Annotated in this window: 62 protein-coding genes and 1 other annotated feature (1 of these 63 running past the window's edge); of the genes, 53 read left to right on the top strand and 9 right to left on the bottom strand. The window is 41.1% G+C overall.

Annotated elements, in window-relative coordinates:
• Both PBF_RS16845 and PBF_RS16840 read left to right on the top strand, forming a co-directional pair.
• Nucleotides 1-1,106, top strand: the 3' portion of a protein-coding gene (locus PBF_RS16845; RefSeq protein ID WP_035331227.1) for a peptidoglycan D,D-transpeptidase FtsI family protein. It extends 688 nt beyond the left edge of the window; the window shows 1,106 of its 1,794 coding nt (coding positions 689-1,794); its start codon lies beyond the left edge, outside the window; it ends in the stop codon at nt 1,104-1,106.
• A 223-nt stretch (nt 1,107-1,329) separates the two neighbouring features.
• On the top strand, nt 1,330-1,992 hold the full coding sequence (locus PBF_RS16840; RefSeq protein ID WP_035331226.1) for a YrrS family protein: 663 nt from the start codon (nt 1,330-1,332) through the stop codon (nt 1,990-1,992).
• Between the two features lie 22 nt (nt 1,993-2,014).
• On the opposite strand, the gene PBF_RS16835 is transcribed toward PBF_RS16840, so the two are convergent.
• Nucleotides 2,015-2,221 (bottom strand): YrzA family protein, encoded by a 207-nt coding sequence (locus PBF_RS16835; RefSeq protein ID WP_035331225.1) that lies wholly within the window; start codon nt 2,219-2,221, stop codon nt 2,015-2,017.
• Nucleotides 2,222-2,435: 214 nt separating this feature from the next.
• Between PBF_RS16835 and mtnN the strand changes: the two genes are divergently transcribed.
• The 4 genes from mtnN (at nt 2,436) to sigK (ending at nt 5,599) form a co-directional block, all read left to right on the top strand.
• Nucleotides 2,436-3,140 (top strand): 5'-methylthioadenosine/S-adenosylhomocysteine nucleosidase, encoded by a 705-nt coding sequence (gene mtnN / locus PBF_RS16830; RefSeq protein WP_035331224.1) that lies wholly within the window; start codon nt 2,436-2,438, stop codon nt 3,138-3,140.
• Between the two features lie 126 nt (nt 3,141-3,266).
• A complete protein-coding gene (locus tag PBF_RS16825; protein WP_035331223.1) occupies nt 3,267-3,527 on the top strand; it encodes a YrhC family protein in 261 nt (86 codons plus the stop codon).
• Nucleotides 3,528-3,846: 319 nt separating this feature from the next.
• The gene (locus tag PBF_RS16820; RefSeq protein ID WP_035331222.1) at nt 3,847-4,041 is read left to right on the top strand and encodes a YrzI family small protein; all 195 of its coding nucleotides are present in this window, start codon (nt 3,847-3,849) and stop codon (nt 4,039-4,041) included.
• 838 nt (nt 4,042-4,879) lie between these two features.
• Entirely contained in the window at nt 4,880-5,599 is a 720-nt protein-coding gene (gene sigK / locus PBF_RS16815) for an RNA polymerase sporulation sigma factor SigK (protein WP_035331221.1), read from the top strand.
• A 25-nt stretch (nt 5,600-5,624) separates the two neighbouring features.
• On the opposite strand, the gene PBF_RS16810 is transcribed toward sigK, so the two are convergent.
• Both PBF_RS16810 and PBF_RS26180 read right to left on the bottom strand, forming a co-directional pair.
• Nucleotides 5,625-6,590, bottom strand: a complete 966-nt coding sequence (locus tag PBF_RS16810) for a F510_1955 family glycosylhydrolase (protein ID WP_035331219.1) — start codon at nt 6,588-6,590, stop codon at nt 5,625-5,627.
• A 117-nt stretch (nt 6,591-6,707) separates the two neighbouring features.
• Nucleotides 6,708-6,872 (bottom strand): hypothetical protein, encoded by a 165-nt coding sequence (locus PBF_RS26180; protein ID WP_160169265.1) that lies wholly within the window; start codon nt 6,870-6,872, stop codon nt 6,708-6,710.
• 163 nt (nt 6,873-7,035) lie between these two features.
• Here PBF_RS26180 and PBF_RS26555 point away from each other — a divergent pair, with 163 nt between their 5' ends.
• Both PBF_RS26555 and PBF_RS16805 read left to right on the top strand, forming a co-directional pair.
• Nucleotides 7,036-7,188, top strand: coding sequence for a hypothetical protein (locus tag PBF_RS26555; RefSeq protein WP_174749532.1), 153 nt, complete (start codon nt 7,036-7,038; stop codon nt 7,186-7,188).
• 124 nt (nt 7,189-7,312) lie between these two features.
• On the top strand, nt 7,313-9,112 hold the full coding sequence (locus tag PBF_RS16805) for a M3 family oligoendopeptidase (protein WP_035331217.1): 1,800 nt from the start codon (nt 7,313-7,315) through the stop codon (nt 9,110-9,112).
• A gap of 37 nt (nt 9,113-9,149) precedes the next feature.
• Here PBF_RS16805 and pssA read toward each other — a convergent pair whose 3' ends face one another.
• A complete protein-coding gene (pssA, locus tag PBF_RS16800) occupies nt 9,150-9,689 on the bottom strand; it encodes a CDP-diacylglycerol--serine O-phosphatidyltransferase (protein ID WP_035331215.1) in 540 nt (179 codons plus the stop codon).
• Nucleotides 9,690-9,954: 265 nt separating this feature from the next.
• On the opposite strand from pssA, the gene PBF_RS16795 reads away from it, so the two are divergent.
• The gene (locus tag PBF_RS16795) at nt 9,955-10,731 is read left to right on the top strand and encodes a phosphatidylserine decarboxylase (RefSeq protein ID WP_035331213.1); all 777 of its coding nucleotides are present in this window, start codon (nt 9,955-9,957) and stop codon (nt 10,729-10,731) included.
• A 71-nt stretch (nt 10,732-10,802) separates the two neighbouring features.
• Here PBF_RS16795 and PBF_RS16790 read toward each other — a convergent pair whose 3' ends face one another.
• On the bottom strand, nt 10,803-10,943 hold the full coding sequence (locus tag PBF_RS16790) for a sporulation histidine kinase inhibitor Sda (RefSeq protein ID WP_035331211.1): 141 nt from the start codon (nt 10,941-10,943) through the stop codon (nt 10,803-10,805).
• Between the two features lie 493 nt (nt 10,944-11,436).
• On the opposite strand from PBF_RS16790, the gene PBF_RS16785 reads away from it, so the two are divergent.
• The 8 genes from PBF_RS16785 to PBF_RS16750 are packed head-to-tail and all read left to right on the top strand — an operon-like array spanning nt 11,437 to nt 16,504.
• Nucleotides 11,437-11,952: a YqeG family HAD IIIA-type phosphatase gene (locus PBF_RS16785; protein ID WP_035331209.1), complete on the top strand. Its 516-nt coding sequence runs from the start codon at nt 11,437-11,439 to the stop codon at nt 11,950-11,952.
• A gap of 3 nt (nt 11,953-11,955) precedes the next feature.
• Complete coding sequence (gene yqeH / locus PBF_RS16780; RefSeq protein ID WP_035331207.1) at nt 11,956-13,062, top strand: ribosome biogenesis GTPase YqeH; 1,107 nt, start codon at nt 11,956-11,958, stop codon at nt 13,060-13,062.
• Between the two features lie 47 nt (nt 13,063-13,109).
• A complete protein-coding gene (locus PBF_RS16775; RefSeq protein WP_035331204.1) occupies nt 13,110-13,949 on the top strand; it encodes a shikimate dehydrogenase in 840 nt (279 codons plus the stop codon).
• The gene (gene yhbY, locus PBF_RS16770; RefSeq protein WP_035331202.1) at nt 13,943-14,233 is read left to right on the top strand and encodes a ribosome assembly RNA-binding protein YhbY; all 291 of its coding nucleotides are present in this window, start codon (nt 13,943-13,945) and stop codon (nt 14,231-14,233) included. The genes PBF_RS16775 and yhbY overlap by 7 nt, the downstream gene beginning before the upstream one ends.
• A gap of 38 nt (nt 14,234-14,271) precedes the next feature.
• Entirely contained in the window at nt 14,272-14,841 is a 570-nt protein-coding gene (locus PBF_RS16765) for a nicotinate-nucleotide adenylyltransferase (RefSeq protein WP_035331200.1), read from the top strand.
• Nucleotides 14,831-15,397: a bis(5'-nucleosyl)-tetraphosphatase (symmetrical) YqeK gene (gene yqeK / locus PBF_RS16760; protein WP_035331198.1), complete on the top strand. Its 567-nt coding sequence runs from the start codon at nt 14,831-14,833 to the stop codon at nt 15,395-15,397. The genes PBF_RS16765 and yqeK overlap by 11 nt, the downstream gene beginning before the upstream one ends.
• Before the next feature lie 4 nt (nt 15,398-15,401).
• A complete protein-coding gene (gene rsfS / locus PBF_RS16755) occupies nt 15,402-15,758 on the top strand; it encodes a ribosome silencing factor (RefSeq protein WP_035331196.1) in 357 nt (118 codons plus the stop codon).
• Nucleotides 15,755-16,504, top strand: coding sequence for a class I SAM-dependent DNA methyltransferase (locus PBF_RS16750; protein WP_035331194.1), 750 nt, complete (start codon nt 15,755-15,757; stop codon nt 16,502-16,504). Before rsfS ends, PBF_RS16750 begins: the two co-directional genes overlap by 4 nt.
• Nucleotides 16,505-16,576: 72 nt before the next feature.
• Here the strand turns inward: PBF_RS16750 and comER are convergent, their stop codons facing one another.
• Nucleotides 16,577-17,401, bottom strand: coding sequence for a late competence protein ComER (comER, locus tag PBF_RS16745; RefSeq protein ID WP_035331192.1), 825 nt, complete (start codon nt 17,399-17,401; stop codon nt 16,577-16,579).
• Between the two features lie 89 nt (nt 17,402-17,490).
• Here comER and PBF_RS16740 point away from each other — a divergent pair, with 89 nt between their 5' ends.
• From PBF_RS16740 to PBF_RS16730, 3 genes are all read left to right on the top strand, one after another.
• Complete coding sequence (locus tag PBF_RS16740) at nt 17,491-18,123, top strand: helix-hairpin-helix domain-containing protein (RefSeq protein WP_035331190.1); 633 nt, start codon at nt 17,491-17,493, stop codon at nt 18,121-18,123.
• 103 nt (nt 18,124-18,226) lie between these two features.
• Nucleotides 18,227-18,790: a ComE operon protein 2 gene (locus tag PBF_RS16735; RefSeq protein ID WP_035331188.1), complete on the top strand. Its 564-nt coding sequence runs from the start codon at nt 18,227-18,229 to the stop codon at nt 18,788-18,790.
• A gap of 70 nt (nt 18,791-18,860) precedes the next feature.
• The gene (locus tag PBF_RS16730; RefSeq protein WP_035331186.1) at nt 18,861-21,188 is read left to right on the top strand and encodes a DNA internalization-related competence protein ComEC/Rec2; all 2,328 of its coding nucleotides are present in this window, start codon (nt 18,861-18,863) and stop codon (nt 21,186-21,188) included.
• A gap of 284 nt (nt 21,189-21,472) precedes the next feature.
• Here the strand turns inward: PBF_RS16730 and PBF_RS25215 are convergent, their stop codons facing one another.
• Nucleotides 21,473-21,607 (bottom strand): YqzM family protein, encoded by a 135-nt coding sequence (locus PBF_RS25215; protein WP_035331183.1) that lies wholly within the window; start codon nt 21,605-21,607, stop codon nt 21,473-21,475.
• Between the two features lie 299 nt (nt 21,608-21,906).
• Here PBF_RS25215 and holA point away from each other — a divergent pair, with 299 nt between their 5' ends.
• Nucleotides 21,907-22,938, top strand: coding sequence for a DNA polymerase III subunit delta (gene holA, locus PBF_RS16720; RefSeq protein WP_035331181.1), 1,032 nt, complete (start codon nt 21,907-21,909; stop codon nt 22,936-22,938).
• Nucleotides 22,939-23,297: 359 nt separating this feature from the next.
• Here holA and rpsT read toward each other — a convergent pair whose 3' ends face one another.
• A complete protein-coding gene (gene rpsT / locus PBF_RS16715; protein WP_035331179.1) occupies nt 23,298-23,564 on the bottom strand; it encodes a 30S ribosomal protein S20 in 267 nt (88 codons plus the stop codon).
• Between the two features lie 260 nt (nt 23,565-23,824).
• Between rpsT and gpr the strand changes: the two genes are divergently transcribed.
• The 13 genes from gpr (at nt 23,825) to deoC (ending at nt 39,003) form a co-directional block, all read left to right on the top strand.
• On the top strand, nt 23,825-24,952 hold the full coding sequence (gene gpr / locus PBF_RS16710) for a GPR endopeptidase (RefSeq protein WP_035331177.1): 1,128 nt from the start codon (nt 23,825-23,827) through the stop codon (nt 24,950-24,952).
• Between the two features lie 69 nt (nt 24,953-25,021).
• Nucleotides 25,022-26,227: a stage II sporulation protein P gene (spoIIP, locus tag PBF_RS16705; protein ID WP_035331175.1), complete on the top strand. Its 1,206-nt coding sequence runs from the start codon at nt 25,022-25,024 to the stop codon at nt 26,225-26,227.
• Between the two features lie 17 nt (nt 26,228-26,244).
• Nucleotides 26,245-26,589: a YqxA family protein gene (locus tag PBF_RS16700; protein WP_035331173.1), complete on the top strand. Its 345-nt coding sequence runs from the start codon at nt 26,245-26,247 to the stop codon at nt 26,587-26,589.
• A 354-nt stretch (nt 26,590-26,943) separates the two neighbouring features.
• Nucleotides 26,944-28,779 (top strand): translation elongation factor 4, encoded by a 1,836-nt coding sequence (gene lepA / locus PBF_RS16695; RefSeq protein WP_035331321.1) that lies wholly within the window; start codon nt 26,944-26,946, stop codon nt 28,777-28,779.
• 120 nt (nt 28,780-28,899) lie between these two features.
• The gene (gene hemW / locus PBF_RS16690; protein WP_035331171.1) at nt 28,900-30,033 is read left to right on the top strand and encodes a radical SAM family heme chaperone HemW; all 1,134 of its coding nucleotides are present in this window, start codon (nt 28,900-28,902) and stop codon (nt 30,031-30,033) included.
• Nucleotides 30,034-30,154: 121 nt separating this feature from the next.
• The gene (gene hrcA, locus PBF_RS16685) at nt 30,155-31,186 is read left to right on the top strand and encodes a heat-inducible transcriptional repressor HrcA (RefSeq protein ID WP_035331169.1); all 1,032 of its coding nucleotides are present in this window, start codon (nt 30,155-30,157) and stop codon (nt 31,184-31,186) included.
• 96 nt (nt 31,187-31,282) lie between these two features.
• Nucleotides 31,283-31,894, top strand: coding sequence for a nucleotide exchange factor GrpE (grpE, locus tag PBF_RS16680; RefSeq protein ID WP_035331168.1), 612 nt, complete (start codon nt 31,283-31,285; stop codon nt 31,892-31,894).
• A 25-nt stretch (nt 31,895-31,919) separates the two neighbouring features.
• Complete coding sequence (gene dnaK, locus PBF_RS16675) at nt 31,920-33,749, top strand: molecular chaperone DnaK (protein WP_035331167.1); 1,830 nt, start codon at nt 31,920-31,922, stop codon at nt 33,747-33,749.
• Between the two features lie 98 nt (nt 33,750-33,847).
• On the top strand, nt 33,848-34,966 hold the full coding sequence (gene dnaJ / locus PBF_RS16670; protein WP_035331166.1) for a molecular chaperone DnaJ: 1,119 nt from the start codon (nt 33,848-33,850) through the stop codon (nt 34,964-34,966).
• A gap of 20 nt (nt 34,967-34,986) precedes the next feature.
• Nucleotides 34,987-35,925, top strand: a complete 939-nt coding sequence (prmA, locus tag PBF_RS16665) for a 50S ribosomal protein L11 methyltransferase (protein ID WP_035331164.1) — start codon at nt 34,987-34,989, stop codon at nt 35,923-35,925.
• A 130-nt stretch (nt 35,926-36,055) separates the two neighbouring features.
• Entirely contained in the window at nt 36,056-36,805 is a 750-nt protein-coding gene (locus tag PBF_RS16660) for a 16S rRNA (uracil(1498)-N(3))-methyltransferase (RefSeq protein WP_035331162.1), read from the top strand.
• Nucleotides 36,806-36,811: 6 nt separating this feature from the next.
• On the top strand, nt 36,812-38,164 hold the full coding sequence (mtaB, locus tag PBF_RS16655; RefSeq protein ID WP_035331160.1) for a tRNA (N(6)-L-threonylcarbamoyladenosine(37)-C(2))-methylthiotransferase MtaB: 1,353 nt from the start codon (nt 36,812-36,814) through the stop codon (nt 38,162-38,164).
• 167 nt (nt 38,165-38,331) lie between these two features.
• A complete protein-coding gene (deoC, locus tag PBF_RS16650) occupies nt 38,332-39,003 on the top strand; it encodes a deoxyribose-phosphate aldolase (RefSeq protein ID WP_035331158.1) in 672 nt (223 codons plus the stop codon).
• Nucleotides 39,004-39,137: 134 nt separating this feature from the next.
• Here deoC and PBF_RS16645 read toward each other — a convergent pair whose 3' ends face one another.
• Nucleotides 39,138-40,058, bottom strand: a complete 921-nt coding sequence (locus PBF_RS16645) for a Na/Pi symporter (protein ID WP_035331154.1) — start codon at nt 40,056-40,058, stop codon at nt 39,138-39,140.
• A gap of 239 nt (nt 40,059-40,297) precedes the next feature.
• Here PBF_RS16645 and rpsU point away from each other — a divergent pair, with 239 nt between their 5' ends.
• The 19 genes from rpsU to PBF_RS16555 all read left to right on the top strand — a co-directional run bounded on the left by rpsU (nt 40,298) and on the right by PBF_RS16555 (nt 57,586).
• Nucleotides 40,298-40,471 carry a 30S ribosomal protein S21 gene (rpsU, locus tag PBF_RS16640; RefSeq protein WP_009333009.1) on the top strand — a complete coding sequence of 58 codons (174 nt, stop codon included), beginning with the start codon at nt 40,298-40,300 and terminating at the stop codon, nt 40,469-40,471.
• Between the two features lie 15 nt (nt 40,472-40,486).
• On the top strand, nt 40,487-40,930 hold the full coding sequence (locus PBF_RS16635; protein ID WP_035331153.1) for a GatB/YqeY domain-containing protein: 444 nt from the start codon (nt 40,487-40,489) through the stop codon (nt 40,928-40,930).
• A 204-nt stretch (nt 40,931-41,134) separates the two neighbouring features.
• Nucleotides 41,135-42,466, top strand: coding sequence for an NfeD family protein (locus tag PBF_RS16630; RefSeq protein WP_035331151.1), 1,332 nt, complete (start codon nt 41,135-41,137; stop codon nt 42,464-42,466).
• A 20-nt stretch (nt 42,467-42,486) separates the two neighbouring features.
• Nucleotides 42,487-43,485: a flotillin-like protein FloA gene (floA, locus tag PBF_RS16625; RefSeq protein WP_035331150.1), complete on the top strand. Its 999-nt coding sequence runs from the start codon at nt 42,487-42,489 to the stop codon at nt 43,483-43,485.
• A 34-nt stretch (nt 43,486-43,519) separates the two neighbouring features.
• The gene (locus PBF_RS16620; protein WP_035331148.1) at nt 43,520-43,999 is read left to right on the top strand and encodes a hypothetical protein; all 480 of its coding nucleotides are present in this window, start codon (nt 43,520-43,522) and stop codon (nt 43,997-43,999) included.
• A 62-nt stretch (nt 44,000-44,061) separates the two neighbouring features.
• Nucleotides 44,062-44,352, top strand: coding sequence for a sporulation protein YqfC (gene yqfC / locus PBF_RS16615; protein ID WP_035331147.1), 291 nt, complete (start codon nt 44,062-44,064; stop codon nt 44,350-44,352).
• Between the two features lie 18 nt (nt 44,353-44,370).
• Nucleotides 44,371-45,564, top strand: coding sequence for a sporulation protein YqfD (gene yqfD, locus PBF_RS16610; protein WP_035331146.1), 1,194 nt, complete (start codon nt 44,371-44,373; stop codon nt 45,562-45,564).
• Nucleotides 45,561-46,526, top strand: a complete 966-nt coding sequence (locus PBF_RS16605; RefSeq protein ID WP_035331144.1) for a PhoH family protein — start codon at nt 45,561-45,563, stop codon at nt 46,524-46,526. Before yqfD ends, PBF_RS16605 begins: the two co-directional genes overlap by 4 nt.
• A gap of 209 nt (nt 46,527-46,735) precedes the next feature.
• Nucleotides 46,736-48,928, top strand: coding sequence for an HD family phosphohydrolase (locus tag PBF_RS16600; protein WP_152539697.1), 2,193 nt, complete (start codon nt 46,736-46,738; stop codon nt 48,926-48,928).
• Nucleotides 48,925-49,395 carry an rRNA maturation RNase YbeY gene (gene ybeY / locus PBF_RS16595; RefSeq protein ID WP_035331142.1) on the top strand — a complete coding sequence of 157 codons (471 nt, stop codon included), beginning with the start codon at nt 48,925-48,927 and terminating at the stop codon, nt 49,393-49,395. The genes PBF_RS16600 and ybeY overlap by 4 nt, the downstream gene beginning before the upstream one ends.
• Nucleotides 49,373-49,765, top strand: coding sequence for a diacylglycerol kinase family protein (locus tag PBF_RS16590; RefSeq protein ID WP_035331141.1), 393 nt, complete (start codon nt 49,373-49,375; stop codon nt 49,763-49,765). The genes ybeY and PBF_RS16590 overlap by 23 nt, the downstream gene beginning before the upstream one ends.
• 364 nt (nt 49,766-50,129) lie before the next feature.
• Entirely contained in the window at nt 50,130-50,528 is a 399-nt protein-coding gene (locus tag PBF_RS16585; protein ID WP_035331319.1) for a cytidine deaminase, read from the top strand.
• Complete coding sequence (era, locus tag PBF_RS16580) at nt 50,521-51,435, top strand: GTPase Era (RefSeq protein ID WP_035331139.1); 915 nt, start codon at nt 50,521-50,523, stop codon at nt 51,433-51,435. Before PBF_RS16585 ends, era begins: the two co-directional genes overlap by 8 nt.
• Nucleotides 51,436-51,592: 157 nt before the next feature.
• Entirely contained in the window at nt 51,593-51,736 is a 144-nt protein-coding gene (locus PBF_RS25210; RefSeq protein WP_009332996.1) for a YqzL family protein, read from the top strand.
• Between the two features lie 30 nt (nt 51,737-51,766).
• Entirely contained in the window at nt 51,767-52,519 is a 753-nt protein-coding gene (recO, locus tag PBF_RS16575; protein WP_035331138.1) for a DNA repair protein RecO, read from the top strand.
• 70 nt (nt 52,520-52,589) lie between these two features.
• Nucleotides 52,590-52,775 (top strand) — a binding site (T-box leader).
• 117 nt (nt 52,776-52,892) lie between these two features.
• Nucleotides 52,893-53,783, top strand: coding sequence for a glycine--tRNA ligase subunit alpha (gene glyQ, locus PBF_RS16570; protein ID WP_035331136.1), 891 nt, complete (start codon nt 52,893-52,895; stop codon nt 53,781-53,783).
• Nucleotides 53,776-55,848 (top strand): glycine--tRNA ligase subunit beta, encoded by a 2,073-nt coding sequence (gene glyS / locus PBF_RS16565; RefSeq protein ID WP_035331134.1) that lies wholly within the window; start codon nt 53,776-53,778, stop codon nt 55,846-55,848. Before glyQ ends, glyS begins: the two co-directional genes overlap by 8 nt.
• A gap of 255 nt (nt 55,849-56,103) precedes the next feature.
• Nucleotides 56,104-56,739 carry a helix-turn-helix transcriptional regulator gene (locus PBF_RS16560; RefSeq protein WP_035331133.1) on the top strand — a complete coding sequence of 212 codons (636 nt, stop codon included), beginning with the start codon at nt 56,104-56,106 and terminating at the stop codon, nt 56,737-56,739.
• Nucleotides 56,740-56,767: 28 nt separating this feature from the next.
• Nucleotides 56,768-57,586, top strand: coding sequence for a pyruvate, water dikinase regulatory protein (locus PBF_RS16555; protein WP_035331132.1), 819 nt, complete (start codon nt 56,768-56,770; stop codon nt 57,584-57,586).
• The last annotated feature ends 85 nt before the right edge of the window (nt 57,587-57,671 follow it).

Below are 57,671 nucleotides of genomic sequence, written 5' to 3'. Positions count from 1 at the left end.
ACCCCTTTTATCCGGTCAATATTAGGACAACTTTGGACTATGATTTGCAAATGATGGCTGAAAAATTGGCGGATCAGCATGGGATTAAAAAAGGCGGCATTGTCCTTCTTGATATAGAGACTAATTCAATTTTGGCAATGGTGTCGCGTCCATCACTTAATAAATCTAATCCTTTTGATGAAGAAAGCAGAGGGACGATTAATCATATGATTAAACAGCAGATCATGGGATCGATTTTTAAAACGGTGGTGGCAGCAGCCGCAATTGATCATGGTCTCGACGATCCTAAAAGGCAATTTGACTGCAGCAGGAAAATAAATGGAGATCCAGATCTTAAATATCAGCATGGCATGCTGAATTTCGATGAGAGCTTTGCCAGGAGCTGTAATAATACATTTGCTTCCATTGCTAAGGAGTTAAAAGATATTAACCCGGATCTCCTTGAGGAGTATGCAGAAAAACTGTCATTAATAGGTCCTGTAAGCTGGGAGGGAGATATTTATCACTTCAGCGATTTTAAACAGCTTCAGGACGAAGAAAAAGGACGGGTGTTTCTGTCTGAAGATGCTAAAAAAGACAGTAATTTTGCAGGCCTTACAGGGATTGGACAGCATGAAGTGAGAGCTACTCCACTTGCTGTTGCCAACATGATGGCAACTATAGCCAGAGGAGGAGAGAAAGAAATGGTCCGGGTTGCGTCAGAAATTGAATATAAAAACAGTACATCACTTATAGAATTCGATAAACAGAAGCTGCAGGGAGATATCATTGCCCCGTTTACCGCTATGAAGCTTCAAAGGCTGCTAAGGGGAGTAGTAATCAATGAAGAAGGGACCGGGCGCTGGTTTAATGAACTTCCATACGAAGTTGCAGGCAAATCCGGCACTGCAGAAACAGGTATAATGGCAGATGGAAAGCAGCTTCACAATAAATGGTTCGCTGGTTATTTCCCATATAAAAATCCAAAATATGCCCTTGTAACTGTAAACTTGGAAGTTACTGAAGACACAGGAGGAGTGAATCCGCTCTTTGCTGAAATTGTGAAAGAAATCTATAACTATAATCATAAACAAGAAATTCCTCCATCTGGCTCTGCAGACTCTTAAACAAATATGGTATAGTGTAACTTTCCCTATGCTGCTGCGGTACATTAATTGCTGGCGTTACCTGTGTCCATAGGTTAATTCTTTTAAGATAACCTGATTCCATGTTAGAATGTTGACAGCCGCTGTTTCGGATATAGCCCGTGGGCAGATGGCTGGGGTAATAATTTCTACTCATTTTTTATTATACCTATAAGTCTGATAACAGATTGGGGAGGAGAAAGTCTTGAAAGGGAATAACAGAGAGTCCCGTTTTGGAAAACGGGAAAAAAGAAAAAAAACCAATATCATTTTAAATAGCCTTATTGCACTTGTCATCATCCTTATTATTGTTGTATCAGCCAAAATATTCTTTGGCGGTAATAACGACCAGGCACTTCCTGCTGATGAACAGACAGCATCTGAATCGAAGCAAAATGAGAAAAACAAGGAAGATAAGGGCAATGATATAGAGCAAAACAAGGATAATGACGAAGAGAAAGCAGATAAAGAGTCTGAAGAAGAAAAAGAAACAGAAGAGAATGCTGATGAGGAGACTGAAGAAGATAAAGAACAAGTCGTAACAGAAGGCGGAAGCGGGCCTGACGTGGAAAAAACGATTGAAAATCCAGCATGGAAACCAGTCGGAACCTCTCAAACCGGGGAGCATACTGCAGTCTACGATCAAAATCATGCAGATTGGCAGGAAATGCTCAGTGCCATTTCTTATGCTACAGGTGTTGACCAGGGCAATATGACTGTTTGGTTCCTCGGAAATAATGGGCCAAACAGCTCTGTTGGGACAATTTCCACAAAAGATCAAAGTGAGAAGTACCGTGTCTATATAGACTGGGTTGACGGAGAAGGATGGAAGCCTTCCAGAGTAGAAGTCTTAAATGAAATAAATTAATTATAAGGACGCCAAGGCGTCCTTATTTTTTTGCTTTATAGTGGACCACCGCCGAGAAATAAGTCCTTCCATTCTCATCAAGATGCATTTGATGCGATACGTGGTGGACAGATAAAAGGATGGCTTTATTATGCTCAATCTGTAAATTTATCTTCTTTTCAAGCTCCTTTAAAGTAGTAGCCTCATAAAACTCAACCTTATCTTCTATCAAATCAAACTGGAAATTCATCATGATTCCCCCTTCCCTTCGATACTATCTTTTATTTTATGGGGTGAGTTTTAGTCTGGCAACTTTCAAAACCTGAGAGGTTAATGCATGAATTATTTACGAATATGGCAATCATCCCGTCTATGATGGTAGAATAGAGTTTGCATAAATCATATGGGCATGCTATTACCAGGAATGTAATCAAAGCATAGAAAAATCAGAAAGAGGTTTTAAAATGAAAATAGCTATTATTGGAGCAATGGAAGAGGAAGTTACTTTACTTAGAGATAAAATAGAAGATAAGCACCAGGAAACTATTGCCGGATGCGAATTTACAGCAGGGAAAATGAATAGCGCGGATGTTGTGCTTCTCCGTTCTGGAATAGGCAAAGTAAACGCAGCCATGTCGACTGCCATCCTTTTGGAGCGGTACAAGCCGGATTATGTCATTAACACCGGTTCAGCCGGAGGATTTAACCCTGAACTGAATGTGGGAGATACAGTAATTTCAACAGAGGTAAGACATCACGATGTAGACGTTACTGCTTTTGGCTACGAATATGGACAGGTACCTCAATTGCCGGCAGCATTCGAAGCAGATCACAGCCTCGTGCAGATTGCTGAAGCATGCGCCAAGGAAATCGGGGATATCCAGGTTGTCAGAGGGTTAATTGCAACAGGCGACTCTTTCATGAATGATCCGGCAAGAGTAGATTATATCCGTGATAAATTTACAGACCTTCAGGCGGTAGAAATGGAAGCTGCAGCAGTTGCGCAGGTTGCACATCAATTTGAGACTCCTTTTGTTGTCATCCGTGCCCTTTCAGACATTGCAGGAAAAGAATCAGATGTTTCATTTGAGCAATTTTTGGAGAAGGCAGCACTTCATTCTGCTACACTTGTAATGAAGATAGTAGATGCCCTTAAGTATAACAAGTAAAAAGGACAGGCGGTTATACATAAATCGGCTTTTCCCTTTTTTCCTATCTTACATTATTTACATCACCTTCACGCTTGCTAAGTATGTTAAAGTAGATTTATAGTCTATCTTAGAAGGTGATAATAAATGATGAACGAAGCAAAGCATCTATATGAAAAGATGGTGGATTTCAAGCGGTTTGCAATTTCAATGCTCGCTGTCGGATCGTTTTTTTACATTGGTTTAATTATCCCTGACACTGCAAATACAGTTTCTGATTTATATATAATGGCTGGATCTTCTTCAGCTTTCCTTATAGGCTCAATCCTTTTCTTTATCCTTTCCAAACGATGCAGAACGAAATTGAATGAAACGGATGAAGGCCAGGAATACCTCATGAGAAAATAAGTAAACCCAACGCCCGGATTTCCGGGCGTTTTTTTCATAAATTAAAATTTTTAATAAAAGTGAATAAAAAAGGTTTACAAACTGCATAATCGTGGATATAATTACCAGTGTAAGTGAAAATTCTAAAAAGGAGGTCGAATGAAATGATGTTAACTGCAATTGTATTAGAAGCACAGCTAAATAAATATTGTACAAATTCGACCTACATGGAATGGATCGCTTAGATTTGCTTTATTGACATTACATATCCATGCCGCAGGGAGAATTGTGCCCTGCGGTTTTTTATGCCTAAATGGCAGGCCGCTGGGAGTAAATCTCTTTGCGGCTTTTTTGTGCCTTTTGGCAGGATATGAAAGAGGAGGTGGAATATCTAATGACATTAAATATCTTATTTTTGACAGTCACGATAAAAAAACGTCACGTATCAGCAGAAGATGTAGTTCGTGAACAAATGGCTAAAGAAATTATTGAACAAAACCGTGATCGTCAATTCTCAATTTACCGTCCATTTTAATTCAGTGACAAAAAAACAAGAAAGGTGGTTTGTTAAATGATTTACATTTTACAAGGACGTCAGGCAATTTTCTGGGTGGAGAAAGATTCCACCTAACAAAGCTGTAACCGGTTAGGAGGTAAGGAGCATGTCTTTGCATATATTAATTTTAACCTTGAAATTCCGAAAAAAAAAGAACTGATCCACTTGATGCGGATTAACAGAATGTTCACATTCCTCCCCTTTTCTTAAGCAAAAACCATGATACATTAAAGAAAATAAGGAATTTTATAAGGGGTGTGGAAGATGTTCTGGATCGTAATGGGATTGGTTGTGTGCGGTACTGTCGGCTGCATCATTTCTGCTGAGGTAAGTGTAACAGAATAATGTGCAATATAAGAAAAAGGACTGACTTCCTGATTGAGAAGTCAGTCCTTTTTGTTCGGGAAAATCCAGAGAAATAGGACGATTCCAGAAACTGCGAGCAATATCAGCAAGGTCTTTAAAGAAAAACCTTCAAAAATAAACTTTGCAAGGCTGTCAAGAAAAACAATAAAAAATACAAGGGCTAAAATTATTCTCTGACCATTCAAATTATCAAGACCTCTTTCTTCCTGATTATTTATATAACTTTAAAGGGAGCTATGTATACCGCATACCGGCGATAAAAATTATAACATGAATGATTATATCCTATCATCATAGCGAAAAGCTTTAATGAAGGTCTAATGGCTGAAAAAATGAGGAACGGAATTTTTTCTGAGGAAATTATCTAAATTGGACAGACAAAAACAACTCCATCCATACATAGGAATTAGTTATAGGCATTTTTGAACGCATTATAAGCGGGGGTGGAACGATGTCCGGTATTTTAACTGCACTCGGGTTTTTGGTTAAGGAGATAGTGTTTCTTGTATCTTATGTAAAAAATAATGCATTTCCTCAACCGCTGTCTCCTGCAGATGAAAAGAAATACCTGCGTTTGATGGCTGCAGGCGATTCGCATGCCCGTAATATGCTTATTGAACATAATCTAAGGCTCGTTGCCCATATTGTAAAGAAATTCGAAAATACAGGAGAGGATTCTGAGGATCTGATTTCAATAGGGACAATCGGACTGATAAAGGCCATTGAGAGCTATTCGGAAGGGAAAGGCACAAAGCTTGCCACATATGCAGCCCGCTGTATTGAGAATGAGATACTGATGCACTTACGGGCACTGAAGAAGACTAAAAAAGATGTATCCCTTCATGATCCTATCGGGCAGGACAAAGAAGGCAATGAAATATCTCTTATTGATGTTCTTAAGTCGGAATCTGAAGATGTTATTAATACGATTCAGCTAAATATGGAGCTCGAAAAAGTGAAGGAGTATATTGATGTTTTAGATGACAGAGAAAAAGAAGTCATTGTCGGCAGGTTCGGACTTGACCTGCAAAAAGAAAAAACACAAAGAGAAATTGCCAAAGAGCTTGGCATATCAAGAAGTTATGTCTCCAGAATTGAAAAAAGGGCACTAATGAAAATGTTTCATGAGTTTTATCGGGCGGAAAAAGAAAAAAGGAAAAATAACAGCTAAAGGGACAGTTTGACTGTCCCTTCAGTTATTCAATTCTGCCGTTTTTCAGTAAGAGCTTCCAGTTCTCACCGCTATCTGCAGATTCATATACATCTTTGAGATAAGTTGAAACTGCAAGCTTTCCATCAGATTTTTGATCGGCAGCAATGTATGTAATAGGGTTATCATAGCTGAGAAAAGGGATATTAATCTGTGAGTTTTCCATCGTTTTAAGATCGATTTTGCTCATTTGGACCTTTTCCTGATCTGCATAGGCATAATACAAGCTGTTTTCCGTAAATGCGAGGGCTGTAGCCATAATTGGCTCAGATATTAACTTTACAGTTTCCCCTTTATCCTGTGAGTAAAAGATGCCGCTTCTTGTTGACATGGCCATGATTTCACGATTAGTTGGATGTGCCGCGATCATACCAAGTGTGTCGGCTTCAAGTCCCTTTAAGCTGACTGGATCCCATGTTTTGCCTGCGTCCTGAGAACGGTATACACCTGCCTTGAGCTCATCGTTATTTTCCTGATTGATCATATAGATTATATTTGTATCATAGCCGGCAGCTAAAAAAGGAAAGGAACTTGTTCCGCTAAAAGCCAGTTTCTTGAAAGAAGCTCCGTTATCTGTACTTTTCACAATACCAAGAGGGTTTTTTATAACGGAGTTCTTATCAGGATGGCCGCTGACAATAAATCCATCTTTGACTGCCTGAAACCCCATATAGTCATGTTTAAGAGAAGTGGTCTCGTGCCAAATGCCATCTTTGAAAAACTTTAAGCCTTCGCTGGATGAAAGGTAGAGTCCGGTATCATTTCCCGGATATCCTATTCCTTGAATATGCTCGATTTGCTGAACTGAGGCTTCAATAATAGTATAGTCAGCGGCCTCTGAAGTTTTATTAGAAGGTTCATCAGCAGTTTTCTTATTTTGCTCATCTTCAAGCGAACAGCCAGATGCGAGCAACAAAAGGAGAACCGCTAAAATCGTTCTGCCTTGTTTCATTCGTTTCACTCCAATTCATAACATTTCAATGGTTATTATTATCGATGTCATTATATAGTATTTCAGCATAAAATAAAAAACCCTTGCCTGTGGAAGGGTTCAGAAAAATGCACCCTGCTAAGAGTGAAGAAAAAACTTATTTTGTTCCTCATACTTGATTTCAGAAAGGTGTTTTGTCATTTTCCCTGTTCCCTTACAGGCTGGGCAGGGCTTCTTTATGAATTTACATGCTGTAATGCTGCCTGTGCCTTTGCATTTCTTGCAGATTGAGATAATCTTCATTTAACACTCCTCCCATAAAATTCCTTCTAGAATATTCTATGAACAATTCTAATAGTGGTGCTGAGAAAACATCGGTTTTTAACCGTGATTTAGTACAAAAGCCTAAGCGATTGTCCATTTATTACATATCTTAGTAATAGAAGGCGAAGGGAGGTAATTGGTTATGCCTTATGGTTATGGCGGTTATCCTGTTCCCCCTCCTTATCCATGCGGTTATTATGGAGGAGGCGGTTTCTGGCTGGCCCTCGCAGTTGTCCTGCTGATCCTGCTGCTTGTTTTTGGGGGATTTGCTTACTATGGCGGCTATTTCAGGTAGCGATAACCAGCAGTTGGCTCATATCTTAGGATATGGGCTTCTTTTATAGGTGCTATTTTATAGAAATTTCGGAAAAATCAAGGTATAATATTTCTGCAGCCGAAACTTTTTATGGGGGGATTATATGACTGCAGCAGCATATTCGTCAGTATGGGATTTAGATGTTTTTTTTAAGGATGGAAGCGACTCAGCTGAATTTAAACAGCATTTACAGGAAACAAGAAAACATATTGATTCATTTTCTAATCTAATCCATAATTGGGAGCCTTCTAACTCAGATGCGGATGCCGCTGAAATAAGTAAAATTATTGAGCTGTTTCAGCAGACGGCAAGAAAAGTGCGCCAGGCAGGAGCTTTTGTCAGTTGTCTTCAGGCTCAAAATACCGAAGATAAAAAAGCGAAAGACCTTAGAGGGGCAACTACGGAATTGAGTGCGGGTTTTCAAAACGCTTTAACTGTATTTGATCAGAAGCTGGCAAGTTTAGATCACGGTGCATGGGAGCAGATAATAAATAATCAGGATTTAAATGAACTCTCATTTGTATTAAGCGAACGCCGCGAAAAAGCCTCAGAAAAACTTTCGCAGGAGGAAGAGACTGTCATTAATGCTCTTGCAGTTGATGGTTACCATGGATGGGGCCAGATGTATGACGTAATAGTAGGAAACATAAAGATTCCATGCACTGAAAATGGGGAGATGAAACAGCTTTCAGTTGGACAGGCTGCCAATAAGTTTTCAAGTCCTGACAGAAAGCTGCGCAAGGAAGTTTTTGATAATTGGGAAAAATCATGGAACAGCCAGTCTGACTACTTATCCAAGACCCTTAATCACTTAGCCGGCTTTAGATTAAATGTATATAAATTAAGAGGATGGAATGACTTTCTAAAGGAACCGCTGGACTTAAACAGAATGAAAAAAGAAACCCTGGAAACAATGTGGGAGGTAATTTCCCGAAATAAAGCGCCTCTTGTTAAATATCTGGAGAGAAAGGCAAAGCTTTTAGGTTTAGAAAAATTAAGCTGGTATGACCTGGATGCGCCGCTCTCCGCGTCAGAAACGAAGTTAACCTATCAGGAGGGTGCAGAATTTATCCTTGAACAGTTTGCTCACTTCGGAGAAGAAATGACCTCCTTTTCTAAAAAAGCCTTTGAAGAAAAGTGGATTGAAGCAGAGGACCGTCCCGGAAAGGCGCCAGGCGGTTTTCATACTTATTTCCCTGAAGACAGCCAATCCAGAATCTTTATGACATACTCAGGGACACCATCCAATGTTTCCACCCTGGCACATGAACTCGGGCATGGATTTCATATATATGCAATGAGAGATCTTCATTTGCTTAATCGAAATTATGCCATGAATGTGGCTGAGACGGCTTCTACTTTTGCAGAAATGATCGTCTCTGATGCAGCAGTGAAAAATGCAGGGTCAGAAGAAGAGAAACTGGCACTTTTAGAAGATAAAGTACAAAGGTCTGTTGCACTGCTAATGAATATCCATGCGCGATTCCTGTTTGAAACAAGATTCTATGAAGAAAGAAAACAGGGAAATGTGAGTGCCGACCGTCTGAATGACATCATGGCAGAAGCCCAAAGAGAGGCTTATGGCGACGCACTTGGTGAATATCATCCATCCTTTTGGGCTTCAAAACTCCATTTCTTTATTACTGGCGTGCCATTCTATAATTTCCCATATACTTTTGGGTACTTATTCTCGCTTGGAATCTATGCACAGGCACTAAAAGAAGGGAAAGGGTATGAAGAAAAATATATAGCTTTATTAAAGGATACAGCATCGATGACAGTCGAAGATTTAGCGATGAAGCATTTAAATGCAGATTTAACAAAACCTGAGTTCTGGGAAAGCGCCGTTCAATTATGCATGGACGATGTGGAAGAGTTCCTGGCATTAACAGAAGATAAATAAAAATGGAAGCCGCGCTCTTATATTGAGCACGGCTTTTTTACATTTTTTTCAGCCTGAAAGGGCTTATCATTAAAATTGAAAGTATCAGCATTATGAAAAGGAATATAGGTGATGGCCAATACGGAACTGCCAGAAAGCATAAAGTGGCGAGGCAGCCGGAAGCTGTTATTGGCAGCCCGGTAAAATAGCCGTTATTCTCACTAATGTTAAAACGGGCAAGCCGCAAAGCTCCACATCCTATATATAAAGCAGTCAGGAAGGCGCCGGGTGCCCCGAATTCATAAAGTACTCCCGTGTATAGGAGCAGTGCAGGTGCAACTCCAAACGAAATTATATCACTCATTGAATCCAGCTGCTTTCCTAAATCCGATTCAATATTCATTTTTCTTGCCGCCACCCCATCGAATCGGTCAGCTAGTGCTGCGATAAAGATCAGCAGCACACTCAATTTTAAATTGTCGTTAATAGAAAATAAAATAGCAAAGCACCCTAAGAACAGGTTAGACAGAGTTAGGATATTGGCTGTCTGTGTCTTTAGCTTCTTAATGGTTAAATCAAGAACAACCTGAAAAAACATAATAAACACTCCTTGCACGGGGGAATCACAGCTTGCAGACGTTAGTAAGTTTTTATAACAGTGTTGATGTTTTCTGGCTATTGGGAACTACCGGGAAGGATAGAAATAGAAGTAATCCGTAAATTCATTGAAGCCAATAATAAAAAAAGCGCCAAATCAGAGGAAGTCTATGGCAAACTTAGTTTTATATGTTATATAATAATATTTTATTCTATGCTTTTTATGCCTGTTCGTAGAGAACATATTTAGTTAGGGGGCATTTCCTTTGTTAAAACCTGTATATCGCCTGCTGATTGAACTGACAAATGGAAGATGGACATCCGGTATACTTCAGAAATTTGCACAATCAAATTTAAGCAGGAGGGTCATTCCGTCATTTTCAAGAATTTATAATATTAATGAAAGTGAAATGGAAAAAAAACTGCATGAATATCCAACACTTCATGAGTTTTTCATTAGAAGGCTTAAGGAAGGTGCAAGAGTTACGGATGCTAGCCCTGATTCGGCGGTAAGTCCTGTAGATGCTGTAATCGAAGATATTGGGGATATCCGGGAGGATCGTATTATTACAGTAAAAGGGAAGAACTATTCCATCTCTGAGATGCTGGGTGCTAATAAAGCAGGGAAATATGCAGGCGGGACTTACATGATCTTTTATTTAAGTCCGAGTCACTATCACAGGATACACAGTCCGGTCACTGGGAAAGTAGCAGATCAATGGATTCTGGGGTTAAAATCTTTTCCGGTTAACAAATGGGGTTTAAAATATGGAAGAGAAACTCTTTCTAAAAATTTCCGGAGCATAACTGAAGTAAGGCATGGTGATGCTGCAATTGCTATTGTGAAGGTTGGTGCTATGTTTGTAAATTCCATTGAACTTACCCATGAAGGGGACCAGCTTGAAAAAGGAAAGGAAATGGCCTATTTTACTTTTGGCTCTACTGTTATTCTCCTGTTTGAGAAAGGTAAATTCCAGCTGGAAAAATCAATTAAGACTCCTGCCCACATTAAAGTAGGGGAGCGGATTGGAACCCTGATGTGAATGTGCAGAGCATTTGTTTCGGGTAATAAATATGGAGAATAAAAAAAGCCCTATTCAGGGCTTGTCCATTTTTAGGATGTAACTTTTATTCTGTTTGATAGTGAACGACGGTGGATTTCTGTTTCAATTAAACGGATGAAGTCTTTGCTAAGCTGCAGTTCCTTTGCTTTATAATAGGATTCGATTAATAATTCATCTGACAGTTTGCGCATTCCTGTCCCACCTCCAGGTCCTTGATATTTCAGTTCTAAAAGAATTATTTTATACATATAATGTAAGATTTTATGTTGTACCCTTACTCTAGCAAATTAAAACGATTAGAACAACTGTTCTCTTATCCACAGGGAACCGTGGATAACCTGTGATTATTTTGTTTATAAAAAGGGAAAAAGTATTAAAATCATATTGGATTATGTGCATAAAGTTATCCACAGGTGTGAGGAGCAGTTGGTTTTTGTCGAAAAATTTTTATTTTAAGGGAAAATAACAACTATTCCGTGGAAATTTACTGAGTTTTGAGTGTCTTTCCCCATTTTGTGGAATCGTATAAAATAGAACGGCCAGATTGTATCCGCCATTCTTTATTTTGAAAGAACGGATGAAATTGGGTATGATGAAATCGGTGTTTTATCTGGTGAAATTACTTGAGGGCATTAGAAGCAATATTGCCGGACAATATGAATAAATGATTGAGGTGTAAATATAGTGTTAAAGCATTTTTTGCCTAATCAGCATGTTAAAAGTATATTTGAAATAACTCCACACAGTTTACAGGAAAAGGGAGTTAAAGGGATAATCACGGACCTGGATAATACTCTAGTCGAATGGGACAGGCCGAATGCAACACCGAAGCTGATTAGCTGGTTTGAAGAAATGAAGCAAAGCAACATCAAGGTTACCATTGTGTCTAATAATAATGAAAATCGTGTTAAGGCTTTTTCCGACCCCCTTGATATTCCATTCATTTATCAGGCTAGAAAGCCAATGGGCAGGGCCTTCCGAAGAGCTCTAACTGAAATGGGGCTGAGAAAAGAAGAAACAGTGGTGATTGGAGACCAATTGCTGACTGACGTGCTGGGAGGAAACAGAAACGGTTTCCACACTATTTTGGTCGTACCTGTAGCCCAAACGGACGGATTTGTTACAAAATTTAACCGTCTGGTGGAAAGGCGGATTTTAAATTGGTTCAGAAAAAAAGGAATGATTCAGTGGGAGGATTAAAAAGTGAGTGAAGAACAATTTGTTTGCGTAGGCTGTGGAGTGAAAGTGCAGGCAGACAATCCTGATGAGTTGGGTTATGCTCCTCAATCAGCTCTGCAGAAGGAAACGATTATTTGCCAGCGCTGTTTCAGGCTGAAGCATTATAATGAAGTTCAGGATGTAAGCTTGACAGATGATGATTTTCTGAAGATCCTGAATGAAATTGGACAAAGTGATGCACTTATTGTGAAGATTGTGGACATTTTTGATTTTAACGGCAGCTGGCTTCCAGGGCTTCATCGTTTTGTGGGCAGCAATAAAATCCTGCTGGTCGGAAACAAAGTTGACCTGCTTCCAAAGTCCGTGAAGACTAATAAGCTGATTAACTGGATGAAGCAGGAATCAAAACAGCTGGGGCTGAAACCGGAAGAAGTTTATCTGGCAAGTGCTGCAAAAGGGTACTCCATTAATGAAATTGCAGCAGCCATTGATCATTATCGGGATGGAAAAGACGTTTATGTAGTAGGATGCACTAATGTGGGTAAATCCACTTTTATCAATCGCATATTAAAGGAAGTAACAGGTGAGGGCGATGTCATCACTACTTCCCACTTCCCTGGGACGACTCTTGATATTATCGAGATACCTCTATCTGACGGAAAGGCTTTGGTGGATACTCCAGGTATAATAAACCATCATCAGATGGCCCATTATGTAGATAAAAGGGATTTAAAGGTGATAACACCTAAAAAGGAGATTAAGCCAAAGGTTTACCAGTTGAATGAAGAGCAGACTCTGTTTTTTGGCGGATTGGCAAGGTTTGATTACATTGCAGGCGGCCGGCGTTCGTTTGTATGCCATTTCTCTAATGAATTAACTATTCACCGCACCAAAACAGAAAAGGCGGATGAGCTATATGAAAATCATGCGGGAGAGATGCTTACACCGCCAAGAAAAGAACAGATGGAAACCTTCCCGGAGCTTGTGAAACATGAATTCACAATTAAAGAACCGAAAACAGATATAGTATTTTCAGGACTTGGCTGGATTACGGTAAATGATGGTGGAGCAAAAGTAGCTGCATATGTTCCTAAAGGTGTCCATGCTATGATAAGGAAGTCATTAATTTAGGCTGTGTACTTGGATTTGCTTACGCTTTTCAAAAGGGGTGAGGATTTTTGAAAAAGCTGTTTGGAGTGATTGGGGATCCCATTTCCCATTCAATGTCCCCCGCTATGCACAATGATTTAATTAAGATTTTCAGTATTGATGCACATTATCAGCCATTCCATATATCCAGGGAGAATCTGCCGGACGCTATTAAAGGGTTCAGGGCAATCGGCATTGCGGGATATAATGTTACTGTACCCCATAAGGAGGCAATCATCCCTCTTTTAGATGAACTGGATCCTCTGGCAGAGGCAATTGGGGCAGTTAATACAGTGATCAATCAGGATGGTAAGCTAATAGGCTATAACACGGATGGAAGCGGTTTTGTAAAAGGCCTGCTGAATCAAAAACAATCAATTAATGGCAAAAGGGTGCTGATAGTGGGGGCAGGCGGAGCTGCGAGAGCCATTTATTTTACAATTGCTAAAGAAGGTCCGGAGCTTCTGGATATTTGCAATCGGACTCCACAAAGGGCAGAACAGATTATGAATGATTGCCCATTTGAGGTTCCTGCGCGGGTGCTGAACCGACAGGAGGCAGAGGAGAGCTTGGAAACATACGATTTAATTGTTCAGACTACATCCATCGGGATGCATCCGGAAATTGACCAGAGCCCGCTTTCAGTACATAAGATTAAGCCTGGAGCCTTTGTCAGTGATATTATATATAATCCGCTGCAAACAAGGCTTTTGAAGGATGCTGCCGTAAAGGGTGCGGGTATTCAGAATGGTATTGATATGTTTGTATATCAGGGTGCCCTTGCTTTTGAAATGTGGACTGGCATCCGACCCGACATTGAAAGAATGAGACAAAAAGTTTTAAATCAGCTGGGAGGATTATCATGCTAACAGGAAAGCAAAAACGTTTCTTACGATCAAATGCCCATCATTTAAACCCGATTTTCCAAGTAGGAAAGGGCGGGGTAAATGAAAATATGATTAAACAAGTAGGAGAAGCACTGGAAGCCCGTGAATTATTAAAGGTTTCAGTCCTTCAAAACTGTGAAGAAGACAGGGATACGGTGGCACAGCAGCTGTCAGAAGGCGCCAAGGCAGATGTTGTACAAATCATAGGAAATATAATTGTTTTATACAAAGAATCGAAAGAAAACAAACAAATCAACTTGCCGTAAGCTTCCAGGGCTAAAACTGAATGTATGGAGGAGAGTAAATGGAAAAGGTAGGCATACTTGGAGGGACCTTTAATCCGCCTCATTTAGGCCATCTCATTATTGCAAATGAGGTAATGTTTTCTCATGGTTTGGATGAAGTCTGGTTTATGCCGAACCATGAGCCTCCCCATAAAAAGAGGTCAGATAATGTCAGCAGCAGTGATCGAATAGAAATGCTTAAATTGGCATTGCAGAATCATGCAGGCTTTAAATTGGAGCTGATCGAGCTGGAGCGGGAAGGTCCTTCATTTACCTACGATACGATCAGGATTTTGAAGGAACACTATCCTCAAAAGCAATTTTATTTTATTATTGGAGCTGACATGGTTGAATATTTGCCCAAGTGGCATAACATTGACAAACTTCTTGAATTGATTACCTTTATAGGAGTAAGGCGGCCATCTTACAATTTGCAGACTCCCTATCCGATTCTTTATGCTGACGTTCCTGAAATGGGAATCTCCTCAAGTATGATCAGAAGCCGTGTAAAGGAAAGCCGTACTATTCGCTATCTGGTACCGGATGCTATAAGGAGTTATATAAAGGAGAATCATTTATATGAATCGTGAAACAGCTCTTGCTATTGTAAAGGAGCAGCTGACTGAACATCGCTACCTTCATACAGTCGGAGTGATGGAAACAGCCATTAAACTTGCAGAGAAATATGGTGCTGATAGTAAGAAAGCTGAATTGGCAGCCATTTTTCATGATTATGCTAAGTTTCGCCCTAAGGATGAAATGAGGGGAATTATCATTAAGGAAGGTATGCCAGCCGAGCTTTTGAATTACAATAGTGAACTTTGGCATGCTCCTGTCGGTGCTTTTTTGGCTGAGAGAGAAGCGGGAATCGATGATAAAGAGGTTTTGGATGCAATAAGATATCATACGTCAGGGAGGCCGCGGATGGCACTTCTTGAAAAGATCATTTATTTGGCAGATTATATTGAACCTGGTAGGCATTTTCCGGGAGTTGACGAAGTGCGTGATTTAGCACGGACGAACTTGAACCAGGCTTTAATAAAAGCTGTCCAAAATACCATCATGTTTTTAATGAAAAAAGGGCAGCCTGTATTTCCGGCTTCCTTCCAAACTTATAATGACCTTGTAATGAATAAGGAGGATTGATTAAATGAGTGAAAATAAAATGCTGATGACGGCAGTAAAAGCAGCGGATGATAAACGTGCAGAAGATATTACGGTTCTTAATATGAAAGGCATTTCCCTGATTTCGGACTACTTTGTTATTTGCCACGGAAACTCTGATAAACAAGTGCAGGCCATTGCTCGGGAAATGAAAGAAAAATCTGAAGAACACGGGTTCACGGTTAAGCGAATGGAAGGCTTTGATGAAGCAAGGTGGATTCTGGTTGATATGGGTGATATTGTTGCACATATTTTCCATAAGGATGAAAGAAACTACTATAATCTTGAAAGACTTTGGGGCGATGCTCCGGTCGAGAACGTTCAGGGCATTCTTAACCAATGAGCTACGGAAAGTTCGCTTATCTCTATGACAGGCTGATGGAAGATGTTCCTTATGACAGCTGGATTAAATTGGTCAATGAAAAGCATGCGGAATTTAATGTTTCCGGCAAACGATTGCTGGATCTGGCATGCGGCACCGGGCAGCTATCAATAAGGTTAAGTGAACAGGGCTATGATGTAACCGGTGTCGATTTATCAGAGGATATGCTGGCTGTAGCCCAGTCAAAGGCGGAGCAGAAAGGTCTGCAAATCCCCTTTTACCTGCAGAACATGGCAGAGCTTGAAGGGTTTAGTGAATTCGATATTATTGGCATCTTTTGTGATTCTCTGAATTATCTGGAGACAGAATCTGATGTAAAGAACACCTTCCGGCGGGTCCATAGTCACTTAAAAAATGATGGTATATTTATTTTTGATGTTCATTCCATTTATAAAATTATGCAGATATTTATGAACCAGACATTTGCTGAAAATGATGAGGAAATTTCATATATCTGGCACAGCTATCAGGGCGAATACCCCAACTCTGTAGAGCATGATCTTTCATTTTTTGTTCTTGACGAAGAAACAGGAAAGTATGACCGCTATGACGAACTTCACTTGCAGCGCACTTATCCTATTGATCAATATAAAAGCTGGCTTGAGGAATGCGGTTTTGACCTTGTTGACGTTTCAGCGGATTTTGAAGAAGGACCGCCAGGCAGCCAGGCTGAACGAATCATTTTCATTGCAAAGAAAAGTCATTAATAAAAAAACAGCCGTTTATTTCCGGCTGTTTTTTTAAAATATTGAAGGATTATTTCCATTAACATCGAATAGCTAATGGAGAGAATACTGTTTTTTTACTTCGACAAGATCTTCGTCAAACTTGGAATGTGTAGCCTGGAATAAGTGTTCAAATACACTGCCGAGCTCGCTTTCGAGAATTTTAATTCCCTCTCCTGTAATTCCTCCTTTGACACACACCTTCTCCTGCAATGTAGGCAATGTGTAAAAACCTTTTTTCAGTAAATCCCCAAGCCCGATCAGCATTTCTCCTGCAAGCTTTGTAGCTGTTTCATTATCAATCTCCGTTTCCGCAACTGCCGCATTGATGAAGCGCTGTGTCAAGTAGCTGAAAAAGGCAGGTCCGCAGCTGACAATATCTGAAGAAACCCTTGTAATGGCTTCCTCTATAAAGATAGGCGTGGAGATGCTTTCAAAAAGCTTGTTAAGTTCCCCTTTCCATTGTTCTCTGCACTGTTCACCGAATGATAATAATGAAACCCCTGATAAGGCCCGATTTGTTATGCTTGGAATCGCCCTCGCTGCTGAACAAGGCACAATTGATTCAAGCTGTTTTACGCTAATAGGGCTGGTTATGGACACTACACATTTATCTTCTGACAGGAACGGCAAAATATCCTGAACGACATTATACACATCATGAGGCTTTACACAAATAAAGATCAGCGAAGAACGATGAGCGGCCTCTCTTGCATTATTTACAACGGTAATTTCCTGATGGGTTTCTTTTATTTCCTTCGCTTTTGCCACTGTCCGATTGGTTATCGTCATGGAGGCCGGGGAAACGGCTCCTCCATCCAGGAAGGCCTCGGTCAAAATTCTCCCCATATTACCTGTGCCAATGATCCCGATTTTCAATGATGCATCCCTCCTTTAAAAGCAGGCTCTCTCATATAACGATATGTATCAAAAAAACATTTATTCCAAAAAGAAAGGATGGGTCCATAGTGACTGAATGGATAAAAACATATAAATTTTACTTTGCAGGAGGTGCGATTGCATTGGCTGCACTCCTCTATTATTTTCTGATGCCCGTTCAGGAAACTGAAGTTTTTCCTGAGATTGAACAGTCAATTCCAATGAACGAAGCAGATGGTAAAGAAACAGCAGGTGAAATGCAGACTGAACAGGTGCCACAGGCAATGAAAGCAGATATTAAAGGGGCAGTAAAAAAACCGGGAGTGTACGAAGCAAAAGAGGGTGAAAGGGTAATAGACATGCTGGAAAAAGCAGGCGGACTGACGGAAAAGGCGGATAGCACTAAAATTAATTTTGCCCTCAAAATTACAGATGAAATGGTGATATATGTTCCGGAAGAGGGTGAAATTCGTGAAGAGACCCTGATGGGAGCCGGAAATTTCGAGGATAAAGGACAGCAGGATAACGGAAAGGTGAATTTAAACGGGGCAGATGAAACAGAATTGCAGACACTGCCGGGGATTGGCCCATCTAAGGCTGCAGCGATAATTGAACACCGCGATACCAATGGATCCTTTAAGGATATTGAGGATTTGAAATTAATATCAGGGATAGGGGATAAAACCTTTGAAAAACTCAAAGAGCATATTAGTGTAAACTAATTGCATTCCATTGACCTTCACAAGCTTGAGGCTTACACTTATTGAGAGAAAAAAGCTATGTTTGAATTCAGGGCATATATGCCTGTGTAAAGGGGAGAGACAGATGGACCGGATTTCCTGGAACCAATATTTTATGGCACAAAGCCATTTGCTTGCTTTGAGGAGCACATGTACAAGGCTTGCGGTCGGGGCAACTATTGTAAGGGATAAGAGAATCATTGCCGGCGGCTATAATGGATCTATTGCCGGTGGTGAACATTGTGTTGATGAAGGCTGCTATGTTATTGATAACCATTGTGTCAGGACCATTCATGCGGAAATGAATGCGATTTTACAGTGTGCAAAATTTGGGGTTCCGACAAGTGATGCAGAAATATATGTAACTCATTTTCCGTGCCTTCAATGCTGCAAAGCGATTATTCAGGCGGGAATTAAAACAGTTTACTACGCACAGGACTATAAAAACCACCCTTATGGAATTGAACTCTTTGTGAAGGCTGGAGTGAAAACTGTCCAGGTGGCAGCTGAAAAAGTATCCTTTGATGACAGCATACAGGAAAAACGTGATTTTATAGAAGATTTAATCAATGAGCTTGAAAAAAGCGGTAAAAATCAGGACATTATAAAAAGCTATAAAGAAAAAAAGGATAAGCTTTTTCAAAATTAATCCATTGAAGGAGCAGCACCTTCAATGATAAGGTGCTGCTCCCTTCAAAATAACTAAAGGAGCCAATGATATGAAAGGCAGGTGGATCTACGCAGCTGCTGCCTCACTCCTGGGAAATTTGACATCATTACTTCATCCGGCAATTGCTGTCATTTTTTCTCTTCTTGCCCTTTTCCTCTTAAAAAGAAATATCATGACTAAAAAGAACATGACTATCCTGATTTTGATTTACCTTGCCATAATCATTAGGAGTGAATTAGCGGCAGAATATAACAGGACAAGTCTTACAGGAAATGAGGGTGATTTTGAAATTACCCTGTCAGAATCAGTAAAGATAGATGGGGACCTTCTCACAGTCCTAATTGAATTGACCGAAAAAAAGGAAAAGCTGGCTGCCAGGTATAAGATCAAATCCGAAGCAGAGCAAAAAATCCTATCAGACCATCTGAGGATAGGAATGACATGCCGGGTTAATGGCACCTTACAGACTCCTCCAACATCTACAAATCCTAATTCCTTCAGCTACAAGGATTATTTAAACCACAATAGTATCTTTTGGATCCTCGAATTGGAAAAGTTAAACCTTTCTGATTGTACTTACAATAAAAGCCGCATCACATTACCTATTATAAAAATGAGGGAGAAGGGCACAAATCATATTTTAGACCATTTCCCTGAACAGACAGCTCCACTGGCAATCGCACTTGTTTTTGGCGATCGGAATTTTATTGAGGAGGATATTATCGCTTCCTATCAGAAAATCGGAATTATCCATTTGCTTGCAATATCCGGACTGCATGTAGGAATGCTTGCTGGAATGTTCTTTCTTGCCGGAATACGGGCCGGGATCACCAGAGAAAAAATGACCAGCATTCTAATATTGGTTTTGCCGGTATATGCAATTCTGACAGGGGCTGCACCGTCTGTACTGAGGGCTGTGTTTATGATGCTTCTTGTTTTATTGACAAAGAAGCTGAAGGCCCCTATTCAATTAGCTGATGTTATCTCCATTGTTTTTGCCGGCTACCTTTTTATCTCACCTTTTATTATCTATAATGCGGGCTTTCAGCTGTCTTTTGCTGTGGCCTTATCGCTTATTCTCTCTGCTCCTGCCATTCTCAAAAAATTTACTCATCCTCTCGCTGCTATCCTGTCTGTTTCTTTCATTTGCCAGATAGCAGCCATTCCGATCCTCCTTTGGCATTTTTATGAGGTATCGATTATTTCCATAATTGCCAATTTGATCTTTGTGCCTTTGTATTCTTCCATAGTCCTCCCTGTAGTATTAATTCTATTCATTTTTGATTTATTAACAGGGGGAAGGGCAGATTTCTTACTTAATGTATTTGAAAAAATGATCGTTTTACTTAATTGGATTGCTGAAATGCTTTCCGCCATTCCTAATTCGACCCTTATTCTAGGCAGGCCATCCCCTTTAATGCTGATTATATATCTTCTGCTCATTCCCGCATTCTTTGCCGGCTGGGAAAGGTCAAAAAACAAAAAAGCTATTATTAAGAACGGTGTGCTTCCTGTTCTTGCGATAGTAATTCATTATTTTGTAAATGTGTTTACACCAGCTGGTGAAATTACATTTATTGATGTTGGACAGGGTGACAGCATCCTGATAAAGCTTCCATATGGGAGAGGAAATTATTTGATAGATGCAGGAGGTGCGCTTATGTTTGAGGCTGAGGAATGGAAGATGCGAAGCGACCCATATGAAACAGGAAAGGACACAGTAGTGCCTTTTCTGAAAAGCAAAGGGATCAGTAAAATAGATAAATTTTTTCTCACTCACGGGGATATGGACCACATTGGCGGAGCCTCAGCTGTTCTGAAGGAAATGAAGGTAAAGTCTGTTGTGTTTCCACAGGGAGCTGAGTTCTCGGAGGCTGAAAAAGATTTGGTTGTACAGGCTAAAAATAACAAAAGTGAAATTGTCTTCACTAAAGCCGGAGATAGCTGGCTCATAGGAGATTCCGTATTTCAAGTATTGTCCCCGTTTGGCGGGCAGATGGGGGACAACGTGGGGGGAAATGATGGATCTATTGTCCTTTTTGCCAAAGTGGGAGGGTTAAACTGGCTGTTTACCGGAGATTTGGAGGAACAGGGGGAAGGTCAGCTTATAAAGTCTTACCCCGAGTTGAAAACTGATGTTTTGAAAATTGCACATCATGGAAGCAAAACATCCTCAACAGATATATTTCTTGCTGGAGTGAAGCCGCGGATTGGCGTTATTTCTGCAGGGAGGAACAACAGGTATGGGCATCCTCATAATGATGTAATGAGCAGGCTGAATGACTATAATGTCAAAGTTTTAAGAACCGATAAGCAAGGGGCGGTTTCCTATTTTTTTAAAGGTGATTCAGGAACCTTTTCTGTGCAGCTTCCATAGTATATGTTAGAAAGCACCAGCTTCCAGACTTAATAATGCTTAATCGCAATTCCGCAAAAAAAAAGAGGCTGCTGAGGCAGCCTCATGTGTCAGCGGGATTGTGACACATTATTTACTTACTTACTTTATCGCAGTCTAACGGGCAGTAAGTCCCCCACTTCAAGACTCGGAGAAATCGAAAGAGGATAAGTGGGAGACCAACTGCCCGTAAAGGCCCGATTGGTTCAACTAACAATCAGTGGGAAAAATACTCCCACTGATTGAAGTTTCACTTTATGTAGCCATTAAGCTCCTAAAAATTTAATGACTGTTGCAATAATAAATAACGTTGCGAAGAAACCGAATGATACGATGAATCCTACACCAGAGTCGATAGCATCATTACGCTTGCTTTGGACGTTCTTTTCAAATTCGTTCACAGTCTACCCCTCCTATTTCCTATATAGTATAAGTCATTCAAATGAAAAAATCTAGAGCTCGCCTGCCCTTTTCCTGCATTAGCAGGAGTTGTCACAAATATGACGATACATCAAGGGTAAAATAATAAAACAAAGGTGCACCGCCGCTTCCTGAATTTCCCGGGCCTCAGGAACGCAGCGTTCTATATAGATTGGAAATTGGCGTTCATCCGGACGCCAATTTCTTATGTCTTGTCAAATTGCGATCGCTTCTTTAGGATATATAGTGAATATATTGTATGGTGAACGGAGAGAAGAAATTGGTTTTTGATATTTGGAACAGAATTAAAGCGAAAAGTTTTGCTCCTATTTATTTATTATACGGAACAGAACCTTATCTTATAAACGAAACAAAGCAGCTTCTGATCAACAATGTGCTACACGAAGATGAAGCTGATTTTAATTTATCCTCTTATGACCTTGAGGAAACTCCTATTGATACAGCGCTTGAAGATGCGGAGACATTTCCGTTTATGGGTGAAAGAAGACTGATTTTTTTACATAACCCGGTTTTTTTAACATCAGAGAAATCGAAAGCTAAACAGGAACATAACCTGGCTAAGCTTGAAGCCTATATTAAAGAGCCTGCCCCATATTCAGTGGTGGTATTTTCCTCATCTGCAGAAAAACTGGATGATCGGAAAAAAATAACCAAACAATTGAAAAAAACGGCTGCAGTCCTTGAAGCCAAGAAATTAAATGAGGGTGAATTGAAAGCCTGGATCAGGGAACGGGCAGCATTGAACGGTGTGCAGATTGATGAATCTGCTGTTGAGCTGATTTTGACATTGGCAGGCGCCAACCTTTTTATCCTGACTAATGAGATCGATAAATTAGCCCTTTATGCGAATGACACAAAGCGGATAGATGAACAAATGGCAGAAAAAATGGTATCACGTTCTTTAGAGCAAAACATTTTTTCCCTTGTAGATAAGGTGGTTCACCGCAAAATAGAAGAAGCCCTGAGAATTTATTATGATTTATTAAAGCAAAATGAAGAGCCCATTAAGATTTTATCTGTTATTACTGGGCAGTTCAGATTGATTTATCAGGTGAAGGAGCTTGCAAGAAGAGGCTATGGCCAGCAGCAGATTGCCGGCTATTTAAAGATTCATCCTTTCCGGGTAAAGCTGGCGGCCGGACAGGCTCAGCTGTTTGCAGATGAAGAACTGGCAGCGATTATAAGCTTGCTTGCTGATGCGGATTATCAAATGAAAACGGGAGGCATGAATAAAACCATGCTGATTGAAATGTTCCTGTTTCGTCTGCAAAGTCAGGCGCTGAGAAAATAGAAAAGCAGAAGCGCATTGCCCACGAAGGAACGCAGACTAAGAACGCCACGTCCTCCCAAAAGCTGCCGCTTTCGGTCGTGCGATGTATCGCTTGCCGTAGCTTTCCTTGTCCTGCGTGCCTCAAGAACAAGACAAGCCTTCCGGAAAGGCGTTCTTTGCCTTTTTAGGAGGATTGCCCGAAATGTGGAGGCGGCACAAGGCAGGCTTGTGACCTCGAGGGGGCAGTGCTGGAGCTAGACAGTTCTCGAAGTACAAAGGTTATAAATTCTGATTACATAAAAAAAGCGGTCCGCAATTTGGACCGCTTTTTTTATGTAAAATAAAAGGCTATCCCTTAAGATAGCCGATATCTTTAAACATTACGCATTTAAAGAGTTCATTTTTTTCATTAAACGAGACTTTTTACGGGCAGCAGCATTTTTGTGGATAAGACCTTTTGCAGCAGCTTTGTCCAGTTTACGAGCAGCATCAGCGAAAGATTCAGTTGCAGCAGCAGAATCGTTGTTCACGATTGCAGCATCAACCTTCTTAACAGCTGTACGCATTGCTGATTTAACAGTAGCGTTTTGAGCGTTGCGAGCTTCGCTAGTTTTAACACGCTTGATAGCAGATTTAATGTTTGGCATTCCATTCACCTCCTGAAAAAGCATCGAGATTCTATAACTCGACATTCACGTTCATTAACAAATTCAGAACAAGTGATATTTTATCAAACACGGGGGCATAATGCAATACTCTGTACTTAAAATTACTGAAGGATAAATCGGGAAGTTCATTCTTTTTCTGCATGTTTTTGCATTTTAAAGGCAAAGATAGTATATATCTGAATTTTAGTAATTTGTCTGTTATTTTCCAACCTAATAAGCTGAGATTGTGAGGGATACATGTGAAGGAATCCATAGACTTAAGCCAGTACTCAGTTCGAACGGATCTTGCCATTGAAGCCAGGGAAATGGTGATTTCCGGCAGGCAGAAAGACAATGTTCACGAGCAGGAGAATCTTTCCCAAATTGAAGGCGTCATAATTAAAGAAAAAGAAGAAAACGATATTAAAATTTCCTTTGTTGAAGTAACAAAGGAAGGAGCAGAAGCATTAGGTAAAAAAGAGGGTAAATATCTGACCCTTGAAGTGACGGGCATACGCCAGCAGGATACGGAGCTGCAGCACAAAGTGGAGACTGTATTTGCAAGTGAATTTTCCCAATTCATAAAGCAGCTGGGAATTAATGAAGATGCATCCTGTTTAATTGTCGGACTGGGCAATTGGAATGTCACTCCGGACGCATTGGGGCCGCAAGTTTGCGAAAATCTGCTTATTACAAGACATCTCTATCAGCTGCAGCCTGAAAGCGTAGAAGAAGGCTACCGGCCGGTAAGTGCTATTTCTCCAGGAGTGATGGGCCTGACCGGGATCGAAACAAGTGACATTATTTATGGCATTGTTGAAAAAACAAAGCCCGATTTTGTCATTGCAATTGATGCTCTTGCTTCCCGATCAATTGAAAGAGTCAATTCTACCATTCAAATTTCGGATACAGGGATTCACCCTGGGTCTGGTGTCGGGAATAAACGAAAAGAAATCAGCAAAGAGACTTTAGGAATACCTGTCATAGCGATTGGCATCCCAACAGTTGTCGATGCCGTATCCATCACAAGTGATACCATTGATTACATCCTGAAGCATTTCGGCAAGGAAATGAAAGAAGGCGGCCGTCCATCACGTGCTCTTGCTCCTGCAGGAATGACTTTTGGGGAGAAGAGAAAGCTGTCAGATGATGACCTGCCGGAGGAACAACATAGAAAAACCTTTCTTGGCATGATTGGAACCTTGGCTGAAGAGGAGAAGCGGAAGCTTATTTATGAAGTGCTCTCGCCTTTGGGCCACAACCTTATGGTGACTCCAAAGGAAGTGGATGTATTTATAGAAGATATGTCAAATTTAATTGCCAACGGTTTGAACGCAGCCCTCCATCAGAAAGTGAATCAGGATAATGCCGGTTTTTATACAAGATAGAAAATATCCTGTTCTATCTTCTCTAGCAAAGTCATAACATTTACTAGACTAGCAAGGAGAGGTGGAACAATGAAACCTTTTAAATCGAACGGACTTGTAGTAACCATTCAAGGGACAAGCTTGCTGAAAGCCATAGGCGGATTTTTGCTTTTTCTATTTATGATATTTTCAATAAGCGGAGCAATAACTTCCTTAAAGCCTGAATACCGAATCAGTTCATCTTCAGTAAATTCTGCTGCGAACAGCCTGACAGGAGAAATGCTTTATCATTTCCTCGGATGGGAAAATCACTCATTTCTTCAGGGAGTTTCTGAAAGCAGTTCTCCCCCGGGCTTTGCCAATTTAATTTTTAAGCTATCCACAAATGTCAATTTGGATGATCCCAGAAGTCTTCTGGGAAGGGAGCTTCCTTTTTTCTCGATTTATGACAGTAAAATCCTTGTTGCAGGTGAAGGAACGGATTATACTAACATGCCTGTAGAATCTTCTCCGCCTTTAGAAGTACTGATGGCAGAACAGGAGGCAGCCCTGCAAAACACCGAAGGGCTTGAGCCGTCTGGAGATAAAAAACAATCAAATGCTCCGCCGGTGTCTACAGGAGATAAAAAACCTGTCTATGTATATTTTTCGCATAATACTGAATCCTATCTTCCATATCTCAAGGGTGTCACCAACCCTGATGCGGCCTACCATTCAAAAATTAATATTACTAAAATCGGTGACAAGCTTAAGGAAGAGATGGAGAGCAAAGGAATCGGCACCTTTGTAGATAAAACGGATATTCAAGGGAATTTAAACAAAAAGGGCTTATCATATGGACGCTCCTATCAGGAATCCAGAGAGGTAGTCCAGGCAGCAATCACTTCCAATAGGGATCTGACTTATTTAATCGATATTCACCGTGATTCAAAAAGAAAAAAAGATACTACAAAAGAAATTAACGGAGAGTCTTATGCCAAGCTGGCTTTTATTATTGGAGGAAATAATCCGAATTACGAAAAGAACTTAAAATTTGCAAAAGAGCTGCATGATAGATTGAGCGTCAAGTACAAAGGATTAAGCAGGGGAATAATGAAAAAAGAAGGCGCAGGGACGAATGGCAACTTCAATCAGGATTTATCAGGCAATGCCATCCTCATTGAGTTTGGGGGAGTCGATAATACGTTTGAGGAGTTAAACCGTTCGGCCGAAGCACTCGCGGAAGTGTTCAGTGAATATTATTGGCAGGCTGAGGAAGTGAATTTACCGGCTGGCGGTGAATCCGAAAAGAAATAGTAATAGGATGATGTGGAATGAAAATGTTTATGCTTAAAGCTCTTTTTCTGGCAGCGCTTATGTTTGTCTCTGTGTTATTCGGAATGCAGCAGGCAAATGAAGGAATTCACCGAATGAAGGGATTCCATGACGGAGATTTTAAAAGTGCACTGACCATAAATGAAACCAATGAAGGCGAAGTTCAGGCTTCTGTCCTTGGGAATGATGTGTCAAGCCATGATCTTCAGCAGAAAAGAGAAAAACTTGAAGAAATGAAAGCGTATAATTTCTTTTCATCTTTAGGAAAAAGCGTATCCGAAGGTATATCAGAGCTGACAGAAAAATCGGTCGCTATCATAACAGATTTAATAACGGGGAAATAGGCTGCTCAGGAGGGCAGCCTTATTTTTTTGAAAATTAGCGGCTTAAGCTTAGCATTGAATCTTCACAAACCTACTGATATAATCAAAAATAGTGTATAAACTAAAAGGACTATATTAAAATTGACCACACTTAGCCACAGGCGCCTGCTATTAGGCGCTTGCGCTTTTCTAAAAATAAGAAGGTCTGAAATTTTAATGTCGATAGCTGTCTAGCGCAAGCAGCCTACCCCCTCGAGGTCACAAGCCGCCCCTCCCAAAAAGGCAAAGAACGCCTTTCTGGGAGGCTCGTCTTGTGCTTGTCGGGGGTGGGCAAGGCGCTTGCGCTTTTCTATAGTAGGAGTTGAAATATTAACAATGAACAGAGAAGAGAGACTAAAAAGGCAAGAGAAAATAAGGAATTTTTCGATCATTGCCCATATTGACCATGGAAAGTCGACTTTGGCCGACAGAATTCTTGAAAAAACCAATGCGCTGACATCACGCGAAATGAAGGATCAGCTCCTTGATTCCATGGATCTTGAAAGGGAGCGCGGCATTACGATCAAGCTGAATTCCGTTCAGTTAAAATACAAAGCTAAAGATGGAGAAATCTACACTTTCCACTTAATAGATACACCGGGACACGTCGATTTTACATATGAAGTATCCCGAAGCCTTGCAGCATGTGAAGGCGCGATTCTGGTTGTGGATGCAGCACAGGGTATTGAAGCGCAAACCCTTGCAAATGTTTATCTGGCCTTGGATAACGATCTTGAGATTCTGCCAATTATTAATAAGATCGACCTGCCAAGTGCGGATCCGGAAAGGGTTCGAAATGAGATCGAAGAAGTTATCGGGCTGGATGCATCTGAAGCAGTACTTGCATCAGCAAAGGCGGGAATCGGAATAGAAGAAATTCTTGAACAGGTCGTTGAAAAAGTGCCTGCTCCAGTAGGGGATCCCGATGCCCCATTAAAGGCTCTTATATTTGATTCCCTTTATGATGCCTACCGCGGTGTAGTAGCCTATATCCGTGTGGTTGAGGGTACGGTAAAAGTAGGGGATAAAATTAAAATGATGGCAACCGGCAAAGAGTTTGAAGTCACAGAGGTTGGTGTGTTTACGCCAAAATCCACGCCTTTGCCTGAATTGTCCGTTGGGGACGTAGGGTTTTTGACTGCTGCAATCAAAAATGTTGGAGATACACGTGTAGGTGATACCATTACAAGTGCGAAAAACAGTGCGGCCGAAGCTCTTCCTGGGTACAGAAAAATGAATCCGATGGTTTATTGCGGACTTTATCCAATTGATAGCGCCAAGTTCAATGACCTGCGTGAAGCGCTTGAAAAGCTGGAGCTTAATGATTCTGCCCTTCAGTTTGAACCGGAAACTTCACAGGCGCTCGGATTTGGATTCCGCTGCGGTTTCCTTGGATTGCTTCACATGGAAATCATACAGGAGCGGATTGAGCGCGAATTCAAAATAGATTTGATTACAACAGCGCCTAGTGTTATCTATGATGTTATTCTGACAGATGGCACAGAAGTTAAAGTGGATAACCCATCCAATATGCCTGATCCTCAAAAGATTGACCGTGTTGAAGAACCTTATGTAAAAGCTACGATGATGGCGCCGAATGATTATGTGGGAGCCATTATGGAACTTTGCCAGCAAAAACGCGGCATCTTTATTGATATGCAATACATGGATGAAACCAGAGTAAACATTATCTATGAAATTCCTTTATCGGAAATTGTTTATGATTTCTTTGATCAGCTGAAATCCAATACAAAAGGATATGCTTCTTTTGACTATGAATTAATTGGATACAAGCCATCAAAGCTTGTTAAGATGGATATTCTGTTAAATGCAGAAAAGGTAGACGCATTGAGCTTCATCGTTCATAAGGATTTTGCTTATGAAAGAGGAAAAGTAATCGTTGAGAAGTTAAAAGAACTAATTCCCCGTCAGCAGTTTGAGGTTCCTATTCAAGCAGCGATCGGCCAGAAAATTGTAGCCCGCTCAACCATTAAAGCCATTCGTAAAAATGTATTGGCTAAATGTTACGGCGGAGACATTTCCCGTAAGCGTAAATTATTGGAGAAGCAGAAAGAAGGTAAAAAGCGGATGAAGCAGGTTGGTTCTGTTGAAGTTCCGCAGGAAGCTTTCATGGCAGTTTTGAAGATGGACGATAACACCCCTAAAAAGTAAAATATTTGCTTTGTTTTAAGAGGTTAGATATGCTGTCATAATAATAACAGCACTAGCCTCTTTTTGTTTAGGAAACTGCTGTTTGTGAATGTTGATTGAATGATGAAAGTAGTGAAATAAATGATTAAAGCAGCTTATATACACATCCCATTTTGTGAACATATCTGTCATTACTGTGATTTTAATAAAGTGTATTTAAAGAACCAGCCGGTTGGAGAGTACCTTGACTCTCTTGATAAAGAGATGAATCTTGCTTTGAAAGATACACCTGCATCGCGGCTGGACTCCATCTTTGTCGGAGGCGGCACACCCACTGCGCTGAATGAGAAACAGCTTGAACAGCTTTGCAGCACTATTAAACGACGGCTTCCCTATGACAATTTCACAGAATATACCTTTGAAGCTAACCCGGGAGATCTCTCTAAGGAAAAGCTTCAAATATTGCATGATGCAGGAGTCAACAGGCTCAGCTTTGGAGTCCAGACCTTCAGCGATGAACTCTTAAAAAGAATTGGAAGATCACACCGGGCAAAAGATGTTTTTCAATCAATTGAAGCTGCAAAACAAATAGGTTTTGATAACATCAGCATCGATCTGATATACAGTCTTCCCGGCCAGACACTTCAGGACTTTAAAGATACACTCGAAACATCATTCGCATTGGATATTGTTCATTATTCAGGCTACTCGCTGATCATTGAGCCCAAGACGGTATTCTATAATCTGATGAGGAGAGGGAAACTGCCAACTCCTGGAGAAGATGTGGAAGCTGAAATGTATGACTTATTGATGGAACAAATGGACAAGCATGGATTTGCCCAATATGAGATAAGCAATTTTGCAAAGCAGGGCTATGAGAGCAGGCATAACATCACCTATTGGGATAATGAATGGTACTTCGGCTTTGGGGCAGGTGCGCATGGCTATGTAAATGGACTTCGCCGCTCAAACCACGGACCCCTGAAAAAATATATGGAGCCTATTGAAAAGGGTCAGCTTCCGATCCTAGAAGAACATAAGGTGCCCCTGGAAGAGCAGATGGAAGAGGAAATGTTTCTTGGACTGAGAAAAACTGAAGGTGTCTCAATTAGTCGTTTTAAAGAGAAGTTTGGCAAAAACCCGCTGGATCACTTTGAAGTTCAAATTAAACAGCACACAGAAAAAAAATTAATTATTGCCGGGGAAGAGCATATTAAATTGACAAGGCAAGGGCGATTTCTTGGAAATGAAGTATTTCAGTCCTTTATAGGGTAATAGACCAGAGGATTGCTTCAGGAAAAAAGGAAGCCAAATTATTGACACTGCACGTATGATTTGATAATTTATTAGTAGAATTAGCACTCGGGGACAAAGAGTGCTAACAGAGGTGATAACTGTGTTAACAGATCGTCAATTATTAATTTTTCAAGTAATTGTTGATGATTTTATTCAAACTGCACAGCCTGTCGGGTCGAGAACTCTGTCGAAAAAAGAAAAAATTTCTTTTAGTTCCGCAACGATCAGAAACGAGATGGCTGATTTAGAGGAACTTGGGTTTATTGAGAAAACACACACCTCATCGGGGAGGATTCCATCTGAAAAAGGGTACCGCTACTACGTGGATCACCTTTTATCCCCGCAAAAATTAAATCAGCATGATATCCACAAAGTACAATCGATCTTTGCGGAAAGAATTTATGAGCTGGAGAAAATTGTTCAAAAATCGGCAAAAATTCTATCTGAGCTGACTAATTATACATCCATAGTCCTCGGGCCTGCAGTAAGGGATAACAAGCTGAAGAGAATTCAGATTGTTCCTTTGAATAAAGAAACAGCGATAGCAATTATTATCACAGATACTGGCCATGTGGAAAACAGAATGTTCCACTTGCCGGAAAACATTGATGCAGGTGATTTGGAAAAAGTCGTCAATATCCTTAATGACCGTCTTGCCGGTGCACCATTGGAAAGTCTGAACAATAAGTTATATAAAGAGGTTGCCGTACTTTTAAGGCATCATATCAATAATTATGATCTAATGCTCAATTCAATTGCCGATACAATAAAGATACCGGCCTATGATAAGCTTTTCTTTGGCGGTAAAACAAATATGCTCAGCCAGCCGGAGTTTCATGATATTGAAAAGGTTAAAAACCTCATGAATATGATCGAGCAGGAAAAAGGCATATATGATTTACTCAGTAAAAACAAGTCAGGGATCAATATTAAAATCGGCCGGGAAAATAATAATTCAGCAATGGAAAACTGCAGTCTGATAACAGCAAGCTATTCAATCGGCACCGAACAGCTCGGCACAATAGCCATTCTGGGGCCTACCAGAATGGAGTATTCAAGAGTCATTAGCTTATTGAACTATATCAGTGCAGACTTATCAGCTGTTTTATCTAAGCTGTATCAAAACAGATGATGGTGGAGATATTGATTAAGGGTGGAAAAACCTTTCCACTCCTTTCCTTATGTTTTTTTATTCTATAATACAGCGATTCTTTTAAGGGAGGTGAACATGTTGGCAGAAGAGAAAGAGACACTGAGTCATGAATTAAATGAACAAACCAGCGAACCTGAAGGAACTGAAAATGAGGCTCCTATTGAAGAGGTATTTGCAGAGGCTGATGAAGCAGAAGCAGGTCCTGATGAGGGAACTGATGCAGAGCTTACAGCGGCAAATGCAAGAATAGCTGAATTGGAAGGCAAGCTGGAAGAGGCTGAAAATCGCATCTACCGCCTTCAGGCTGATTTTGAAAATTCCCGGCGCCGTGCAAGGCTGGACCTTGAAGCGTCTGAAAAATATAGAGCACAAAGCTTAATCTCTGATTTGCTGCCTGCGCTTGACAATTTTGAAAGAGCCCTTCAGATGGAAGCTGAAAATGATCACGCTAAATCTATTCTTCAAGGAATGGAAATGGTTTATCGAAGCTTGGTGGAGGCTATTAAAAAAGAAGGCGCAGAACAGATTGAGGCAGTTGGGAAAGAATTCGACCCTCATATGCACCAGGCTGTGATGCAGGTAGAAGATGAGAATTTTGATTCCAATATCGTGGTCGAAGAGTTCCAAAAAGGCTACATGCTAAAGGATCGAGTCATTCGTCCATCAATGGTTAAAGTAAATCAATAACTACATATTTGGGGAGGTAAATAACATGAGCAAAATTATCGGAATCGATTTAGGTACAACAAACTCATGTGTCGCTGTACTTGAAGGCGGCGAACCGAAAGTAATTCCAAATCCGGAAGGCAACCGTACAACGCCATCAGTTGTAGCGTTTAAAAATGGTGAGCGTCAGGTTGGTGAGGTGGCAAAGCGCCAGTCTATTACAAACCCGAACACCATCATGTCCGTTAAACGCCATATGGGTACAGATCATAAAACAGAGGTTGAAGGAAAGGAATACTCTCCGCAAGAGGTTTCTGCTATTATTCTTCAATATTTGAAATCTTATGCAGAAGACTATCTTGGCGAGAACGTTACTAAAGCGGTAATCACAGTTCCAGCATATTTCAACGATGCTGAGCGTCAGGCTACAAAGGATGCAGGCCGAATTGCCGGCTTGGAAGTTGAACGCATCATCAACGAACCGACTGCTGCAGCGTTGGCATATGGTCTTGATAAAATGGATGAAGACCAGACTATCCTTGTTTATGACCTTGGCGGCGGTACATTTGACGTATCTATCCTTGAGCTGGGCGATGGCGTATTTGAAGTAAAATCCACTGCCGGGGATAACCGTCTTGGAGGAGATGATTTTGACCAGGTAATTATCGATTACCTCGTTGATCAATTCAAAAAAGAGAACGGTATTGATCTTTCTAAGGATAAAATGGCTCTTCAGCGTTTAAAAGATGCTGCTGAAAAAGCGAAAAAGGATCTTTCCGGTGTAACTTCAACACAAATATCACTTCCGTTTATCACTGCCGGGGAAGCTGGACCTTTACACCTGGAAGTAACACTTTCAAGAGCTAAATTTGAAGAGCTGTCTGCAGATCTTGTTGAACGCACAATGGGACCTACACGCCAGGCATTAAAGGATGCTGGTTTGACTCCTTCAGAAATCGATAAAGTTATCCTTGTCGGCGGTTCAACACGTATTCCGGCTGTACAGGAAGCAATCAAAAAAGAAACAGGAAAAGAACCGCACAGAGGAGTTAACCCTGATGAGGTTGTAGCAATGGGTGCAGCTATTCAGGGCGGTGTCATCACTGGTGATGTTAAGGACGTTGTCCTTCTTGACGTAACACCTTTGTCTCTTGGAATTGAAACAATGGGCGGAGTATTCACTAAGCTGATTGAACGCAATACAACTATTCCAACATCAAAATCACAGGTGTTCTCAACTGCTGCTGATAATCAGTCTGCTGTTGATATCCATGTTCTTCAAGGGGAGCGCCCAATGGCAGCGGATAATAAAACACTTGGCCGTTTCCAGCTAGGGGATATTCCTCCAGCTCCGCGCGGTGTACCGCAGATCGAAGTGTCTTTCGATATCGATAAGAATGGTATCGTAAACGTACGCGCTAAAGACCTGGGCACAAACAAAGAGCAAGCCATTACGATCAAGTCATCAACAGGATTATCTGATGAAGAAATTGAAAAAATGGTAAGAGAAGCTGAAGAAAATGCTGAAGCTGATAAGAAGCGCAAAGAAGAAGTTGAACTCCGAAATGAAGCGGACCAGCTGGTATTCACTACTGAAAAGACTTTAAAAGATCTTGAAGGCAAAGTGGATGAAGAAGATGTGAACAAAGCAAATGAAGCTAAAGATGCACTAAAAGCTGCAATTGAAAAGAACGATCTGGATGAAATCCGTGCTAAGAAAGATGCTTTACAGGAAGTTGTCCAGGCGTTAACAATGAAGCTTTATGAGCAGGCGCAGGCTGCTCAGGGAGCTCAGGGCGCAGAAGGTGCTGAAAGCAAAAATGACGACGATAATGTTGTAGATGCTGAGTTCGAAGAAGTTAAAGACGATAAATAATCTCTGAATCTTTTAAGTCAAAGTCAGGTCTTTCTTGGCTTTGACTTTTATTTTTGATACAATAATCTTTATGTGAAATGAATCGGGGAGTGGTAATCATGAGTAAAAGGGATTACTATGAGGTTCTCGGAATCAGCAAAGGGGCATCCAAGGATGAAATTAAGAAGGCTTATCGAAAGCTTTCAAAAAAGTATCATCCTGATATTAATAAAGAGCCTGATGCAGACGAGAAGTTCAAGGAAGTTAAAGAAGCATATGAAGTCCTAAGCGACGACCAGAAAAAGGCCCACTATGATCAATTTGGCCATACAGACCCTAATCAGGGGTTTGGCGGAGCCGGTTTTGAAGGTTTCGGAGGATTCGAAGACATTTTCAGCACCTTCTTCGGAGGGGGCTCCCGCCGGCGTGATCCTAACGCCCCAAGGCAGGGTGCAGATTTGCAGTATACTATGTCCTTAACCTTTGAAGAAGCAGTATTTGGCAAAGAGACCGATATTGAAATTCCGCGTGAAGAGACGTGCGATACCTGCAGCGGTTCAGGCGCTAAGCCTGGAACTAAGCCGGAAACCTGCCGTCATTGTCATGGATCAGGTCAGCTGAATGTTGAACAAAATACGCCATTTGGCAAGATCGTAAATAGAAGAGTTTGCCACTACTGTAATGGTACCGGCAAAGAAATCAAAGAAAAGTGCACAACATGCCGTGGAGCCGGTAAAGTCCAGAAACGCAGAAAGATACACGTGAAAATTCCTGCAGGCATTGATGATGGCCAGCAGCTCCGCGTGGCAGGCCAGGGGGAACCAGGTGTAAATGGAGGCCCTGCAGGCGACCTTTATGTTGTATTCCATGTGCGTTCACATGAGTTCTTTGAGCGTGATGGCGATGATGTTTATTGTGAAATGCCTATAACGTTTGTGCAGGCTGCCCTCGGTGATGAAATCGAAGTGCCGACACTGCATGGAAAAGTAAAACTTAAAGTCCCTTCAGGCACACAAACAGGAACCAAATTCCGTCTGAAAGGAAAAGGTGTGCCTAATGTTAGAGGATACGGAACAGGAGATCAGCATATTATTGTCCGCGTTATTACTCCGACAAAGCTGACCGAAAAACAGAAGCAGCTTTTAAGCGAGTTTGCTGAAGTCAGCGGAACAGTTCCGCAGGGAGAACAGGAAGAAAGCTTTTTTTCTAAAGTAAAACGAGCCTTTAAAGGTGAATAAAGGAATGGGAGTTGGTAGTAGTGAAATGGTCAGAAATCAGTATTCATACTGCAAATGAAGCTGTTGAACCGATTTCGAATATTTTGCATGAAGCCGGAGCAAGCGGAGTTGTAATAGAGGATCCTTTAGAACTTGTTAAAGAAAGAAAGGATCAATTCGGTGAAATCTACCAGCTCAATCCGCAGGACTATCCTGAAGAAGGCGTAATTGTAAAAGCATATTTGCCAGTAAACAGTTTCCTGGGAGAAACAGTTGATGAAATAAAAGAAGCAATCAATAACCTCATTATATTTAACATCGATATTGGCGCAAATAAAGTCAGCATTAGTGAGGTAAACGAAGAAGAATGGGCTACTGCCTGGAAAAAATATTATAACCCTGTCAAAATTTCAGAACGCTTTACCATTGTTCCAACCTGGGAGGATTACACACCTGTCAGCAGTGATGAGCTTATCATCGAACTTGACCCTGGCATGGCCTTTGGCACAGGAACACACCCTACGACGGTAATGTGTATCCAAGCACTTGAAAGAACAGTAAAACAGGGTGATAAAGTTGTAGACGTAGGAACAGGATCGGGTGTCTTAAGCATTGCTGCAGCTATGCTGGGTGCCGGGAAAGTAAAAGCTCTTGATCTTGATGAAGTGGCAGTAAATTCAGCTAAATTAAATATTAAGCTGAATAAAGTGCAGGATATAGTGGATGTATCACAAGGAAATCTGCTCGATGGTGTAAGCCAGGGAGCAGATGTGGTCGTTGCCAACATCCTTGCAGAAGTAATTCTCCGCTTTACTGATGATGTTGCTTCAGTCGTAGGTGAAGGCGGATACTTCATCGCTTCAGGCATTATCCAGCAGAAGAAACAAGAGGTAAGAGATGCTATTTCGGCTGCGGGTTTTGAAATAGAAGAGACCATACAAATGGAAGATTGGGTTGCCATTGTAGCAAGGAGAAAGTAAACAGAAAGGCTCTGTCACCTTGAAGGCAGTAGGTACCGGAACTGGGCATATCGTAAAAAGGGGGTAATGAACTTACCCTCCTTTTTACAGTTGAAAGAATCTTGGACAGGTTAGAAAGAGGGTGCAGACTGTGCAGAGGTATTTCACAGAAAATGCAGTTAAAGATAAGTACTTTCATATTACAGGGGAAGACCGTCATCATATTGTGAAGGTAATGCGCATGAAAGAAGGCGAAAAAATTATCTGTGTCGATCAATCCCAAAATAGTGCACTTTGCTCAATTGCAGAAATTACCGATGAACATGTGGCTGCGGAAGTTGTACAATGGATTGAAGGGTCTTCTGAGCTGCCTGCCGATGTTACTATTGTGAGCGGACTGCCTAAAGGGGATAAGCTGGAGTGGATCATTCAAAAGGGCACTGAGCTGGGAGCACACCGTTTTATCCCTTTTACTTCAGCTCGTTCAGTAGTAAAATGGGATGCGAAGAAATCTGTGAAAAAAGCAGAGAGATGGCAGAAGATTGCTAAAGAAGCTGCTGAACAGTCACATAGGAGTAAAGTGCCTGAAGTTTTTGCTCCTCTTGATTTAAAGTCGTTGCTGAAAATATCAGCTGACTATTCATATAAATTGATTGCCTTTGAGGAAGAAGCGAAGCAGGGAGAGGACTCTGTGCTCTATAAAACACTTTCTGCCATGAACAAAGGAGAATCCCTTTTAGTTGTATTCGGACCAGAAGGCGGTCTTGCAGATAATGAAGTTTCATTGCTGCTGGAAGCAGGCTTTCTTGCCTGCGGGTTGGGACCGCGTATTTTAAGGACAGAAACAGCACCTCTCTATTTGCTGTCAGCTGTTTCCTATCATTTTGAATTAATGGGGTGAATTTAGATGCCTGCAGTTGCATTTCATACACTTGGCTGCAAAGTCAATCATTACGAAACAGAAGCCATTTGGCAGCTGTTCAAAGAAGCTGGCTATGAACGGACAGACTTCGAATCCGTTTCAGATGTTTATGTGATTAATACATGTACCGTTACAAATACTGGTGATAAGAAAAGCCGCCAGGTAATCAGAAGGGCAATCAGGAAAAACCCTGATGCGGTTATCTGTGTAACGGGCTGTTATGCACAAACCTCACCGGCTGAAATTATGGCTATTCCTGGAGTGGATATCGTTGTTGGCACCCAGGATCGAGTAAAAATGCTTGAGTATATCGAGCAGTATAAACAAGAACGGCAGCCGATCAATGGTGTTGGTAACATCATGAAGAATCGTGTTTACGAAGAGCTTGATGTTCCGGCATTTACAGATCGGACAAGAGCTTCCCTAAAAATTCAGGAAGGCTGCAATAACTTCTGTACATTTTGCATTATCCCCTGGGCGCGCGGTTTAATGAGATCAAGGGATCCGAAAGAAGTAATCCGCCAGGCCCAGCAGCTGGTTGATGCCGGATATAAAGAAATCGTTCTGACTGGAATCCATACAGGCGGATATGGCGAGGACATGAAAGATTATAATCTGGCTATGCTTCTAAGGGATCTGGAAGCTCAGGTAAAAGGTCTTAAGCGTTTAAGAATTTCTTCAATTGAAGCCAGCCAGATTACCGATGAAGTTATTAAAGTTATGGATCAGTCCAAGGTTGTTGTAAGGCACTTGCACATTCCTCTACAGTCAGGCTCAAACACTGTCCTTAAGAGAATGCGCCGCAAGTATACTATGGAATTTTTTGCTGAGCGTCTTGAACGCTTGAAGGAAGCTCTTCCAGGTTTGGCTGTTACATCAGATGTTATCGTTGGCTTCCCGGGAGAAACAGAAGAAGAATTTATGGAAACCTACAACTTTATTAAAGAACATAAATTTTCCGAGCTTCATGTATTCCCTTATTCAAAGCGTACAGGAACACCTGCAGCAAGAATGGACGACCAGATTGATGAAGAGGTTAAAAACGAGCGTGTCCATCGCCTGATTGCATTATCAGATCAGCTTGCAAAAGAATACGCATCTCAGTATGAAGGCGAAGTTCTTGAAGTGATCCCGGAGGAAAGCTTTAAGGAAAGCAGTGACAGCAGTTTATTTGTCGGCTACACTGATAATTACTTGAAAGTCGTCTTCCCGGCGGCAGAAGAAATGGTCGGCCAGATTGTAAAAGTTAAGATTACAAAAGCCGGCTACCCATATAGTGAAGGTCAATTTGTTAGAGTTCTTGACGAATTGAACGAAACAGAAGAGGCAGCAGTTTAAAGGAATTACCTTAGGGTAGTTCTTTTTTTTTATAAATTTATTAATAACTATTGGGAAAACTACTTTCGAAAACGATTACAAAAAAAATAAATAGTGCTCGATATTTTATTATCTAAATGATATTATGTAAGAGGTACGTACAACTGTTTTTAAAAGGAGTAGTTAAAATGACAAATAACGTAGCAAAAATGATCGATCATACATTACTAAAAGCCGATGCAACAAAAGACCAAATAGAAAAAATCTGTGCCGAAGCAAAAGAATACAATTTCGCATCTGTTTGTGTTAATCCGGCATGGGTTAAACTTTCAAGCAACTTGCTTAACGGGACAGAAGTGAAGGTCTGCACAGTAATCGGCTTCCCGCTGGGAGCTTCCACACCTGAAACAAAAGCATTTGAAACAAAGAATGCCATTGAAAACGGTGCAACAGAAGTAGATATGGTAATTAACATTGGCGCTTTAAAAAGCGGAGACAATGAGCTGGTTGAACGGGACATACGTGCGGTTGTTGATGCTGCAAAAGGAAAAGCATTAACCAAGGTTATTATCGAAACTTGCCTTCTGACTGAAGAAGAAAAAGTTAGAGCATGTGAGCTATCTGTAAAAGCTGGTGCTGACTTTGTTAAAACATCTACAGGATTCTCAACAGGCGGCGCAACTGCTGAAGATATTTCCCTCATGAGAAAAACGGTCGGGCCTGATATTGGCGTAAAAGCTTCGGGCGGAGTAAGAAGTGCAGAAGATGCACAGAAAATGATAGATGCAGGTGCAACCAGAATTGGAGCAAGCTCTGGCGCTGCTATTGTCAACGGTTTAACAAGCGATTCTGATTACTAAGAAAAGCGGAAGGCGCCCGTTTATCGGCTTATGACCTCGAGCCGATGGCGCCTGGAGCTAGACAGTTATCGAAATTCAAAATATATAATACTTGTTGTAAGAAAATGCCGGGATTTCCCGGCATTTTTTATTTTTTATCGGCCGTGCAGTCTAATGACAAATCTTCCAAACTGATTTGCAAATGGAAGAACAAGCAGAGAAGATATTACATTAAATAAAACACTGATATGCGCAAGCTGTACATCTGGAGAACTGGCTGCACTCTCTCCGAAAACAGCCAGGGCATGAATAAAAGGATAAAAGGCCGCGACACCCAAAAAGTTCAGCCATATATGGGCAAAGGCAGTCAGTTTTGCTTCTTTTCCTGAACCGATGGATGCTAAATATGCGTCTGCGCATGTACCTATATTAGACCCAAGCATTATGGCAATGCCAGTATCCAAATCCATTGTGCCAGCAGTTAAAAACCCCATGATAATTCCAGTTGTTGCTGTGCTTGATTGGATGATCGCCGTAAGTACAATGCCGGCAGCCGCCGCAAACATATAATTCCCGTCCAAAGTAAGCAGCCAGTGATTGACCATATCATTATCTTTAACAGAACCAGCAAGATATTCAAACCCCCGCATAGCAGCAAAAACTGCTGATAAACCAAGCAAGGCCAGACCGGAGCTTCGCAAGCTCTTATTCTTCAGTACAGCCAGGATGCTTCCGGCAGCAGCAAGCGGAATAATATACGATTCTATATTAAAAGTGATTAATTCTGTCGTAAATGTTGTTCCTATGTTGGTTCCTAATATGATGCCAATCGTCTGGGGAAAAGTCAGCATCCGTGCAGAAACCATTCCAATTGTTATGATCATTACCGCTGAACTGCTCTGCAGGACAGCTGTGACGATTGTGCCAATAACTGTGCCTTTCCAAGGTGAATTTGTCATCACTGCCAGCCAATTCTTTAATGAACCGGCAGATAAATTAAACAGGCCCGATCTTAAGAGTGTCATACCATAAATAAATAACCCGATTAGCAGAAAAAATAATAAAAGCTGGACCAAGCAGCATTCACCCCCTACAATTAATACTATGGAACACCCTCCCGGGACATGCTTATGTGCGAAAAATTGTTTAGCTTGTCAGGATTGGGGTACTAAATAATCACAAACTAATAAAAATCAATCCCACAGCAGGCTAAATACTGTTGACCTTGATAAGCTGTTATATTATAATTGCAAGGTACATGGAATAAACCATGTTGTTGATGTAAGTGTGTTGTGCTCGGAGGGAGGGAAAGAGAATGTCTAAAACCGTCGTTCGTAAAAACGAATCGCTTGAAGATGCTCTTCGTCGCTTCAAACGTTCAGTATCAAAAACTGGTACTTTGCAGGAAGCAAGAAAGCGCGAATTCTACGAAAAACCTAGTATTAAACGTAAGAAAAAGTCTGAGGCTGCTAGAAAGCGTAAGTGGTAAGAGAGGGTGTATGTAATGAGTCTTCTCGAGCGTTTAAATGAAGATATGAAACAAGCGATGAGGAATAAAGAAAAAGAAAAGCTTACTGTTATTCGTATGATTAAAGCTTCGCTTCAGAACGAAGCAATCAAGCTTGGCGAAGATCTAAACGAAGAACAGGAGCTAACTGTCCTTTCTCGCGAAGTTAAACAACGCAAGGATTCCCTCCATGAATTTGAAAAAGCAGGTCGCGAAGATCTTGTTGAAAAAATTCGTACTGAACTTCAGTATGTCGAATTATATATGCCAAAACAGCTCTCTGAAGATGAAGTTTCAAAAATTGTTGCAGAAACAATCGCAGAAACAGGTGCTTCTTCAAAAGCTGATATGGGAAAAGTGATGGCTGCTATCATGCCTAAGGTAAAAGGCAAAGCAGATGGTTCACTTATAAATAAACTTGTACAACAACACCTTTCATAAAACTATGCATTAAAAGACCGAAAGCCAATGGCTGACGGTCTTTTTTACTTTTCTGCCCAGCAATGGGGAGGCGGAGTGAATTACATTTGTTTCTAGGTTATACTAAAATTGGAGCAGATCTTGAAATAAATAAAAGTGAAACTTTTTAATGATTTATTCGTAAATACATACAGAAGTCATTTTACGGTTAAAGGGGGGAAAGTTTTGACTGCCAGAAGAGCAATAACCGCCTTTTCATTGTTTTTTGCTCTGCTGCTGCTGGGAAGCCCTATTCAAGGAAAAGCCGATAAAGAAAAAGTACTGATCGTTCCTATCGAGGAAACGGTGGAAAAAGGGCTATATGCATTTTTAAGCAGAGCGGTGCAAACAGCAGAAGAAGAAAATGCATCAGCTATAATATTTGAAATAAATACACCCGGAGGGGCAGTAGATGCTGCCGGGCAAATTGGAAGGCTGTTAACCTCAACAAAGGTAAAAACAATTTCTTTTGTCAATAAGCAGGCCTTATCTGCAGGTGCCTATATAGCTTTGAATACCGATGAAATATACATGGTGCCGGGTTCAACAATAGGTTCAGCCGCAATTATTGATCAGCAGGGAAATACAGCTGGCAAGAAAGCAGAATCATACTGGTTTGCGGCAATGCAGAGTGCGGCCTCACAAACGGACAGAGATCCTGTTTATGCCCTTGCTATGGCAGATGAATCGGTTGACCTGCCGGAATTGGGGGCACCGAAAGGAAAGCTGCTTACCCTCACAGCTGAACAGGCTGAGCAGGTGGGCTATTCGGAAGGCACAGTGGATTCAAGAGCGGAATTACTGAAAGTGCTCAGATTTGATGAAGCTAATATACAGACAATTGATGAAAGCTTTGCAGAAAAGGCAGCCCGTTTTATTACCCACCCTGTCGTCATACCAATTCTATTATCTATTGGAAGCCTCGGGCTGGTTCTCGAGCTGTATTCACCGGGATTCGGCATCCCTGGATTAATGGGTTTATCGTCCCTGCTTCTGTTCTTTTATGGCCATATGGTGGCCGGACTGGCGGGATATGAGACTTTAATTCTGTTTATAATAGGCATTGGCTTAATCATAGCCGAGTTTTTCCTTCCTGGAGGGATTGCGGGAATAGCCGGTATAGCAGCAATACTCGGGAGCCTGTTCCTGGCTTCGGATAATGTGGCTCATATGGGAATATCTATTTTAATTGCTATAGGAGTTTCAATATTGGCATCTATATTAATGATAAAGGTGTTTGGTAAAAAGATGAAATTCTTTAAAAAAATCATATTAACCGATAGCACAAATACTGAAAAAGGCTATATATCAAATAAGAGCAGGCTTGAACTGATTGGCCTTGAGGGCTATGCACTTACGGCTCTAAGGCCATCGGGGACTGTTGTCATCGGGGATGAGCGGATTGACGTTGTCAGTGAAGGGGGCTTTATCCTCAAGGGGGCAATGGTAAAAGTCGTTAAAGCAGAAGGTTCACGTATTGTTGTAAGGGAAATATCTAAGCTTGATTTAGATAAATAAAATTTTCAGGAGGTAGAAATATGTTAGAAGCAGGAACCGTAGCTATTCTGGTTGCCGTTGTACTTGGTGTCATTTTACTTGGGATATTATTCACCTTTGTACCGGTAATGCTGTGGATCTCAGCATTGGCAGCTGGTGTCAGAGTCAGTATCTTTACATTAATTGGAATGAGGCTTCGCCGGGTTATACCTAGCCGTGTTATTAACCCACTAATTAAGGCACATAAAGCAGGAATAGATGTCTCTACAAACCAGCTGGAGAGCCATTATTTGGCTGGAGGTAATGTAGACAGGGTGGTAAACGCCCTAATTGCAGCACATCGTGCAAATATTGATTTAAGCTTTGAACGAAGCGCAGCCATTGACCTGGCTGGCCGTGACGTGCTGGAAGCTGTTCAGATGAGTGTTAATCCTAAAGTAATTGAAACACCATTTATTGCAGGGGTGGCAATGGATGGGATTGAAGTTAAGGCAAAAGCCAGAATCACTGTAAGAGCCAATATTGACCGCCTTGTCGGAGGTGCAGGTGAGGAAACAATCGTTGCGCGGGTAGGTGAAGGGATCGTTTCTACAATTGGTTCCTCGGATAATCACAAGAAGGTGTTGGAGAATCCAGATATGATTTCTCAGACTGTTCTTTCAAAAGGTCTGGATGCAGGCACTGCTTTTGAAATTCTATCGATTGATATAGCGGATGTGGATATCGGCAAAAATATTGGTGCAGAACTTCAGACTGAACAGGCAGAAGCAGACAAGAAGATTGCCCAGGCTAAAGCCGAAGAAAGACGTGCTATGGCCGTAGCTCAGGAACAGGAAATGAAAGCCCGTGTTGAAGAAATGAGAGCGAAGGTTGTGGAAGCAGAGGCACAGGTGCCGCTTGCCATGTCAGAAGCGCTGCGTTCCGGAAATATTGGGGTAATGGACTATATGAATATCCAGAACATCTCGGCTGATACCGAAATGAGGGATTCAATCGGCAATATGAGTGACGACGGCAAAAATGGCCGGAAAAATGACTAAATGATCCCATAAAGGGAGAAGGGAGGAAACTCTCTTGGAATTTTTATTGGAGAATCCTTTTATTCTAATTGCTGTCATAGCTTTCATTTCCTCCTTTTTCAAAAAAAAGAAGGAGGAGAAGCCCGTTAAACAGGCTCCCCGTTCAGTACAGCAGGAGAACCGGGCTCAGGAGGAAAGAACTTCTGCAGATCCTGCTTTGGCCGAAGTGCTGAAAGAGGAAAAAAGGAAGCTGACCGAGAAATCCAGAAGAATAGAGGAAGATTACAGACAGCGCAAACAGCAGGCAGAACAAAGCATGAAGGCTCTCCAGAGTCAGCAGAGAGCTGCTGAAAGAAAAGCAAGCGCAATATCGGGAACAGCAGCCAATACAAAAACAGGATACCCGGTGGAAGCCTCAGGAGCCGGAAAGTTTGAGCCGCAGAAACAGTCGCTTGTTGACGGGATTATCTGGTCCGAGATTCTTGGACCTCCAAGATCAAAAAATCCTCACAGGTCTCTCAACAGAAAGCGGTAAAAAATAAGTGCTAGAACCTTCGTTCATTTCATAAATATGAGATGAAAGGGGGTTCTTTTTTTATGGCAAAAAAGTGGGGACAATTCGTCCGCGGCTGGATGACTAAAAATATGGAGCTTCCTCAAGATGTCATGATGGATCTGCCCCGCATTACAATGATTGGGCAAATCCATATCTATATAGAAAACCACAGGGGATTACTGGCTTTTTCAGATAAGGAATTAAGACTGCTATTAAAGCAGGGGCAGCTATTAATAAGAGGGAAAGCCTTCGTCATAAAAACGATATTGCCGGAAGAAATACTGCTCGAGGGAAAAATTGATTCAGTAACTTATATTACAGACACTGATTAAGAATTCAGGGGGAAGGAAATGAAGAACCAGTGGATCGAATTTTACAGGGGCCTTGTAACAGTTAAAGCAAGCGGGAAAGGAATAGAAAGATTTATTAATGCGCTTACCCGGAGCGGAATCAACATCTGGAATGTAAAGAACCATGGCACGCAATCAGTCACCTTCAAAATGAAATTGGAAGATGCAAAAAAAATAAGGAGCCACGCCAGGAACAGCGATTGCAGAATCGAGTTCCTGCAGCGGGCAGGAGCACCGTTCCTTATGAAAAGGCTGCTGAAAAACAGCGGATTTGCAGCTGGTGCCCTTGCGTTTTTTGCAGTCATTCTCCTTTTATCCAATATGGTTTGGGGCATAGAGATTAAGGGGGCAAATCCTGCGACTGAATATCAGATCATCAAAGAGTTGGACAAGATGGGGGTTAAAAAAGGAAAGCTGCAGTTCTTTGTAAATAACGTGGAGTCTATTCAGCGGACGCTATCCAACAATATTGAGGCAATAACATGGGTTGGCGTGGAATTAAAAGGGACAACCTACCATTTACAGGTAGTTGAGAAAAATGAACCTGAGAAACCCGAGTATTTAAGCCCGCGTCATCTGGTAGCCAAGAAGAAAGCTGTCATTGTAGAAATGTTTGTTGAAGAAGGACGTCCGGTCGTCGATATTCACGATCATGTTCAGCCAGGACAGCTTTTAGTCTCAGGGATAATCGGTAAAGAGGGCCAAACGGAGACTGTTCCTTCAAAAGGGGAGGTTTTCGGGGAAACATGGTATAAATCTGAAGTCATTCTTCCGCTTAAGAGCACATTCAAAGTCTTCAGCGGCAATGAAAAAGTTAAGCATAGCATCACAATCGGAAATCTTGAGATCCCCATATGGGGATTTGGTAAACCGGAGTTTGAAGAGTATGAATTAGAGGAAAATGAGAAAGTAGTAAAGTTTCTGAAGTGGGAACTGCCTGTTTCATATGTAAATAAGACATTCCGTGAAAGAGAGCAAGTCACCAGAATATATTCCAATAAAGAGGCTTTTGAAGCTGCGAAAGATTTGGCAAGAAAAAAAATAAAAAGCAGCTTAGATGAAAATGCTAAAGTTAAGGGAGAAAAAGTTTTGCACCAATCAATTGACAATGGTAAAGTAACTATAGCAATACATTTCCAAATTATTGAGAATATTGCAGAAGGACAACCAATTATTCAAGGAGATTCGGAATGACAGAAGACTTGAAAACAATGAACCTGCAGCTTGAAGATCCTAATGAAGCTATTGCGTTATTAGGCAATTCAGATGCAAACCTAAAAATTATTGAGCAAGAACTGAATGTTTCCATTGTAACCAGGGGAGAATCCGTTTATGTGTCTGGCGAAATGGACAAGGTGGAACTGGCTGGAAAGGTTCTGGATAAACTGCTTTATGTAATCCGGAAAGGAATAAATATAAGCCAGAGAGATGTTATGTATGCTCTTCAAATGGCAAGCAAGGGAACACTAGAGTATTTCAGTGATTTATACGAAGAAGAAATCACAAAAAATGCAAAAGGAAAGTCTATTCGTGTTAAGACTTTAGGACAGCGTCAATACATTCATTCAATCCGCCAAAATGACCTGGTTTTTGGCATAGGGCCAGCAGGAACAGGAAAAACGTATTTGGCAGTTGTCATGGCTGTCAATGCTTTGAAAAATGGGAATGTGAAAAGAATCATTCTTACCCGCCCTGCAGTCGAAGCCGGTGAAAGCCTTGGATTTTTGCCAGGTGATCTGAAGGAAAAAGTAGATCCTTACTTACGGCCTTTGTATGATGCTTTGCATGATATATTAGGTACAGAGCATACTCAAAGAATGATTGAACGAGGCACGATTGAAATTGCACCGCTGGCTTATATGCGCGGAAGAACTTTAGATGATGCCTTTGTCATACTGGATGAAGCGCAAAATACAACTCAGGCGCAAATGAAGATGTTTCTGACCAGGCTGGGCTTTGGTTCAAAAATGATTATTACCGGAGACAGAACACAGGTTGACCTTCCAAGGGGTGTAAAATCAGGTCTGATCGCAGCAGAAGACATACTCAAGGGTGTAAGCGGACTATCATTCGTTCATTTAGAACAAAGTGATGTTGTGCGGCATCCGCTTGTGGCCAGGATTATTCAGGCATACCAAAAAGAAGATAGCCAATGAACCTATAAGCCGCCGTTTTTGGCGGTTTTTTCTTTGCCGGATAAAATCGGCAGGTAATTACTATGGAATTATTTGCTATTAATGAATTGTTTAGGTAACCTGTTAATAGATAGGCCTTTTTCTTGGTGAAAATCGCCAGAAAAACTGATATGATTTTACATAATTAAAAGTTTATTGGAATTTTTTTACCCAGGACAGGAGGGGTAAATGTGCCGAATCTTCAACAGAGTATGACGACAATCAGAAATTTACTTAATATGACCTTTTTTCGTGTTCTCTTATTTGTTCTATTGGGAGTTGCTATGTATTTTTCCATGTATAGCAATGTGAAGCCTGAAAAGCTGGATTTAAGTCTGTTCTCTGTCGCTGAACAGACAATAAGGTCACCCATAACAATTGAGGATAAAGCAAGCACAGAAAGAAAGAGAAAAGAAGCAGAAAATAATGTTAAGGATATTTACGTTGTAAAAAAAGAGATTGCACAAAACAGAGTCGACCTGGTTACCTCTATTTTCGGATCCGTATCAGAAGTGAATGAAGAAGTAAAAGAAGAGATGGAAGAGAAAAAGAAAGCTGCTGCAAATGAGGCCGGCAAAGATGCAGAGGCACCAGACCCTTCCGCACCCGGTCCTGAAGACAAATTGTCCATGGTTAAAGAAAAACTCACTGATGACGTAACACGTGAAGTAACTGATGGAGTTTTCCTTACTTTGCTGCAGGCAAAGGAGGGGGAATTGAGCATTGCGAAAGACCTTACTGTTACTGCCATCAATAAAATCATGAATAATGAAATTCCGGCTGAACAGGTGGAGAACGCGAAGAAGCGTGTTGAAGAAGAACTGAAGTTCACCAGCTTAAATTCAGATTTAAAAAAAGCAGCAATAGAGCTGGGGCGTTATGCAATATATCAAAATCAATTTTATGATCCTGCTGCTACTGAAGAATTGCGGCAGCAGACTATTGAGAGTGTTGAGCCAGTAAAAATCCTTCAGGGACAAATCATTGTTGAAGAAAATCAGCTGATCAGCAGGGACATATACAGGCAGCTTGAACTTGCAGGGCTTCTAGACAGTGTTAATTCGATTCAGCCTTTTATAGGCTTGACTTTAATCATTGTCATTGTTTTATCAGCCCTATATTATTATTTCCACGAATTGAATGTGCAGCGGGAATTAAAGCAAAGCTATTTATTGCTGTTCAGCCTTGTTTTTATCTTATCAATCTTGCTTATGAAGGTAATCAGCCTGTTCCAATATGCTGATTACTCAGAGATAGGATATATTTACCCTGCAGCCATGGGAGCTATGCTGATCAAAATACTGATTGATGAAAAGCTTGCAATGTACTACACAATTATTATGGCGATCTGCGGAAGCATCATTTTTAATGAAGGTGTTACAGGAACTTTCCAGCTGACATCAGCCATTTATATCCTGTGCAGCGGCTTGGCTGCCATATTGTTTTTGAGTAAGCAGAATCGCCGCACCAAAATATTGCAGGCTGGTTTATTCGTGTCTGCAGTTAACATACTTGTTATCTTCTCAATGCTCTTCTTAAGAAATGGCCACTATGAAACGATTGAATTTGGATTTTACTTTGTGATCGCTCTGATTTCAGGTATTTCGTCTGCAGTCCTGGCGATTGGCCTTCTGCCATATTTTGAAGCAGGATTTGGAATTTTGTCTACTATGAGGCTAATTGAACTTTCCAATCCTAATCATCCGCTGCTGAGAAAGATACTGACCGAATCTCCCGGAACATACCATCACAGTGTAATGGTTGCAAATCTTTCCGAGTCAGCTTGTGAAGCTATTGGGGCAAATGGTCTTTTGGCGAGAGTGGGCTGCTATTATCACGATATCGGCAAAACAAAACGGCCGCAATTTTTTATTGAAAATCAGGTGAATATTGAAAATCCGCATGATCGGCTTCCTCCTCAGACCAGTAAGAATATTATTATCGCCCATGCCGCAGACGGTGCTGAAATGCTGAGAAAGCATAAGATGCCTAAGGAGATAGTGGATATTGCCGAACAGCATCATGGAACAACATTGCTGAAATATTTTTACTACAAAGCAAAGCAGAATGGCCTCGAGGTAAAAGAAGAGGACTACCGCTATCCAGGGCCTAAACCGCAATCAAAAGAGTCGGCAGTCATTGGCATCGCGGATAGTGTAGAAGCTGCAGTCCGTTCAATGGCACATCCTACAACAGAGCAAATAGAGGATTTGGTCAAAAAGATAATCGCAGACAGGCTTCAGGATGGACAGCTGAATGAATGTGATTTAACCTTAAAAGAACTGGAAACCGTTTCACACTCGTTCTGTGAAACGTTAAACGGAATTTTCCATTCACGTATTGAGTATCCTGAAATGACAAAACAGAAGGTGAAACAGGCATGAATTTAAGCATTGATTTTTTAGACGAAACGAATGAACTTCAGGAAAATGATATAGCCAAAATTGAGGAGTTAATTAATTTTGCGGCTTCAAAGGAATCTGTGGAGTCCGAAAGCGAAGTATCCATTACTTTTGTGACTAATGAGCGCATCCGCGAAATCAACAGGGAATACCGGGATAAAGATCGGCCGACAGATGTTATTTCTTTCGCGATGGAAGAGCTGGGCGAAGGAGAAATTGAACTGATTGGTGCTGATATGCCGCGGATCCTTGGGGATATTATCATCTCCACTGCAAAGGCGAAGGAGCAGGCGGAGGAATATGGACATTCTTTTATAAGGGAGCTTGGGTTTTTGGCGGTCCATGGCTTCCTTCATCTTCTTGGCTATGATCATGAAAATCCGGATGATGAGAAAAAAATGTTTTCCCGCCAGAAGGATATACTTGATGAATTCGGGCTCACAAGATAAAAAAGTCCGAAAACACAATGTCCTCAAATCCTTTGTATTTGCTTTTTCCGGTATTAGAACAGCGTTATTGAATGAAAGGAATCTGCAGATACATTTGGCAGTATCCCTGGCTGTCATGTTCTCTGGAATATATTTTGGCATTACCAGGCTTGAATGGATGATCATTCTGCTGGCCATCGGGGGAATGTTCTCACTTGAATTGCTGAATACAGCCATTGAGAGGGCTGTGGATCTGGCAACAGAAGATTACCATCCCCTTGCAAAGCAGGCGAAGGATATAGCCGCTGGAGCGGTGCTGGTGTATTCCATTGTAAGTGTAATAATAGGCGGAGTTATATTCCTGCCTAAAATTCTGATATTTTTGCAGTAATGTGAAGCTGTCCGAATGGGCAGCTTTGCTTTTTCTATATTAATGATAAAGGCTGTCAGTAATCTGCTGAGAATTATCATGCCTGAGTTTGAAAACGTTCACTGAATCAGCTAAAATGACAGAACAGCAATAAATTACGCAGGCTGGGAAGATACGCAGGGGATCCCATTTAGAAAACACTGGCCATATAAAATTTAATCAGTCTGAATATTTTTAGAAAATTCAATTTTTTTATTACGTTTTTGCTACAAACGATGAAAATCAAAGTAAAATGTTGTAAAATATAAGAGAAGCGGCTGCCAGCCCTATGAACCATGGTTGCATGAGGAGCAGCTCCGTTTTTACAGGAAAGGAAGAAATATTTGTGAACAACGATCAGCTTATACAGGAAGCGAAGATTGCAAGAGATAGAGCATATGTGCCATATTCAAAATTCAAAGTGGGAGCAGCGCTATTAAGCAGTGACGGTCAGGTTTTTCACGGCTGCAACATAGAAAATGCAGCGTACAGCATGTGTAATTGCGCTGAAAGGACTGCGCTTTTTAAAGCATATTCTGATGGCATAAAAAGCTTTTCGGCCATTGCTGTTGTTGCTGATACAGACCGTCCTGTCCCACCGTGCGGTGCATGCAGACAGGTAATATCCGAATTATGTCCGCCTGAAATGAAAGTTGTTTTAACCAACTTAAAAGGGGATATTAAAGAATTAACAGTTGAAGAATTACTGCCAGGAGCATTTTCACCGGAGGATTTACATGAATAATACACAACAAGGACACAAATCAGGCTTTATTTCAATAATCGGCAGACCGAACGTAGGGAAGTCAACATTCTTAAATCGCGTAATTGGGCAGAAAATTGCCATTATGAGTGATAAGCCGCAAACAACGCGCAATAAGGTTCAGGGTGTCCTGACAACCAATGACGCACAATTTATTTTTATTGATACGCCAGGAATCCATAAACCAAAGCATAAACTGGGAGACTTTATGATGAAAGTTGCCCAAAATACACTAAAAGAAGTGGATGTCATCCTGTTTATGGTAAATGCCCAGGAAGGCTTTGGACGCGGTGAAGAATTCATACTTGAGAAATTTCAGTCAGTCCGTACACCGATTTTCCTTGTGATTAATAAGATCGACCAGGTACATCCAGATGAACTTCTTAAAATTATTGAGTCATACAAGGAAAAGTACGAGTTCAGCGAAATTATCCCCATTTCTGCTTTAGAAGGCAATAATGTAGAGACTTTGTTAGGACAGATAAAAAAATATATTCCGGAAGGGCCGCAGTTTTATCCTGCTGATCAAGTAACAGATCACCCAGAAAGATTTATCGTTTCCGAACTGATCAGGGAAAAAGCGCTGCATTTAACAAGAGAGGAAATACCCCACTCGCTGGCTGTAACTATTGATAAAATGGAGCGCCGCGAAGACAAGGATGTCGTTCATGTCATGGCTACGATCATTGTGGAACGTGACTCCCAAAAAGGCATTGTGATTGGAAAGCAAGGAAAAATGCTCAAGGAAATCGGAAAAAGAGCAAGGGTGGATATTGAAAATCTTCTTGGGTCACAGGTTTTTCTGGAGCTTTGGGTCAAAGTTCAGAAAGACTGGCGCAATAAAATGTCTCAGCTCCGCGATTTTGGGTTCCGTGAAGATGAGTACTGAACCAGCCCTAATTAAAGTATTATCCATTTCTGGTTTATATGCATACAGGTGATTGACAATATTTTCGTCTCATGATTTTACAAAGACAGGCTATGATATATATAAATGTATTGGGATAAAGAATTGCTAGTTGAATAACTGAAAGGTGGGGTTTTCGATGATGGATTTTACCTGGAGAGTGTTTTCCCAGACAGGAAATATTGACACATATCTTCTCTTCAAGGAGCTAGAAAAGGAAACTCAGGATATACCCGGCAGCAATGATGAAGAGCTAGCAGAAGCAGATTTTCCCATCTCATAGGTTTGTCGAAAGACAGGGATGGTGTCACAGTTGCTTGATAAATGTGAAGGCATCGTCATCAGGACAACTAATTATAGTGAAACAAATAAGATAGTTACTTTATATACCCGTGAATGGGGAAAAGTTGGTGTGATGGCACGAGGAGCGAAAAAGCCGAACAGCAGACTTGCTGCTGTCACCCAGATTTTTACATACGGGAATTTTTTAGTTCAGCGCGGAAGCGGTCTGGGTACCCTGCAGCAGGGGGACATGATTTCATCCATGCGATCTATTAAAGAAGATATTTTTCTGACGGCTTATGCAAGCTATATTGTCGATTTGACTGATAAAAGCAGTGAGGATAAGAGGCCCAACCCATTTTTGTTCGAATTGCTGTATCAGACGCTAAATTTAATAAACGAAGGATATGACCCGGAAATTCTCACGAACATTTATGAAATGAAAATGCTGAATGGTCTGGGTTTATATCCAGTTCTTGATCAATGTTCTGTCTGCGGCAGCACAGATGGGCATTTTGCATTTTCTATCCGGGAAAACGGCCTCATTTGTCACCGCTGTCTTGATAAGGATTCTTATCATTATAAAGTATCACAGGCGACAATTAAGCTGCTGCGCCTGTTTTATTTTTTTGACTTGTCCAGGCTCGGCAATATCTCGGTTAAACCTGAAACCAAAGCTGAATTGAAGAAGATTATATCTGCTTATTATGAAGAGTATTCCGGCTTAAACCTTAAGACTAAGAAGTTTCTGAATCAAATGGACAAGTTTAATGATCTTATATAATGAGTTCATTTTTGCTTTACTTAAGATTGACAATCCAATGTGATTCCGCTATGATTCAAATTAATAAAATAACATTGCTGTGAAGGAGAAGAGTACTTAACTTTTTCTCATTAAAGCGAACCCGGGACAGTGGGAGCCGGGTATGGATGGTTAAGGAAGGGCGCTCCGGAGCAATATTGTCTATCGACAACCAAAGAGGCTGCGCTCAAATTCGCAGCAAATAGGGTGGAACCGCGGGTAAACTCTCGTCCCTATGCCATGTGGGCATAGGGACGGGAGTTTTTTATGTTCACAGAAAGATGGAAGTTCTGTAGGTAGACAGCTGCTATGTTCATAAAGGTTTATTTTACAACAAATAAGAAAGAGGTGTCCTATGAATATTCAAAACATGATATTAACACTTCAAAAACATTGGTCTGAACAGGGGTGCATCCTGATGCAGGCTTATGATACTGAAAAAGGCGCAGGTACGATGAGCCCTTATACATTTTTAAGAGCGATCGGACCAGAACCGTGGAATGTGGCTTATGTAGAGCCTTCACGCCGTCCGGCCGATGGCCGTTATGGAGAGAATCCAAACCGGCTTTACCAGCATCATCAATTCCAGGTGATCATGAAGCCGTCACCGGATAATATCCAGGAGCTGTATCTTGATTCACTCAAGGCATTGGGCATTGACCCGCTTGAACATGACATCCGGTTTGTAGAAGATAACTGGGAAAATCCTTCTCTGGGATGCGCGGGCTTAGGATGGGAAGTGTGGCTTGATGGAATGGAAATAACACAGTTCACATACTTCCAGCAGGTAGGCGGATTGGAATGCAAGCCTGTATCTGTTGAAATTACATACGGAATTGAAAGGCTAGCCTCCTACATTCAAGATAAGGAAAATGTGTTTGATCTTGAATGGACAGAAGGATTTACGGTTAGGGATATCTTCCTGCAGCCTGAGTTTGAGCATTCGAAATACACGTTTGAAACATCTGATCAGGAAATGCTCTTCAATTTATTCAATATCTATGAGAAAGAAGCACATAGGCAAATGGATGAAGGGCTTGTGCACCCGGCTTATGACTATGTATTGAAATGTTCCCATACTTTTAACCTGCTTGATGCAAGGGGAGCGATCTCAGTAACAGAAAGAACAGGCTATATTGCACGATGCCGGAATCTGGCCAGAAAAATAGCCAAAACCTTTTATGAAGAGAGAGAAAAACTTGGCTTTCCAATTCTAAAGGATAAGGAGGAAGGATCTCATGAATAAGAAAGATCTTCTGCTGGAAATTGGACTCGAAGAAATGCCTGCCAGATTTGTCACTAATTCAATGAATCAGCTTTCAGATAAAGTGAAATCATGGCTGTTGGAAAAGAAAATATCTTTTGGCGAGATCAGCGCTTTCTCCTCTCCACGCCGTTTGGCTGTTCTTATTACGGGAGTGGATACCGCCCAGGAGGACATAAATGAGGAGGCGAAAGGACCTGCGAAAAAAATCGCACTAACCGGGGATGGAGAATGGTCAAAAGCTGCTGTTGGATTCAGCCGGGGGCAGGGAGCTTCTGTTGAAGATATATTTTTTAAAGAAATTAACGGTGTTGAATACGCCCATGTCAGCAAATTCATTAAAGGACAGGAAACAGCTGCACTGCTGCCTGAGCTTCAGCAGATTGTCACCTCGTTATCCTTTCCGAAGAATATGCGCTGGGCAAACCAGGATCTGCGCTTTATCAGGCCGATCAAATGGCTTGTGGCATTATTCGGAAATGAAGTTATTCCTTTCTCAATCACGAATGTTCAGACTTCCAACCTTACAAGGGGGCATCGTTTTCTCGGGGAAGAGATTGAAATTAACAATCCCTCTGACTATGAAAAGTCCCTGCTGGCACAATATGTCATTACTAACCCTCAGGAAAGAAAAAGTGCTATTCTCTCTCAATTGGAAAAAATTGAGGAAGAGAATGATTGGGTGATTCCTGTTGATGAAGATTTATTGGAAGAAGTAAATAATCTGGTTGAGTACCCGACAGCATTATATGGCAAATTTGAAGAAGAATATCTGGAACTTCCGGAAGAGGTTTTAATTACCTCAATGAAAGAGCATCAGCGCTATTTCCCTGTAAAGTCAAAAGAAGGCAGGCTTCTTCCTTACTTTGTTACAGTCCGGAATGGATCTCATGAACATTTGGAGAAAGTAGCTAAAGGAAATGAGAAAGTATTGCGGGCAAGACTTTCTGATGCAGCTTTCTTCTACAGGGAAGACCAAAAAACGGATATCGCAGCATCGCTCGAAAAACTTAAAAACATTGTGTATCATGAAGAAATTGGAACACTTGCTGAAAAGGTAGATCGTGTCCGCCGGCTGGCTGCGAAACTGAGCGAGAATCTTGACTTCAGTGATGAAGCAAAAGCAGTGACAGACCGCGCTGCTGAAATCTCAAAGTTTGACCTTGTTTCTCATATGGTTTATGAATTTCCTGAGCTGCAAGGTTTTATGGGGGAAAAATACGCCCTGCAAAAAGGTGAAAAAGAAGCTGTGGCGCGTGCAATTAATGAACATTACATGCCGCGCAATGCAGAGGACCGGACGCCAGAAAGTGATGCCGGTGCAGTGCTGTCCATTGCTGAAAAGCTGGACACAATTGTGTCATCCTTTGCAATTGGGATTATTCCAAGCGGTTCCCAGGATCCATATGCCTTAAGAAGACAGGCATCGGGTATCATCCAGACGTTATTGGCGAAAAACTGGAATCTGAAACTCGAAGAATTGATTTCATTATCTTCTGAGACCGTTCTTAATGCGGATATTGGAAAGAAATCAAAAAGTGAATTGATGCAGGAATTAGTTTCTTTCTTTAAATTAAGAATTAAATTCATGCTGCAGGAAAAAGCAGTGCGCTATGACTTAATTGAAGCTGTTTTAGGAAATGATATCGGCTCCGTGCCTTCACTTGTGAATAGAGCCCAAGTTTTGGAGTCCCACAAGGATGCTGAAGTCTTCAAGGAAAGCATTGAAGCTCTTAGCCGGGTAATCAACATTGCTTCTAAGGCAGAAGATAAAGGGGATATAGACAGCGGCTTATTTGAAAATGAAAGCGAAAAAGCTCTGTTCAGCAAATATTTATCTGTAAGCGAGGAATTGAGAAAAGAGGTTAACGAGGAAGAAGCCTTTAACTTGCTAATCAGCTTGAAACCTGAAATTGATCAATACTTCGAGCATACTATGGTAATGGATGAGAATCAGGAAGTTCGCCGCAATAGGCTTAACCAAATGGCACATTTGGCAGATATGATAAAGAAATTTGCAAATATGAATGAAATAATTGTTAAGTAATAAGCTAAAATTTTGCGTTTTATGCTTGAATACGATTAAAATCTAAGTTAAAAGACAGCTGTCGTGGCTGTCAGGAAAGAGCCTGGTTATCATACTGACGGGCTCTTTCGTATTTTGGGCATATTAGGCAGCATAAAGCAAACTAATATGAAACACATCTTTTCATTTATGACAAATAGTATATAATAATTATATAAAAGTATAACCTTATTATAATGGGAAATGAGTGCCAATAGCATCTCCTTTTCAGATTAGGTGGTGAGGAAAATCGAATTAAATAAAAGGCAGGAAAAAATCATAGAAATCGTTAAGGAAAACGGCCCGATCACTGGTGAGAGTATTGCCGAACAGCTTAGTTTAACGAGGGCAACACTAAGGCCGGATCTGGCTATATTAACGATGGCTGGCTATTTGGATGCCCGTCCGCGTGTAGGCTATTTTTATACAGGGAAGACTGGGGCCCAGCTGTTGACAGAAAACCTTCAGAAGCTATATGTAAGGGATTATCAATCCATTCCTGTAGTGGTTAATGAGAATGTTTCGGTATATGATGCAATTGTGACAATGTTTCTTGAAGATGTCGGAACATTATTTGTTGTCGATCAGGGTTCACTGCTTGTTGGGGTTCTGTCAAGGAAGGATTTACTGCGTGCAAGTATTGGCAAGCAGGAGCTAAATTCCATCCCTGTAAATATCATCATGACTAGAATGCCTAACATTACTATGTGTGAAAAAGATGATTTGCTCATAGAAGTTGCTAAAAAGCTGATTGAAAAGCAAATCGACGCCCTTCCTGTTGTAAAAAAGACGGAGAAAGGGTTCGAGGTAAACGGCAGGATAACCAAAACAAATCTGACAAAAGCATTCTTGGCTCTGGCCGGGGAAAAGTAGCAATGTAAGAAGGAGATGGTGTTGAAGGATGGAAAAATTGCCCGTCATTTACGTCGTTTCGGACTCAGTGGGAGAAACGGCCGAACTTGTAACAAAAGCTGCAACGAGCCAATTCAATGGCAGTGATATATCTATTAAGCGTTTTCCATATGTTGAAGAGAAAGTACATATTGATGAAGTCATCTCGCTCGCAAAGCTGGATAATGGAATGATAGCCTATACGATGGTCAAGCCGGACATGAGGAAATATATTAACCAGAGGTCTGCTGAAGAAGGGATATATGCCTTTGATATTGTTGGTCCTTTAATGGATCAAATCCAAAGAGCCTGCGGCATTACACCTCTTTTTGAACCAGGACTGGTCAGAAAGCTTGATGAGGATTATTTTAAAAAGATTGAGGCAATCGAGTTCGCTGTCAAATATGATGATGGCCGTGACCCTCGTGGAATATTAAAGGCTGATATAGTGCTTATTGGTGTATCAAGGACTTCAAAAACACCTCTTTCCCAGTATCTTGCCCACAAGCGCCTTAAAGTGGCTAACGTGCCCCTTGTGCCTGAAGTCGATCCTCCAGAAGAGCTGTTTCTTGTCCCGCCGGATAAGTGCTTCGGCCTGAAAATCAGCCCTGAGAAATTAAACTTTATCCGAAGAGAGCGCTTGATATCATTAGGTCTAAGCGACAATGCAAGCTATGCTAATATAGAGAGAATCAAAGAAGAAATTGGTTACTTTGAAAAAACCGTTTCCAAAATTAAATGCCCGGTTATTGATGTCACGAACAAAGCTGTAGAAGAAACAGCCAATATGATTTTAAATCAATATCGGAAAAGCTTTCCGAAAAGCTAGCACATAAATTCTTTATGTGCCTTTTCTTTTTGCGTGCCCAGTAAGCCGTTAATTGCTAATTGGTGAAAGTCCAATCTGAGTAAGT

This window comes from Cytobacillus firmus DS1, from assembly GCF_000565285.1.
GTDB classification, from domain to species: Bacteria; Bacillota; Bacilli; order Bacillales; family Cytobacillaceae; genus Cytobacillus; species Cytobacillus firmus_A.
The sequence above is the reverse complement of the archived record's forward strand: the minus strand, read 5'-3'. Positions and strand labels throughout refer to the sequence as shown.

What these genes read in the sequence shown, in the direction of transcription:
- PBF_RS16835 (WP_035331225.1), bottom strand. Translation starts at nt 2,221, where the DNA reads ATGAATTTCCAGTTTGATTTGATAGAAGATAAGGTTGAGTTTTATGAG.
- mtnN (WP_035331224.1), top strand. Translation starts at nt 2,436, where the DNA reads ATGAAAATAGCTATTATTGGAGCAATGGAAGAGGAAGTTACTTTACTT.
- PBF_RS16825 (WP_035331223.1), top strand. Translation starts at nt 3,267, where the DNA reads ATGATGAACGAAGCAAAGCATCTATATGAAAAGATGGTGGATTTCAAG.
- sigK (WP_035331221.1), top strand. Translation starts at nt 4,880, where the DNA reads ATGTCCGGTATTTTAACTGCACTCGGGTTTTTGGTTAAGGAGATAGTG.
- PBF_RS16810 (WP_035331219.1), bottom strand. Translation starts at nt 6,590, where the DNA reads ATGAAACAAGGCAGAACGATTTTAGCGGTTCTCCTTTTGTTGCTCGCA.
- PBF_RS26180 (WP_160169265.1), bottom strand. Translation starts at nt 6,872, where the DNA reads ATGAAGATTATCTCAATCTGCAAGAAATGCAAAGGCACAGGCAGCATT.
- PBF_RS26555 (WP_174749532.1), top strand. Translation starts at nt 7,036, where the DNA reads ATGCCTTATGGTTATGGCGGTTATCCTGTTCCCCCTCCTTATCCATGC.
- PBF_RS16805 (WP_035331217.1), top strand. Translation starts at nt 7,313, where the DNA reads ATGACTGCAGCAGCATATTCGTCAGTATGGGATTTAGATGTTTTTTTT.
- pssA (WP_035331215.1), bottom strand. Translation starts at nt 9,689, where the DNA reads ATGTTTTTTCAGGTTGTTCTTGATTTAACCATTAAGAAGCTAAAGACA.
- PBF_RS16790 (WP_035331211.1), bottom strand. Translation starts at nt 10,943, where the DNA reads ATGCGCAAACTGTCAGATGAATTATTAATCGAATCCTATTATAAAGCA.
- yhbY (WP_035331202.1), top strand. Translation starts at nt 13,943, where the DNA reads ATGCTAACAGGAAAGCAAAAACGTTTCTTACGATCAAATGCCCATCAT.
- PBF_RS16765 (WP_035331200.1), top strand. Translation starts at nt 14,272, where the DNA reads ATGGAAAAGGTAGGCATACTTGGAGGGACCTTTAATCCGCCTCATTTA.
- yqeK (WP_035331198.1), top strand. Translation starts at nt 14,831, where the DNA reads ATGAATCGTGAAACAGCTCTTGCTATTGTAAAGGAGCAGCTGACTGAA.
- rsfS (WP_035331196.1), top strand. Translation starts at nt 15,402, where the DNA reads ATGAGTGAAAATAAAATGCTGATGACGGCAGTAAAAGCAGCGGATGAT.
- PBF_RS16750 (WP_035331194.1), top strand. Translation starts at nt 15,755, where the DNA reads ATGAGCTACGGAAAGTTCGCTTATCTCTATGACAGGCTGATGGAAGAT.
- PBF_RS16735 (WP_035331188.1), top strand. Translation starts at nt 18,227, where the DNA reads ATGGACCGGATTTCCTGGAACCAATATTTTATGGCACAAAGCCATTTG.
- PBF_RS16730 (WP_035331186.1), top strand. Translation starts at nt 18,861, where the DNA reads ATGAAAGGCAGGTGGATCTACGCAGCTGCTGCCTCACTCCTGGGAAAT.
- rpsT (WP_035331179.1), bottom strand. Translation starts at nt 23,564, where the DNA reads ATGCCAAACATTAAATCTGCTATCAAGCGTGTTAAAACTAGCGAAGCT.
- spoIIP (WP_035331175.1), top strand. Translation starts at nt 25,022, where the DNA reads ATGAAACCTTTTAAATCGAACGGACTTGTAGTAACCATTCAAGGGACA.
- PBF_RS16700 (WP_035331173.1), top strand. Translation starts at nt 26,245, where the DNA reads ATGAAAATGTTTATGCTTAAAGCTCTTTTTCTGGCAGCGCTTATGTTT.
- lepA (WP_035331321.1), top strand. Translation starts at nt 26,944, where the DNA reads ATGAACAGAGAAGAGAGACTAAAAAGGCAAGAGAAAATAAGGAATTTT.
- hemW (WP_035331171.1), top strand. Translation starts at nt 28,900, where the DNA reads ATGATTAAAGCAGCTTATATACACATCCCATTTTGTGAACATATCTGT.
- grpE (WP_035331168.1), top strand. Translation starts at nt 31,283, where the DNA reads ATGTTGGCAGAAGAGAAAGAGACACTGAGTCATGAATTAAATGAACAA.
- dnaK (WP_035331167.1), top strand. Translation starts at nt 31,920, where the DNA reads ATGAGCAAAATTATCGGAATCGATTTAGGTACAACAAACTCATGTGTC.
- dnaJ (WP_035331166.1), top strand. Translation starts at nt 33,848, where the DNA reads ATGAGTAAAAGGGATTACTATGAGGTTCTCGGAATCAGCAAAGGGGCA.
- mtaB (WP_035331160.1), top strand. Translation starts at nt 36,812, where the DNA reads ATGCCTGCAGTTGCATTTCATACACTTGGCTGCAAAGTCAATCATTAC.
- deoC (WP_035331158.1), top strand. Translation starts at nt 38,332, where the DNA reads ATGACAAATAACGTAGCAAAAATGATCGATCATACATTACTAAAAGCC.
- rpsU (WP_009333009.1), top strand. Translation starts at nt 40,298, where the DNA reads ATGTCTAAAACCGTCGTTCGTAAAAACGAATCGCTTGAAGATGCTCTT.
- PBF_RS16635 (WP_035331153.1), top strand. Translation starts at nt 40,487, where the DNA reads ATGAGTCTTCTCGAGCGTTTAAATGAAGATATGAAACAAGCGATGAGG.
- floA (WP_035331150.1), top strand. Translation starts at nt 42,487, where the DNA reads ATGTTAGAAGCAGGAACCGTAGCTATTCTGGTTGCCGTTGTACTTGGT.
- yqfC (WP_035331147.1), top strand. Translation starts at nt 44,062, where the DNA reads ATGGCAAAAAAGTGGGGACAATTCGTCCGCGGCTGGATGACTAAAAAT.
- yqfD (WP_035331146.1), top strand. Translation starts at nt 44,371, where the DNA reads ATGAAGAACCAGTGGATCGAATTTTACAGGGGCCTTGTAACAGTTAAA.
- PBF_RS16605 (WP_035331144.1), top strand. Translation starts at nt 45,561, where the DNA reads ATGACAGAAGACTTGAAAACAATGAACCTGCAGCTTGAAGATCCTAAT.
- ybeY (WP_035331142.1), top strand. Translation starts at nt 48,925, where the DNA reads ATGAATTTAAGCATTGATTTTTTAGACGAAACGAATGAACTTCAGGAA.
- PBF_RS16590 (WP_035331141.1), top strand. Translation starts at nt 49,373, where the DNA reads ATGAATTCGGGCTCACAAGATAAAAAAGTCCGAAAACACAATGTCCTC.
- era (WP_035331139.1), top strand. Translation starts at nt 50,521, where the DNA reads ATGAATAATACACAACAAGGACACAAATCAGGCTTTATTTCAATAATC.
- PBF_RS25210 (WP_009332996.1), top strand. Translation starts at nt 51,593, where the DNA reads ATGATGGATTTTACCTGGAGAGTGTTTTCCCAGACAGGAAATATTGAC.
- glyQ (WP_035331136.1), top strand. Translation starts at nt 52,893, where the DNA reads ATGAATATTCAAAACATGATATTAACACTTCAAAAACATTGGTCTGAA.
- glyS (WP_035331134.1), top strand. Translation starts at nt 53,776, where the DNA reads ATGAATAAGAAAGATCTTCTGCTGGAAATTGGACTCGAAGAAATGCCT.
- PBF_RS16555 (WP_035331132.1), top strand. Translation starts at nt 56,768, where the DNA reads ATGGAAAAATTGCCCGTCATTTACGTCGTTTCGGACTCAGTGGGAGAA.